Source organism: Candidatus Polarisedimenticolia bacterium (assembly GCA_035764505.1).
Taxonomy (GTDB): domain Bacteria; phylum Acidobacteriota; class Polarisedimenticolia; order Gp22-AA2; family AA152; genus AA152.
This window is the reverse complement of record DASTZC010000099.1, coordinates 1-42,299: the sequence shown is the minus strand read 5'-3', so window position 1 is coordinate 42,299 and position 42,299 is coordinate 1. Positions and strand designations below refer to the sequence as shown.

At 65.5% G+C, this 42,299-nt stretch carries 30 protein-coding genes; 17 read left to right on the top strand and 13 right to left on the bottom strand.

The window, feature by feature from the left end:
- The coding region (locus VFW45_06745; GenBank protein ID HEU5180470.1) for a DUF3467 domain-containing protein at positions 1 to 157 on the bottom strand (157 nt) is incomplete at its 3' end.
- A gap of 88 nt (positions 158 to 245) precedes the next feature.
- Between VFW45_06745 and VFW45_06740 the strand changes: the two genes are divergently transcribed.
- The gene (locus VFW45_06740) at positions 246 to 2,060 is read left to right on the top strand and encodes a carbon starvation protein A (protein ID HEU5180469.1); all 1,815 of its coding nucleotides are present in this window, start codon (positions 246 to 248) and stop codon (positions 2,058 to 2,060) included.
- 45 nt (positions 2,061 to 2,105) lie between these two features.
- Here VFW45_06740 and VFW45_06735 read toward each other — a convergent pair whose 3' ends face one another.
- Positions 2,106 to 2,579: a hypothetical protein gene (locus VFW45_06735; protein ID HEU5180468.1), complete on the bottom strand. Its 474-nt coding sequence runs from the start codon at positions 2,577 to 2,579 to the stop codon at positions 2,106 to 2,108.
- 424 nt (positions 2,580 to 3,003) lie between these two features.
- Between VFW45_06735 and VFW45_06730 the strand changes: the two genes are divergently transcribed.
- From VFW45_06730 to VFW45_06720, 3 genes are read left to right on the top strand one after another with little or no spacing between them, the layout of a single operon-like run.
- Positions 3,004 to 4,260 carry an MFS transporter gene (locus tag VFW45_06730; protein HEU5180467.1) on the top strand — a complete coding sequence of 419 codons (1,257 nt, stop codon included), beginning with the start codon at positions 3,004 to 3,006 and terminating at the stop codon, positions 4,258 to 4,260.
- A 15-nt stretch (positions 4,261 to 4,275) separates the two neighbouring features.
- The gene (locus tag VFW45_06725; GenBank protein ID HEU5180466.1) at positions 4,276 to 4,479 is read left to right on the top strand and encodes a hypothetical protein; all 204 of its coding nucleotides are present in this window, start codon (positions 4,276 to 4,278) and stop codon (positions 4,477 to 4,479) included.
- Positions 4,476 to 6,242 (top strand): tetratricopeptide repeat protein, encoded by a 1,767-nt coding sequence (locus tag VFW45_06720; protein HEU5180465.1) that lies wholly within the window; start codon positions 4,476 to 4,478, stop codon positions 6,240 to 6,242. Before VFW45_06725 ends, VFW45_06720 begins: the two co-directional genes overlap by 4 nt.
- Before the next feature lie 204 nt (positions 6,243 to 6,446).
- Here VFW45_06720 and VFW45_06715 read toward each other — a convergent pair whose 3' ends face one another.
- Positions 6,447 to 7,718, bottom strand: a complete 1,272-nt coding sequence (locus tag VFW45_06715) for an FG-GAP and VCBS repeat-containing protein (protein ID HEU5180464.1) — start codon at positions 7,716 to 7,718, stop codon at positions 6,447 to 6,449.
- 739 nt (positions 7,719 to 8,457) lie between these two features.
- Here VFW45_06715 and VFW45_06710 point away from each other — a divergent pair.
- Entirely contained in the window at positions 8,458 to 8,931 is a 474-nt protein-coding gene (locus VFW45_06710; GenBank protein HEU5180463.1) for a hypothetical protein, read from the top strand.
- A 42-nt stretch (positions 8,932 to 8,973) separates the two neighbouring features.
- On the opposite strand, the gene VFW45_06705 is transcribed toward VFW45_06710, so the two are convergent.
- Entirely contained in the window at positions 8,974 to 10,134 is a 1,161-nt protein-coding gene (locus VFW45_06705) for a DUF4855 domain-containing protein (GenBank protein HEU5180462.1), read from the bottom strand.
- Between the two features lie 203 nt (positions 10,135 to 10,337).
- On the opposite strand from VFW45_06705, the gene VFW45_06700 reads away from it, so the two are divergent.
- The 3 genes from VFW45_06700 (at position 10,338) to VFW45_06690 (ending at position 14,438) form a co-directional block, all read left to right on the top strand.
- Positions 10,338 to 12,086 carry a glycosyltransferase family 39 protein gene (locus VFW45_06700; GenBank protein HEU5180461.1) on the top strand — a complete coding sequence of 583 codons (1,749 nt, stop codon included), beginning with the start codon at positions 10,338 to 10,340 and terminating at the stop codon, positions 12,084 to 12,086.
- Positions 12,087 to 12,234: 148 nt separating this feature from the next.
- Complete coding sequence (locus tag VFW45_06695) at positions 12,235 to 13,197, top strand: hypothetical protein (protein ID HEU5180460.1); 963 nt, start codon at positions 12,235 to 12,237, stop codon at positions 13,195 to 13,197.
- 113 nt (positions 13,198 to 13,310) lie between these two features.
- Positions 13,311 to 14,438 (top strand): S1 RNA-binding domain-containing protein, encoded by a 1,128-nt coding sequence (locus tag VFW45_06690; GenBank protein ID HEU5180459.1) that lies wholly within the window; start codon positions 13,311 to 13,313, stop codon positions 14,436 to 14,438.
- A 24-nt stretch (positions 14,439 to 14,462) separates the two neighbouring features.
- Here VFW45_06690 and VFW45_06685 read toward each other — a convergent pair whose 3' ends face one another.
- On the bottom strand, positions 14,463 to 14,669 hold the full coding sequence (locus tag VFW45_06685) for a hypothetical protein (protein ID HEU5180458.1): 207 nt from the start codon (positions 14,667 to 14,669) through the stop codon (positions 14,463 to 14,465).
- 124 nt (positions 14,670 to 14,793) lie between these two features.
- On the opposite strand from VFW45_06685, the gene VFW45_06680 reads away from it, so the two are divergent.
- Positions 14,794 to 14,958, top strand: a complete 165-nt coding sequence (locus tag VFW45_06680) for a hypothetical protein (protein HEU5180457.1) — start codon at positions 14,794 to 14,796, stop codon at positions 14,956 to 14,958.
- A gap of 413 nt (positions 14,959 to 15,371) precedes the next feature.
- Here the strand turns inward: VFW45_06680 and VFW45_06675 are convergent, their stop codons facing one another.
- The 3 genes from VFW45_06675 to VFW45_06665 form a co-directional block, all read right to left on the bottom strand.
- Positions 15,372 to 17,948 (bottom strand): serine/threonine-protein kinase, encoded by a 2,577-nt coding sequence (locus tag VFW45_06675; GenBank protein HEU5180456.1) that lies wholly within the window; start codon positions 17,946 to 17,948, stop codon positions 15,372 to 15,374.
- A gap of 364 nt (positions 17,949 to 18,312) precedes the next feature.
- Positions 18,313 to 21,468, bottom strand: a complete 3,156-nt coding sequence (locus tag VFW45_06670) for a hypothetical protein (GenBank protein ID HEU5180455.1) — start codon at positions 21,466 to 21,468, stop codon at positions 18,313 to 18,315.
- A 39-nt stretch (positions 21,469 to 21,507) separates the two neighbouring features.
- The gene (locus VFW45_06665; GenBank protein ID HEU5180454.1) at positions 21,508 to 23,610 is read right to left on the bottom strand and encodes a M13 family metallopeptidase; all 2,103 of its coding nucleotides are present in this window, start codon (positions 23,608 to 23,610) and stop codon (positions 21,508 to 21,510) included.
- Between the two features lie 227 nt (positions 23,611 to 23,837).
- Here VFW45_06665 and VFW45_06660 point away from each other — a divergent pair, with 227 nt between their 5' ends.
- Genes VFW45_06660 through VFW45_06650 form a run of 3 tightly spaced genes read left to right on the top strand, consistent with a single transcriptional unit; the run spans position 23,838 to position 25,400 of the window.
- Complete coding sequence (locus tag VFW45_06660; protein HEU5180453.1) at positions 23,838 to 24,464, top strand: sigma-70 family RNA polymerase sigma factor; 627 nt, start codon at positions 23,838 to 23,840, stop codon at positions 24,462 to 24,464.
- Positions 24,461 to 24,862 (top strand): hypothetical protein, encoded by a 402-nt coding sequence (locus tag VFW45_06655; protein HEU5180452.1) that lies wholly within the window; start codon positions 24,461 to 24,463, stop codon positions 24,860 to 24,862. Before VFW45_06660 ends, VFW45_06655 begins: the two co-directional genes overlap by 4 nt.
- Before the next feature lie 28 nt (positions 24,863 to 24,890).
- Positions 24,891 to 25,400 carry a periplasmic heavy metal sensor gene (locus VFW45_06650; GenBank protein HEU5180451.1) on the top strand — a complete coding sequence of 170 codons (510 nt, stop codon included), beginning with the start codon at positions 24,891 to 24,893 and terminating at the stop codon, positions 25,398 to 25,400.
- Between the two features lie 67 nt (positions 25,401 to 25,467).
- Here VFW45_06650 and VFW45_06645 read toward each other — a convergent pair whose 3' ends face one another.
- The gene (locus VFW45_06645) at positions 25,468 to 28,116 is read right to left on the bottom strand and encodes a M14 family zinc carboxypeptidase (GenBank protein ID HEU5180450.1); all 2,649 of its coding nucleotides are present in this window, start codon (positions 28,114 to 28,116) and stop codon (positions 25,468 to 25,470) included.
- Positions 28,117 to 28,342: 226 nt separating this feature from the next.
- On the opposite strand from VFW45_06645, the gene VFW45_06640 reads away from it, so the two are divergent.
- The gene (locus VFW45_06640) at positions 28,343 to 30,763 is read left to right on the top strand and encodes an ABC transporter permease (GenBank protein HEU5180449.1); all 2,421 of its coding nucleotides are present in this window, start codon (positions 28,343 to 28,345) and stop codon (positions 30,761 to 30,763) included.
- A 113-nt stretch (positions 30,764 to 30,876) separates the two neighbouring features.
- Here the strand turns inward: VFW45_06640 and VFW45_06635 are convergent, their stop codons facing one another.
- From VFW45_06635 to VFW45_06625, 3 genes are all read right to left on the bottom strand, one after another.
- Positions 30,877 to 33,516 carry an ABC transporter permease gene (locus tag VFW45_06635; protein ID HEU5180448.1) on the bottom strand — a complete coding sequence of 880 codons (2,640 nt, stop codon included), beginning with the start codon at positions 33,514 to 33,516 and terminating at the stop codon, positions 30,877 to 30,879.
- Between the two features lie 26 nt (positions 33,517 to 33,542).
- Complete coding sequence (locus tag VFW45_06630; protein HEU5180447.1) at positions 33,543 to 34,490, bottom strand: DJ-1/PfpI family protein; 948 nt, start codon at positions 34,488 to 34,490, stop codon at positions 33,543 to 33,545.
- A 112-nt stretch (positions 34,491 to 34,602) separates the two neighbouring features.
- The gene (locus tag VFW45_06625) at positions 34,603 to 34,962 is read right to left on the bottom strand and encodes a PadR family transcriptional regulator (protein HEU5180446.1); all 360 of its coding nucleotides are present in this window, start codon (positions 34,960 to 34,962) and stop codon (positions 34,603 to 34,605) included.
- Between the two features lie 233 nt (positions 34,963 to 35,195).
- Here VFW45_06625 and VFW45_06620 point away from each other — a divergent pair, with 233 nt between their 5' ends.
- From VFW45_06620 to VFW45_06605, 4 genes are all read left to right on the top strand, one after another.
- Positions 35,196 to 35,483, top strand: a complete 288-nt coding sequence (locus VFW45_06620) for a Smr/MutS family protein (GenBank protein ID HEU5180445.1) — start codon at positions 35,196 to 35,198, stop codon at positions 35,481 to 35,483.
- Between the two features lie 231 nt (positions 35,484 to 35,714).
- Entirely contained in the window at positions 35,715 to 36,965 is a 1,251-nt protein-coding gene (locus VFW45_06615) for a TolC family protein (protein HEU5180444.1), read from the top strand.
- Positions 36,962 to 38,122 (top strand): efflux RND transporter periplasmic adaptor subunit, encoded by a 1,161-nt coding sequence (locus VFW45_06610; protein HEU5180443.1) that lies wholly within the window; start codon positions 36,962 to 36,964, stop codon positions 38,120 to 38,122. The genes VFW45_06615 and VFW45_06610 overlap by 4 nt, the downstream gene beginning before the upstream one ends.
- Before the next feature lie 16 nt (positions 38,123 to 38,138).
- Positions 38,139 to 41,198 (top strand): efflux RND transporter permease subunit, encoded by a 3,060-nt coding sequence (locus VFW45_06605; protein HEU5180442.1) that lies wholly within the window; start codon positions 38,139 to 38,141, stop codon positions 41,196 to 41,198.
- Between the two features lie 19 nt (positions 41,199 to 41,217).
- Here VFW45_06605 and VFW45_06600 read toward each other — a convergent pair.
- Positions 41,218 to 42,299: hypothetical protein (locus tag VFW45_06600; GenBank protein ID HEU5180441.1), on the bottom strand; the 1,082-nt coding region annotated here is incomplete at its 5' end.

The following is a 42,299-nucleotide window of genomic DNA, read 5'->3' as shown; positions in this document are numbered from 1 at the left end:
GGGCATTCACCTTGCCCGCCGGCGGGAAGATGCTCATGAAGTCGAGGACGAACTCCTCGCGCGTGTGCGTCACCTGCATGCTGTTGGAATAGACGCCTCCGAGGACGTCGTCGGTCAGCTTCACGGGGATCGAGGTCCCCTGCGGCGGCTGGTTCATGGCTCCCTCCTATGCTGCAAACCCTAACACACCTCCATGATCGTGCGGAGCTTGTTGTTTCCCGCCGATTCTGCGACACTCCCTCCCCGTGAACACGCTGCCCATCCTGATCGCCATCCTCTGCTTCTTCGCCATCGGCTACCGCTACTACAGCGCCTTCATTGCCGCCAAAGTGCTCGCGCTGGACGATGCCCGAGTCACTCCGGCGCACCGGCTGAACGACGGTCAGAACTACTTCCCGACGCACCGCTGGGTGCTTTTCGGCCACCACTTCGCGGCCATCACCGGCGCCGGGCCGCTCATCGGGCCGGTCCTGGCGGCGCAGTTCGGCTACCTGCCCGGGCTGCTCTGGCTGGTGATCGGCGTGGTGATCGGCGGGGCCGTGCACGATTTCATCATCCTCACCGCCAGCATGCGGCGCGACGGCAAGTCGCTGGCCGCCATCGCCCGCAGCGAGATCGGTCCGGTGGCCGGGTTCACCACGGCGCTCGCCATCCTCTTCGTCGTCGTGGTGGCGCTGGCAGGATTGGGCCTCGCGGTGGTCAACGCCCTCAAGGAGAGCGCCTGGGGAGTGTTCACCATCGGCACGACGATCCCGATCGCCCTGTACATGGGCTGGCACATGTACCGCTTCCGCAAGGGAAGGATTATGGAGGCGACCATCATCGGCGTGACGCTGCTGATCGCCGCGGTGATGGCCGGCCGCTTCATCCCGGGCTCTTCCGCCGCCGGCTGGTTCACGCTGTCGGCGCACCAGATCACCGTGGCGATCGCCGCCTATGGCTTCATCGCTTCGGTGCTTCCGGTCTGGATGCTCCTGTGCCCGCGCGACTACCTCAGCTCGTTCATGAAGATCGGGACCATCGCCGCCCTCGCCATCGGCATCTTTCTGGTGCACCCCGATCTCAAGATGCCGGCGGTGACGCGATTCGCCGCGGGAGGCGGGCCGATCATCCCGGGCAAGCTCTACCCGTTCGTCTTCATCACCATCGCCTGCGGGGCCATCTCAGGGTTCCATGCCCTGGTGAGCTCCGGAACGACCCCCAAGATGATCAGCCGCGAGACCGACGCGCGCGTCATCGGCTACGGCTCGATGCTGATGGAAGGGTTCGTCGGGGTAATGGCGTTCATCGCCGCGACCTCGCTCCACCCCGGGGACTACTTCGCGATCAACGCCACTCCGGAGAAGTTCGCGACGCTCGGGATGACGCCGGTGAATCTGCCGGAGTTCTCGGCGGCAGTGGGGGAGTCGCTGGCGGGGCGCACCGGAGGGGCGGTGTCGCTGGCCATCGGCATGGCGCAGATCTTCGCGGCGCTGCCGGGGCTCAAGGGGCTGCTGGCCTACTGGTACCACTTCGCCATCATGTTCGAGGCGCTGTTCATCCTGACGACCATCGACACCGGCACGCGGGTGGCGCGCTTCATGGTGCAGGAGTTCCTGGGGCGAGTGTACCGGCCGCTGGAGCGCACCGACTGGCTGCCCGGCACTATCCTCTCCAGCCTGCTGGTGGTGATCGCCTGGTCGTATTTCATCTGGACCGGCTCGATCAGCACCATCTGGCCGATGTTCGGCGTGTCCAACCAGCTCCTGGCGAGCATCGCCTTGTGCGTCGGCACCACCGTCCTGGTGAACGCCGGCAAGGCACGCTACACCTGGATCACGCTGCTCCCCCTGACCTTCGTCGCCACCACCACGCTCACCGCCGGCTGGCTCAACGTCACCGACAACTTCCTGCCGCTGGCCCGGAGCGGCCAGCCGTTCCAGGGCTACCTTAACGCCACCATGACGGTGGTGATGATGGTCTGCGTCGTGACCATCCTGGTGGAATCGGCGCGCCGCTGGGTCGCGGTGCTGCGCCCGCCGCGCCGGCCTCTCTCCCAGAGCTCCCCGATTTCTCCCTGAAGCCCGGGCGAGCGAAGCGACTCGCGGCGCGCGGAGGACGCGCGTCTAGGAGCGCTTCCTCCGGATCAATCTGCTGAAAAACTCGAAAGTCGAATGGTTGCGCTTCGGGGGAGCCTCCGCGGGCCGCGGCGTGGTGGCCAGCGAGTTGATGCGCCGCAGCATCTCGCGCGCCGCCGGTTGCAGGGTGAGCTCCTCCTCGCCTTCCGAAAGGGTGACCGGTTCAGCGGCCTCATCGTCCGACGAAGAAAGAACCGTGAAGAGAAGGATCGGGACCTCCGGCAGAATCTCGCGGAGCCGACGGCCGGCGTCGACTCCGTTCCATTCCGCGGCCGAGAGGACCATCAGGACCAGATCCCATTCACAGACAGGCTTCTGTGCCTGGGCCGTGGCCGCTTCCAGAAGCGTGACCGGGGAGATGAATCGGGCGACGACCCGGAACTGCGCCTCCCGGGCGATGATTTTCTCGAGCCTTATCCCCGCCTCCAGGCTGTCGGCGACGATGACCGCGTTCCCCTTCACTTTTCTACCTCCCGCCGTCAACCATTCCGGGCCCCGACGTCCCATGCGGAGACCCGGTACTAGAGCCGCGGGGGCCCCCTAGCTGCGGCAGGGCGGGGGTGTCTCACCCCACCGAGCCCCCGCGACTCACGCCCGATCCGGCTGAACTGGCATCGGGCAGGTTGAGTGTAGGGATTGGCGGCTGTGCCGGCAGTGACGCGACGCGCCAATTTCATGCTTCGGCGCGCCAGGGTCCCGCGCCGAAAGGGCTGCCAGCCATGGCAGGCGTGGCAGCCGGCCGCGGCAATGGTCTGGGAGAAGGGCAAATGGCTGGGACCGTCTCCCGATCGCCTTGGATTTGCTACGATGACCGCCGCATAAAACGCGGGCGCATGAGAAGAAGCGCTTGTTGGGCGCGCCTCGAGGTGGGGAGGTCGATCGAGCCATGCTCTCCGATGCCGAACGCCTCACTCCGGCCCACCGCCGGATCCTGCTGGTCGCCTGGGGCGGCTGGCTGTTCGACTTCTACGACCTGATGCTCTACAGCTTCCTGCTCACCGAGATCAGCCGCGATTTGAGCCTGACGCGCGAGCAGCACTCCTGGGTGCTCGGCTTCTCTCTGGGGATGACCGCCGTCGGTGGAGTGGTCTGTGGCTTCCTGGCCGACCACATCGGCCGGCGCCCCGTCCTGCAGGGGACCATCCTGCTGTACAGCCTGGGGACCTTCATGTGCGGCTTCGCCCAGGGGCTGCCTTCGCTGCTCTTCTGGCGGGGAATCACGGGGATCGGGGTCGGCGGCGAGTGGGGCAGCGGCCACGCCCTGATCGCCGAGACCTTTCCACCGTCGCGGCGCGGCCATTACGGGGCGCTGATGCAATCGGGCGCGCCGCTCGGCGTGGGGCTGGCGGCGGTGATGGGGAGCCTGTTCGCGCCGACTTTCGGCTGGCGGGCCACCTTCATCGTGTCGGGATTGCCGGCGCTGCTGGTGGCGTTGGTGCGCCGCGGCATGCCCGAATCCGATCTCTGGGAGAAGCGGAGGCTGCAGGCGCGCGCGACGCCGGATTGGAAGCAGATCCTGGCGCCCGGGGTGCGCGGCATCGCGCTGCGTGCCCTCATCCTGGCGATCCTCAACATGAGCGCCTACTGGTACACCTACGTCTGGTTCCCCGGCTATCTGCAGCAGGAGCGCGGCATGTCGGTGGTGAAATCGGGAGTCTGGATCCTGGTGATCGTCGCGGGGGAGCTGGTCGGCTACGCCTCCTTCGGCGCCGTCTCGGACCGGATCGGACGCAAGCCGGCCTTCACGCTCTATTCCTGCTTCATGGCCGGCGGGCTGGCGCTGATCACGCTGCACTGGGAGACGCTCGCCACGTCGCTCCCGCTGCTGCTGGCGGCCATGGCGATCGTCGGCGTGGGGACCGGGACCTGGTCCAATTTCGGGCCGCACTTCTCAGAGCTGTTCCCCACCTCGGTACGCAACGCGGCCATGGGGGCGGCGCTCAATCTGGCGCGCGGGGTACAATTCTTCACGCCGCTGGTAATCACACGGGTGGCCGAAGCCGGTTACGGGCTGTCGGGAGGCATCGCGCTGGCCTGCGCCTTCTCGCTGCTGGCGGGAGTCTGGATCTGGACGCTCCCCGAGACGCGGGGGCGGGACTTGAAATCGCTGGACGCGGAGCCGGGGACCGCACCGGCGCCGTAACGGGAGACCGGCTCGATGGAATGGCACGTCAGCTGTCCGAAATGCGGCTACTACGGGCTGGGCCGCCAGGTCCTGCCCGGCTCCGACGCGACCGAGAAGCTCCTGTATAAGCTGCTGTTCTTCCCGGGACTGGCCTACCGCATCTGGCGCAAGGCGAACGCGCGCGCCGGGTGCAACCAGTGCGACTGGGACGGGACGACCGAGAGCCGCGCTGAATGAAGCTCCTGCTCTTCATCTCCTCGTCGCTGCTCACGCTGCTGCTGGTGGTGCATGCGGTGCGGACGAGGGGAGCGCGGACCGCCCTCGCCTTCTTCGTATCGGCCTTCCTGTTCGGCGTGATCCGCGGCAACAGCGTTGCCTACCTGGCCGCCGGCGAGGACGCCGGCCCTTACATCTTCAGCGAGGCGATCGTCAGCATCGGACGTGCCGAGCTGCCCGCGGTGATCGGCTGGATCTTCTCGGTCTACCTCTCCTGGGTTCTGGCGGAGCGCTTCCTGCGCTCGCGCCCCGCTCTGGCGGGCGGGGTCTTCACCTTATCGGCCTTCGCCATGCTCGCGATGGGCTGCTTTTCGGATGCGGTGGAGACCACCGCCTCGGGGGTGGGATGGTGGCGCTGGAACATCGTCGTCGTCACGACGCCGCTGCTGCCGGCCGGGACGCACCTGTTCGGTATCATCGAATGGATGTCGGTCGGGTTCGATTTCCTCGTCCCTTTTCTGCTGTTTCGCACCCCTAAAGGGGCGCGCTCCCCGCTGGCCTGGGCCTCCCTGCTCCTGTACCCGATCCACTGGGCTTGCCACTGGCGCTTCGCCATCGGCCCCGGGGTGCCCCACGCCTACGAGTGGTATCACGCGCTCATTGCCTTTGCCGTGCCGGTCTTTGCGCTGCTGCCCGCCCCGCGCCTGGCGGACGGGCCGCGGCCCGCCTCGGCCGGCATCGAGCGGCTCCCGGCAGTGGCGCTGGGCGGGATGTTCGTGGTCCTGATCGCCGTCGATCTCGGGATGCTGCACAGTGGGGAGCTGCTGGTCTCGCTGCTGCCGCTGGCGGTCATGGCGGCCGGCGCGGCCTTTGGAGAGAAGGCGGCGTTCGCCTCGGGAGTCGCGGGTGCCGCGCTGGCCTTCGCGGGGTCGCTGGCCTTTGGACGCAGCGTGCCGGTGGCGTTGGCGCGGATGGTGCCGGTGCTGCTGGCGCCGGCCTGCCTGCTGGTTTTCGGCTCCTGGCTGCCGCGCAGGCGCGATCGTCGCGTGCGCTGGGCCACGGCGACGGTGCTGGTCCTGGCTGCGGCGGGAACGGGATGGGGCATGGCGCGGGGAAAGCGGGAGCGCGAAGAGCTCAGCCTCCTGGTGGCGCAGGCGCAAAGCGCCATGGCGGCGCGTGATTTCACGCGGGCCGAGGCGGCCGCGAAGCAGGCGGTCGCCTTGAAGCCGAACGTGAGCCTGTCGACGAAAATGCTGGCCAACCTCTACGGCGGCAGCGGCCGGCTCTCGGAAGCCTGGGAGTATGCGCAGCGCAGTCTCGAGCTCAACCCGGCGGATTACGAAGCGCAGCGCCTGGCGGGTCAGATTCTGCGCGGCCAGGGAGATTGCGACAAGGCGACCCCTTACTATCAGCGCGCCTTGATGCTGAACCCCGGCGACATCGACTCGGCGGCCGCGCTGGCTGATTGCTTCTCACGCCAGAGACGCTACGGCGACGCCATCGCGGCACTGCAGCAGGTGCTGGCACGGCAACCCGAGGCCGCCGACCTGCAGCATCTGCTGGGAGCGTTGCTGATCCAGACCGGTGATTTCCGCTCCGCCGCCCGCGTCGTCGGGACGCTGCTGGCGGCGCACCCGGAAGACGCCGGGGCCCACCTGCTCATGGCCTACATTCATGCCGCGGCCGGCAATGCCGCCGCCGCCCGATCCGAGGCGGAGAAAACGCTGCAGCTCGATCCCTCGGACTCCCAGGCTCGCGCCCTCCTCGACTCTTTACCGCGCTAGGAGGCACGCCGTACCTGTAGGAATCAGCAATGTAAACGGCCCAGCATCCAAAACACGATCAGAAAGATCACGATGGTAGAAAAACATCCACCGCCGAGTTTCCAGGCTGCGGCACCGGCCAGCAATCCGCGCAGGGGCCCTCGCATAGATGAAACTCCTTTCGGTCGATTAACGCGCCGACTTGTGTAAGCCCCGACCCGCCACTCAGTACTGCCAGACGCGAACGTAGCCTCCGGGGTTCGGCGACCGGGAGTCGCCCTCATAGGCACCCGATGCGAGGCGGCGCATGCCGCCGGCTCCGCCGCTCGTGATGGCCACCGAGCTGCCGAGCCACTCGAAATCCGCGTCGGCTTGTTTCCGGTCGAGCACCGCGCCCGTCGGCCCGTCGAACACTTTCACGTACCCGCCGAGGGCGGCCCACCGGGCCCCGACGCCGAGGTCCGCCAGCCCGTCGCCGGTCAGGTCCCCCGCATCCAGGAACCGGCCGAACTCCTCGCCCGACGCCTCCCCGTTCAGCTGATAGAGGAGTGATCCGTCGGCGCCGTTGAACACCCGCACGTAGCCGGTCGTCGGGTCGGTGCGCAGCGGCCCGGTCTGGCCCCGATACGCTCCGCAGATGATATCGGCCTTGCCGTCGCCGTTGACGTCGGCCGCCGCCACGGCGAACCCGAAATTCTGCTCCGGTTTCACGTGCGACTTGCCGTCCGTGAAGCTGTACAGGCGGTTGGAGTAGTTCGTCCCGTCGAACACCCAGACGAACCCTCCATAGTCCGTCCCGGTGCCGCTGCCGGCTCCCAGGACGATGTCCTTGGTTCCGTCGCCATTCACGTCGCCGAACGCCACGCCCCGGCCCATCTCGTCGAAGCGTCCCGGTCCGTCCCAGCGGAAAAGCTGGGCTTGAGTGGCCCCGTCGAACAGCTTGACGTAACCCATGTTCGCGTTGGTCCCGCGCAGCTCCGCGAAGGGCGCCCCGACCAGGATCTCGCCCTTGCCGTCCCCATTGATGTCCGCCACCGCGATCGATGCGCCAAACGTGTCGGTCGTGCGATCGCCTTGCAGCTCGAAGAGCTGAGCACCCGTCGCACCGTCGAATGCGCGCACGTATCCCTGGTCCACGCCCGCCGGACCGTCCCAGGAATAAGCGCCGACCAGCACGTCGGCCTTGCCGTCGCCGTTGACGTCGCCCGTCTCCACCGTCGAGCCGAAGGCGTCACCGACCGTTCCGGTGAAGTGGTACAGACGCGTTGCCGGGCTCGCACCGTCGTAAACGTCCACGTAGCTCGCTCCGTCGGCGCCCACGATGATGTCGGGTGTCCCGTCACCGTTCACGTCGCCGAAGGCCACGGCGGCTCCCAGGTGGTCGGTTCCGGTGCCCGTGTACTGAATGACCAGCGTTCCCGGGGCGCCCACGGTCACTGTCAGCGCCAGCGCGGCCACCGCTCCTCCCAACATTCCCTTGGTGAAATGACTTCGCATGGCTTGCTACTCCTTGTAGCGAGGGCTCCGTCCGTCTCCAGGTGTTCGGCGGCGGAGTTGGTTGGAATGCACCGATACTAGTCCGAGTCGAATCTGGAGGCGACACCCGGTCAATGACCGCCGTTCGACTTTCCACCGAATGGCGGGCCAAGCTGAAAGGGAGAGGGTGGCACGGTGGGCTGGTGCAGGAATGAGGTAAAGTCAGAGAGCGGTTCGGGGAGCCCTCAGCTCGAGTATGACAATTTGCGAGGAAGTATCGATAAGGTCCACAATACAAGTACTTCCTCACGGAGACCGGATCGGCCTGGTCATCTTGTCGACCGACCACGGGTACACATTACGCCCGCTTCCTGGGACGCACCTGACGATCGACCCGGCGAAAAGCGACCTCCAGCTTCCGGTCGTCGTCGGCCCCTCTAATGCCCGGGCGCCGCTCGAAGCGAGAAGCGCGGCACCACCGATTTCCCTAGGAAATCAGACTCGTGTCTGGCAGGAGGGTCAGTAGATTCGACCTGCAACTCTTCAGGGCGTGGGGGAGCGACGATTTGAAGGTTCGAGGAACGCGAGGCGGGTGTGATGCATGGGGTACCTTGAGACTCGACAAGGGTGGATCAGGATTATACGGTACATTCAAGACCGCAGATTCCTGCTAGATTCCCCTTGACACGAGCGATCTTTTGAGCGTATCTGGTGATTACCTGAAAGAAGGAGACAGTCGATTTCTCCACGGAGGGCTTGGATGTCCCGCGTCCGATATTTTCTCCCCATGTTGCTCGCAGTTTTGGTCATGACCGTCTCCGCCGCGCCGGTGAAGAACCCGGATCCTCCACCCTCGAGCCGAATCACCGTCGGTGAGTTCGCCCTCAAGGTCATCAAGCTGTCATCCGACAATCCGTCCAAGTATTCCTCTCTCACCGCCGAGGAGGCGGTGAAGATGTTGAAGCAGGCCGGGCTCAATTTGAAAGGCTCGGTGAATGATCCGCTGACCAAGGAAGGCAAATCCGATTTCGCATTTGCCGTGGCCAACGGCCTGTTGGAAAAGCTCAATTCCCCTCCGCCAGGATTCGAAGCTTGCATGGCGCTTACTTCGGTCCCGGAGTGCCGTGCCTGCTGCCTCAGCTTGCCGGGCGCCGACCACCAGGCGTGCGGTCAATCCTGCGGCCGAAACCATGCCGACCAGCAGCATGCCAGCGCCAGCGAGCCAACTCCCTAGCCAAGGTACCTTTGTCCCGCGAAGTCGTTGCACCTTGTTGCCTCACTTCACCGGCATGACTCTCGAGTGGCGCGCCATCACCCAATCAGCGATCGCCTGATAGTCGGCGCGGCATTTTGCGTCGGGTGACTTGAACATCTCCAGGAGCGCTCCTCCGCCTTCGTAGTAGGCGATGGCGGCCTCGTCGCGGACGCCGCTCATCTCGAAAGCTCGCAGGTAGCTGTAAAGACGCGGCCGGAACAGCTCGGGGGACTTGCAGGCCCGGCTGTCGCATTCGAATTCCAGGCCCATGTGGTGACTGCGCGCGAAAGCGCAGGCGTCTTCGAGCCGCTCGTCTTTCACCTCCGGATGAAAGAAGTGGTTCGGCTGCTGGTAGGCGGCGTCGAATCCGAGCCTGGACCAGTCCTGAGCACCTCCCGCGCGCCAGTAAGGAATCCAGAAAAAGCGGAGACCGTGCGCATGAATGATTTCCGCCACCAGCGGCAGGATGGTTGCGTCCTGCTTGTCGTCCTCGGCGACCCAGTAGAAGCCCGCCATCTCGAGGTGCTTGGGGTGAAGGGAGTCCCACTTCGCGAGCGCCGTCTCGATATGCCAGCGGCAGGCGGCAACGCGATCCTTGGGATTTCTGAAATCCAGGGGGCGTCCTTCCAGCGAGCCCCAATGGGTCGACTCCGGGATGGGTTCGGGAAGCGTGAGAACCACCTGGCGCGGCCGCTCCGGCGTGCCGAGCCGGCGGATGGTGGAGTCGAGCGCCTGGTCGAGAGCCGGCACGCCGCCGTGGGGCGCGAAGTTGCGCTCGATCAGCCAGAGCCAGTCCTCTTTTCGTGCGGGCTCGAGAGAGTAGCCATGGGCGTAAGCGTGTCCGCGGTTGTCGCGGTATTCGATGAAAAGAAAGCCGTCGAACAGCCAGCGCTCGCCTCCATCCGAAGCATGAGCGCTGACGTACGGGGCGAGCTGCTCGGGCGTCCAGGCCAGGCGGTCGGTGCCGCCTTGATAGATGAGGACCATATCGGAAGGGCCTGCCGCATCGAAGCTTGAGAGGGGCAGGGTGGAGCGCGACGGAGGGACGGACGCTGTTGTCGCATCGACGCCGGTGATCGAGTCCGGAGCCGTCGCGCAGGCCGGTTGCAGGATCATGCAGACCAGCAACCAGAGAAAAACCCACGGGAAGGATGGAATCTGGCGACGCAGGGGGCAAGACATCCGATGCATTCGTCCCCATCGATCCCGACGCGAACAGCTCACACCAACGGCACATGAGGAAGTCTAGCGCACTGAGTCTGGACCCCGAAAAGGACCTAAAGGCTGTATGATGCAACAAGTCTTTCCGCGCCGGGCGGAAGTGCCGTCCGGAAGCGCAAGTCACCAGAACCCAGCCCCAAACGCGAGCTTCGGAGAGCCATCTCTTGCCTTTCCTTCTCCTCGCTTTCGTCGCCCTGGTGACCTGGCTGCCCGGTCGACTGATGATGCGCAATCTGACCGTCTCGGTCCGCCGGGAGCTGGTGGATGAGGACACCGCTCAGCCGCTCGGCTGGGCGCTCTCCTACCTGCTGATTGCGACGATCCAGCTCGCCACCACCTGGATCGGAACCACGCCCATCTTGACGAACTCCGTCCTTTATGTTGCGTCGGTCGCGATCCTGTGGCTTGGCGCGCGCCGCCGCGGCGCGGCGCCGATCCCGGCCGGTGGTCCCGCCGCCGTCGGCTTCGCGCTCTTCGTGACCTACTTGCTGACCCTGCTGCTCTTCCTGCCGAGCTATCAAACCGCGTTTTCTTCCGACTGGCGTCTCTACTACCCGAATACCTTCGCCTACCTCGGACAGAAACCCCTCTCTTCCTATGCGGCAGGCGTGCCGCTGGAGTACCTTGCGAAGCGGACTCCCGAGATGAGCTTGTACGGCTCCTTCTTCGTCAGTCTGCTGGGACAGTCTTACGACCGCTTCCAGATCGCCTGCCTGCTCCCCAACGCCTGGGTCTTCTGGGTCGTTTACCTCTTCGCCATGCGTCTCTTCGGCCGGCGAGCAGCCGTTTCCGCGCTCCTGATCCTCCCCCTGTCACCGGCCATCCTGCGCACCGCAACGATTCCCGAGCCGAAGTTCGTGGGCGCCTTCTTCGTGCTCCTCTCGGCCTATTACTATCTCCTGGCCCGGGAAGACACGGAGCCGGCCAGGAGCGCCCATCGCGGCGCTGTCTCCGGCGGCCTCGCGGTGGCGGCCTTCATGTGCCATCCCTCGATGTTCTTCTATTCCCTCTGGGTCGGAGCGGATCAGATCCTGCTTCTATGGCGCCGCCGCAAGCTCCTGCTCCGTCCCTTCCTCCTGGGCGCCGGTGCTTCCGCACTCTTCCTCGCGGCACCCTGGTACCTCTGGCTCCTCCGATCCTTCGGAGGTCGGACCGCATTCACTCCGACCGCGGCGCTGGCACAGCCCCTTCCGCTCTCGTTTGGAGAGTGCGTGGTCACTCGGCTCAAGATGGTAGTCACGACCCTGGCCGCCCCCTCGTACCTCGTCAAGAAGCTCCTGCACGACTCCCCGTTCCCGCCGGACTACTCCACCGCGGCGCTTGCGGAGCACCTCCGAGCGTGGGGGAATCTGGTTCTTCGTTTCTACGATCAGACGTTCCTGGGGGGGATGACTGTCGCGGTGGGACTCACACTCCTTCTTTTTGGCTGGTCGCCGCCTTTTCCGGGATCGGTGCGTCCCGGCCGGGCGGTGGTGTTCGCCGGTTTGGGGCTGGGGGCGGGCGCGTGCTTTTTTGCCCTGTTGAGCCGCGTGGACAACGAGGGAAACGCCACCAACATGCTGTCTCCACTCTTCTTGCTGGTTCTCTGCTACGCGGGCTGCGTCCTGAGCCGGCTTCCAGCCTGGGGGGCGCGGCTTGTTCTGGCTGCCGCGGTGCTGGAAATGATCGCGGACCGCATGCTGATCTTCTTCATCACCCACGACATGGACAAGCGCGACCTCGATTACCTGTATGAATGGACGCGAAGCCGGTTCGCGGGTCCCGCCATCCTGGCCCCGATCCTGCTGGCGGCGATTCTGCTGTTGGCCTACTGCTGGTCGGTCCAACGGATCGCATCGGAAAGGTCCGATTCCACGGTGGCCACCCCGTCCACGGGAGAAGCGGCGCCTCTCGGTTCGCTACGAGCAACATAATCCCGGCGCCCAGGCTGCCTCCCAGTTCGTGCCACGGGTTCGGGATACCCCCTTGATCCCCGTCTTCTCTTGCGTCTAGAATCCCGCTAATCTCAGCTGCAATCAAACTGTCGTATCCATTTGCGGAACTCACCTGGAAGAACGCACCATGCCGTTTATCAAACGCCACGCTGCTCTCATTGCAGTGATCGCCAGCCTCATCGCCGCCAGCGACACATTTGCCCAAATCAGCTCGATAAACTCAGCGTTCTATTTCCCTCGCCAATACAACGATGTCCCCGATTCGACGCTCACCGTGGTGCGCAATTTCCCCTCCCTCATCGAATTCGACGACCAGTTCGTCAGCAAGGCGACTGGGTTCGCCAACCGTCATGTGTGGCGCTTCTCGAACGACAATGGGGTCTCGCCTTATCGCTTCGGCAACGACGAGTTCTTCACGGTCACGATGAGTTTGACCTTGACCGGAGACCCCATTTCTCCCAGAAAGGAAGCTGGTTTTGTCCTGACGACCGTCGGCGGGGAAGGCTCGTTCATCGTCAACACCGACGGCCATGAAGTGGTTGCCTTCGGCGGCCCGCTCCCGTTTTATGCCTTTCCTCGCACTTTTCAATCGGGCGATACGATTCAGCTGGGGATTACCTACTTCCTGAATGGCAATGGAAAGCGCGCCGCCATCTACTCCGCCAATTGCCTGCAGAGCCCGCCTCTGGAGTTCAGCAATCTTGAACAAGGCATCACCGATAACAGCGCGCTGGGCGGTTACCTCCAGGTCGTGAATGCACCGTCTATCGCAACCAATTCCGGCAGCGCCGAATTCGAAAACATCAGCGTCGGCGGACCAGACCAGGATTTCGACGGCGTGCCTGATGCCGATGACGCTTGCGCCGCCACACCGCAATGCACGGCGGTGAACACCGGGGGTTGCAGCATCGATCAATTGGTTCCTTGCGCCGGCCCGGCTTCGGGCGGCAAGTGGAAGAACCACGGCGAATATGTCGCGGCCGTATCCCAGGTGGTGGAGCAGCTCCTGGAAGAGGGGAGCATCACGGACGACCAGGCCGATGCCATCCTGCTGTCAGCCGCCCAGTCGGCCTGCGGCGGGAAGAAGTAAACCGAGGAGACAAGACGATTTCAGACCGCCCCGAACCCCGACCCCTTCCACTCCCGCCCGAGAGCGATCCGGCCGAGCCAACTTCGCCTGCCGATGAGGAATTCGCCCGGGCGATGGAGGAATCCGCGGCGCCCAGATTCCACCAGGAGGGGGAGACTGTCGAAGGGACCATCGTGGCGATCGGCCCCGAAGTGGCGTTCGTCAATATCGGGGGGAAAGGGGAGGCGACGATCGATCTCGAGGAGCTGGTGGATCCGGATCGGGCGGAGCCGCTCGCGGTCGGAGACAGAATCAAGGCGGTCATCGTCTCGGTCGCCGGAGGTTTGAGGCTCTCCTTCAAGCTGGCCCAGGGGGCCGCCACGCGGCAGCGCCTGCGCGAGGCATTCCAGGCGGGCTTGCCGGTGGAGGGACGAGTTGAAAAGGCCATCAAGGGAGGATACGAGATTCGCATCGGCGGGCAGCGGGCTTTCTGCCCCATCTCCCAGATCGATACCGAGTTCACGCCCGATGCCACGGTCCATGAAGGGCTGGCCTATACGTTTCGGATCACCGAATGCAAGGAAGACGGCAAAGATCTGGTCGTCTCCCGCCGGGTGCTGCTCCAGGAGGAGGAGGAGAAGCGGGCCGAGAAGGTGCGCCAGGCCGCCATTCCCGGCGCTGTCCTGTCCGGGCGCGTGGCGTCGGTGGTCGCGTACGGCGCGTTCGTCGATCTTGGAGGAGTCCACGGACTCCTGCACGTGTCGGAGATGGGCTGGTCGCGAGTGGAGAAGCCGACCGACGTCGTCAATCCCGGGGACCCGATTACCGTCAGGGTCCTCCGTGTCGACGACAAGGGGAAGATCTCATTGAGCCTGAAACAGCTGCAGGCCGACCCATGGTCCGCGGTGGAGGAGAAATACCGGGTGGGCCAGAAGCTGCGGGGAAAGGTCACCCGGATCGCCGATTTCGGCGCCTTCCTGGAGCTCGAGCCCGGCATCGAGGCCCTGGCTCACGCCTCCACGTTTGCCGCCACCGGAAAACGGGACGGATGGAAAGCGTCGGTTACTCCCGGAGCCACGGTGGCCGTCGAGATCCTGAGCATCGAGCCGGATCGCAGACGCATCGGTGTGGCGGTCCGGCAGGCCGAGGAGGAACCTGAGGCTGTCGAGCCGGAGAAGGCTTCGGGCCCGGCTCCGGAAGGATTCGGCTCAATCGCCGACAAGCTCCGGGCGGCAATCGAGGGGAAGAAGAAAAGCAGCTAGGACTCCTGTAAGGCTTGCTCCCGATCACGGACAGCCTGGGAACGTGCAGCTCGCGGGGGGGCAGCGCTCCATCTGGAGATTCTCCTGCACCTCGCAAGGCAGTCCGTAGTCCCCGCAGCCCTCGAGGGCCGAAACGGTGGAACGGCTGGTGCCGTTGATGACAGGCTGAGCGCCATCCTGCAACGTCCCAGTCTGGACCACCTCGATCCTGAGCGAACATTTCCCGGACACGCGCAGTTCCTGTGTGAACTCCAACGACACATCCGAGCCGGTAATGGCCCCCGAGCCCGTCGCGATGGGATCCGCGCAAGCGCTGAATATTTGCGCGCTCAGGGTCGTGTCCGATTGGGTGAGATTGACGACCCGAGGGTCCGACAAGGACGGGACGCGTGAGCCGCAGTCGCGGGAGGTGACGGTGGTGCTGCTGCGCCACACGCCGTCGACGTTGGGAGGGGTGTCCGTTGGTGGCGGTGTTCCTCCGCCCGTTCCGCCGGTCGTGTCCGACATCGTGTTGCTGTGAGTACTGGAGCAGCCGAGCGATAGAAGAGTGAGAAGCAAGAAGGCTGCTCCGGAAATTGTGTATCTCATGGCGAAGTGTCTCCGAACGCCCGTTCAAAAGGGTTTTCCGATGCACACCCTTATACGATCGGAATCCACGCTGGACAAAGGAAAAGCTGGATCTAGGGCGTTTGCCTTCGAAGAATTACCGGAAAGACCTGAGGGTAGGAAGGACGCCTTGCTCGCGTGGCGAGTCTACCGTGGTGAGTGTGCCGCCCCTGTCCGTTGAACAAAGGGCAGTGTCAATGAGGCCACGCGCCTTTACTTGTCAGCCGGGTTCGGCTTGACGCCCAGCTTCACGAGCCTGGCCGAGAGATCGCCGTAGGGACCGGCGGTGAAGGGGTGACAAGACCTGCCCGGGCGACGGACGTCTGATCAGCGGGGTGCCGGCTCGAGGATTTCGTCGCGGAACAGCGGCCTTCCTGCCTGGGAGGTCCAGAAGCCGTAGAGCGCCGGGGCGGCGGCGGCGGCAAGCGATAGAAGCATCGCCCCCAGGTACCATCCGGCCGGGCTCGGTGTCAGCGGAATATTGTCGAGCAGCCTGAACACGGCGTAAAAGGCGGCGAAGCTCAGCAGGCCGACCTGGAACAGAACGAGCCAGAGAATCGCGCACAAGAAGAACATCCCGACGATGTAGCCCGGAATGCTTCCCGAGGCCGGGTAGAACAAGACCGTCCCCAGCAGCGTCGCCGCGAGGAGGGCCGGGCCGGTGCGCCGCAGCACCAGCCGGAAGATCAACACAATGGTGATTGGGAAGATGATCTCCATGAGTGCCCGGGTGTGAATGGCCACGATGGAGACCAGGGCCGGCACGATTCCCCGCAGCGACTCGAGCGCAAAGACGCTCGAGGCCGGAAGAGCCATCGCCCCGCCCAGCGTCTCGGGAATCCAGGTCTGGAGTCGCTGGGTCAGCGCGCCCACAGCGCCCGCGGCACACCCGATCAGGAGATCGCGTCCCACCAGGGGATCGCGAAAGCGTCCCTCCAGGACTCTCACCCACGAGACCAGCATCCGCGGCCAGAGGCGCCGTGCGTAGGGCTCGATGGCCAGGTAGAAGACGTAGGCCAGCCCGAGCCGCAGCATCGCTGAGGAAAGGTGGTCGATGAACAGACTCGCCTCCGCCGGTGACGCCATGTGATGCGCGCCGAGAAACCAGAGCATCCTCATAGCCCCGAGGTACAGGGCGAAGCGCAGCGCGCCGCGGCGATCCCCCCGGCCGCGGCGAACGTTCCGCAGCGCGACGAACGCGGCGACGATGATCACCGTCACGGAGATTAAAGCGTTCGACAGTCGCGCGGCCTGCCGCCAGAACCCGCCTCGCACGGCCGACTCCTCTGCCGGGCGCGTCCAGCGCTCGACGATCCGCAGGAAGACGGGTTTGCCGCCCTCGGAGACCGCCTCGATCCGGAGGGGTGTCTGCGGCCTTCCGGGCCACAACCCCGTCCAGGCAGCCCGCCGATCCGCGTATACCGGGGGCGCCCACTCCGGGATCGTGGGCGACAGGGTCTTCTGGTCGATTCCTGTGGCACGCAGAAGAGGCGCCCAGTCCGGCTCCTGCGAAGCCGATCCCGGCTCGGTACGCTCGCCCGGCACGACCAGCAGGGAGACCAGACGGCCGTCCGGGTCGAGGCCGACCCGCGCCATCCCGGGGGTTGTCTCCGGCGGATCTTCCATCAAGGTTCCGAAGGACGCACCATTCACCGGCACCAGATCTTCCGGACTCTGTCGGTACCAGAAGAGGATTCCGCTTGGGGGGGCCGACCGGAGAATCTCCCATCGACGCGTGCCCGCACCCTCAAGGCCCCGCAGCTCCTCCAGATAGTCGAGGTTCGGATCGAACGTGAAGAGGCTGTCGCCTGGCTTCCGGTCGTGACCGGCCTCCGTCAGGATTTCCCTCGCCCGCTCCGCCAGGAATTCCGGCGGCTTGTCGAGCGGCACCATTCCCAGGAGCGCGGTCCTCGGCGCCAGAGCCAACAAGGCCACGAGCGTCACGATGAACAAGCCGAGAGCTCCCCAGGCAACCGCTGGCGATGTCGCCCCCTTCTGCCCAGCCTCGGCCACCATCTCCGGGGATGGAGTCTCACCGGCAGCCAGGGCCGCCGCCAGCGGATCGCCGCCGGGGAGCGCGGCGGCGACGGCCAGGGCCGAGGAAGGCCGGCGCGACGGCTCCTGGTCCAGGCAGCGGAGGATGACCCGCTCCACAGCGGGGTCGAACCCCTCCAGAAGGCTGGACGGGGAGGTCGGAGTGGTTTCCAGCTGCAGGCGTCGCAGCTCTCCGACGGACGATGCCTTGAAAGCCATCTTGCCGGTGAACAGCTCGTAGAGCACCAATCCCAAGGCGTAGAGGTCGCTCCGGACGGAGACCTCTCGTCCCGCCAGCTGCTCGGGCGCCATATAGGCCGGTGTGCCCGAAAGAATCTCCCCGCTGCCGATTTCCTCAGCCAGTGCGGCAAGACCGAAGTCGGTAATGCGCGCTCTCCCGCGGCCGTCGATCATGATGTTCGCGGGCTTCAGGTCGCGGTGCAGGACACCGATCTCATGCGCCGCCGCAAGTCCGGCACAGAGCTGCCGCGCGATCTGGATCGCCTTCTCCTTCGGGAGGTGGCCGATCCGTCGCAGGAGAGATGCCAGGTCCTCTCCATCCACGTATTCCATGGACAGAAAATGCTGCCCGTCGGCCTCACCGGCATCGTAGACCCGGCAGACGTTGGAGTGTGAGACCTGGCGTGCGGTCCGCACCTCGTTGAGGAACTGATCGAGGCGCTCAGGTCGCGCGTCGAATCCGGGCGGCAGGAACTTCAGGGCGACCGGCTGCCCGAGCTTGAGGTCGTCGGCCCGGTAAACCTCCCCCATGCCCCCCTTCCCGAGCAGGCCGACGATGCGGTAGCGGCCGGCGAGCAGGACGCCCGGCAGGAACCGCGCTTCTGATGGGGTGGAATTGGACGACGCCAAACGGCCGGGCGACCCTCTGGCGACAGGCGGCACATTCACCGTTGGGGATGAAGACATCGGCGAAACGGGCCTTCCGCAGGACCCGCAAAAACGGTTGTCCGGAAGCATGGGGCTCGAGCAGATCGGGCAGGTGGCCCTGATTGACATGGCGCAAAGCTTAGCACAGGGAACGAGGGCGCCCGCGCTGGCCGAAGACCATGCAATGCGAGAGTCTCGCTTACCGCACGATGGCTATCGGTACTGCCAAGCTGGTTAACACCTCGGGAGAATCCCGGTTAACGGAGAGTGAGATAGCTCGGGCGAGAAACCCCCGATTCTCCGAATTGATAAGGCCCAATTCAGCGAGTAAGCGAGACCAGTAGCTTCACGGATCCACGGGTTTCGGCTTGATGCCCAGCTTCACGAGCCTGGCCGAGAGATCGGCGTAAGGGCCGGCGGTGAAGGCTTTCCATTTCTTCTCGAAAGCGGCGATTCCCTTCTCGTAGACGGCGAGCATTTCCCGCTGCGAGGAAGTAGGCGCCGCGTCGGCGTTCTCCAGGTCGGTGGCCAGCGTCGCCAGATCGGCGTTGGCGGAGGCGGGCTTCTCCTCGCGCGCCTCGGCAAGCTTGTCGATCTGTTCCTTCTGCCGCTCGATGCTCTTCCGGAGCGAGACGGCGGCGGGATCTTTCTGCCCGGCTTCCAGGAGCCTCACGGCCTGGGCGCGCTCCTTCTCGAGAATCGCCGAGCGCGACATCGCCTGCCCCATCCGAAGCTGGAATTCGAGCAAATTCCCCAGATCCTCCTGCGAGACCTGGACGCGTGGATCCATCGTGACCCGAAGCGGCTGCTCGATCGTCGAGCCCCCGGCGTCGAGCCGGATGCGATACGTCCCCGGCAAGACGAAGGCACCCGCAGGCAGAGCGTCGGTCTCGCGGCCCGCAACCGCCGCGATCGAATACTCATATTCGGCGGCAGACGGCCGCTCGTAACGGAGGTTCCAGACGAATCGATGATGTCCTGGCGTCGATTGCAGCCTGCCGGCTCCCCGGAGATAGAGGTCCGTGAAATAAACGTCGGCTTCGACCTTCTCCGGCGGATCGGCGCTCGAGAAGCGGCGCACCGTCTTCCCCTGAGCATCGAGAATCTCGAGGCTCACCGGCCCCGAGATTCCGTCCGGCAGCACATAATCGATGATGGCGCCGTCGGGAGGATTCTCACCGCGCGGCTCTTCGGGGGGAAGCGGGGTGTCCTTGTTCTGATTGCCGCGCAGCCGGTAGGTCTCGCCGGGCGGCACGAGCCTGACGGAATCCACCGGTGAAGCGGTATCCCGCAGCGGGGCGAGCTGGTCCAGGATCCAGAGGGCGCGCCCCTGTGTCGCCGCTACCAGATCATCCCCTACGACCCGGAGGTCGTTGATGCCGGTGGTGGGAAGGTTGAGCTGGAGCGTCTGCCAGCTCTCGCCGTCGTCGAAGGAGGCCCAGACGCCGCGGCTCGTTCCGGCGAAGAGAAGCCCGGACCGCCGTGGATCCTGCCGCAACACTCCCAGCCACGCGCTCGCGGGCAGGCCGTGGCCGATCTCTTCCCAGTGGGCCCCATAATCATGCGTGCGATACGCGATCGGCCGGAAATCGTCCCGCCGGTGCCCATCGGCGGCCACGTAGGCGGTGGCGGGATCGCTCGGCGAGGCGTCGATCTGGCTGACCCTGGTCCAGTCCTGCAGCCCGGGGGGCGTGACATTCTTCCAGCTCTTCGAATCGTCGCGCGTCACCCATACCCGTCCGTTGTCGGTGCCCGCCCATACGATCCCGTCCGCAAGCGGCGAAGGGGAGATGGCGAAGATGGTTCCGAAGCCGCAGCGAGTGGCGCGCGCCACCGGCACGTCGCCCTCGCATTTCGCATCCTTGGGGGCATCGCTGAGATCGGGGCTGACGGTCTCCCAGCTCTGCCCCGAGTCGAGCGAGCGGAAGAGAACCTGCGACCCGACGTAGATGGCGTGGGGCGGGCGGGGCGAGACGGTCATCGGAGTGATCCAGGGGTAGCGGTAGCGGGCCGTGCCCGGCCGCGCGCCGTAGCTCGACACCGGCCTGGGCGCCACGTTCTTGACCTGTCCCGTCTCGGAGTCCCATCGTGACAGCCGGCCTCCCAACCCGGCGCCGTACACGATCCCGGGATGGGCCGGATCCGGCACGTCGCCATCCCGCTCGTCGCCTCCCACCGGATGCCAGTCGCGAAACGTGAGCTGCCCGTAATCGCTGCGCGAGGCGATGCCCACCGTTCCCGAGTCCTGCTGGCCACTGTAGATCCAGTAAGGAAACTGATCGTCCACCGCGAGCCGATAAAACTGCCCCGTGGGCTGGTTGTACCAGCTGCTCCACGACTCGCCGCCGTTCAGCGTCAGCACCGCTCCCTGATCGGCGGCGGTGATCATGCGACGCGGGTCGGTGGGGTCGATCCAGAGGAAGTGATAATCGTCGCCTCCCGGTGATCCCTTGGCGTAGCGAAACTCCTTGCCGCCGTTTCTGGAGACGCGCATGGAGCGTCCCATGGCCCAGACAACCTCGGGATCCCTGGGATCCGCCGTGAGGTTGTTGCAGTAGGCGGAGGCCAGCGAGGTGTCGGAGTTGACGTAGCTCCAGGTGTTGCCGGCGTCCTCCGAGCGGTAGAGCCCGCCGCCTTTCTGGGCGTGAATCGCCGCCCAGACTCGCCGCGCGCGGGTGAGAGGGGAAACGGCCAGCTCGATCCGTCCGAGCGGTCCTGCGGGAAGTCCCCGGGATCCCGCCTTGGACCAGGTCTTTCCTCCGTCGACGGATCGAAAGATCCCGCTGCCCGGCCCCATCGGCGGCTGGAAGTAATCGAGCCAGGGGTGGCGGCGGACCTCCCACAACGAGGCGAAGAGGATCTCGGGCAACGCCGGATCCCCGGCCAGATCGACCGCGCCGACCTCAGGGCCCCGGTCCAGCACGTGCACCCAGCTCTTCCCACCATCGGTCGTCCGGTAAAGGCCGCGCTCGGGGTTGGGACCAAAGACGTGTCCCAGTGCCGCGACGATCGCCACGCCGGCATCTCTCGGATCGACCCAGATCGCGCCGATGTGCCTGGTCGCCGACAATCCGACGTGGCTCCAGGTGGCGCCACCGTCGGTCGACCGATAGACGCCGTCGCCATCGACGATGTCGTAGCGTTGGTGGACCTGCCCCGTTCCGACCCAGATCACCCTGGGGTCGCTGGGCGCGAGGGCCAAAGCGCCGATCGAGGCACTCCCCATCTGGTTGAAGATCGGCGTCCAGGTGACCCCGGCATTGTTGCTCTTCCAGACGCCCCCGTCCGCCGAGCCGAAATACCAGGTGGCCGGATCGCCCGGCACTCCCGCGGCGACGGTGGCCCACCCTCCGCGGAACGGCCCCGCCAGCCGCCAGCGCATCTCACCATAGGCCGAGACCGGAACGACTGAGTCTTTGGAGGCAGCCTGAGGCGCGCCGGCGAGACCCAAGGCGGCTGTCAGGACGAGACCGACCTGGATCAATCCAGCAGCGCGGCGCATACGAGTCTCCTTCGGCATCCTTATTGATGGGATGACTCTTCACCACACCCGGCAGCGTTTTTCCGGAGCCAGGGCCTGTCCGGTCTTGCAGCTGAATGCCTGCTGAAACTCCGGCATGTTCGCCACCACGCCGTTGATCCGGTACTTACCGGGTGAATGTTCGTTGGTGATCGCCGACACGCGCAGGTTTTCCGGCCGCTGGTTCTCGCAAGCCCACTGCGCGAGCCCGACGAAGAAGCGCTGCTCCGGCGTGAAGCCTTCGCGCTTGTCCAGCTTCATGCCGGATAGGGCCGACTTCCAGGCCATCCACGCGAGGATCGTCCCGCCCAGGTCGGCGACGTCCTCGCCCTCGGTCAGCTTGCTGTTGATCTTGATGTCATCGACGATCACGTACTGCGCATACTGGTCCACGACGCACTGGGCGCGCTTTTCGAAGGCGGCACCGTCCTCCCGGGTCCACCAGTCGCGCAGGTTGCCCTTGGCGTCGAACTGCCGCCCTTCGTCGTCGAAGCCGTGCGTCAGCTCGTGGCCGATGGTGGACCCGGTATTGCCATAGTTCGGCGCGTCGTCGATCTTGATGTCATAAAGCGGCGGCTGCAGCACGCCCGCCGGGAAGTTGATGTCGTTCATCTGCGGGTCGTAGTAGGCATTGACCGTCGGCGGCGAAATGAACCATTCGGTACGGTCCACCGGCTTGCCGATCTTGTCCAGCCAGCGCTTCGACTCGAAGGCATTGGCGCGGTCCACGTTCCCGGCGAAATCGCCGCGCACGATGTTCAGGGTGCCGTAATCGCGCCACTTGTCGGGATAGCCGATCTTGTTGACGATGCTGTGCAGCTTGGCCAGCGCCTGCTGCTTCGTCGCCGGGCCCATCCAGTCGAGCTGGTTGATGTCCTGCTCCATGGCGTGCTCGATCTGCTGGGTCATCTGCAGCGTGCGCCGCTTCGTGTCCGGGCTGAAGGTGCGATGGACGAACTCCTCCCCGAGCGCGTCGGGCAGCTGGCGGTCCACCAGCGACACGCAGCGCTTCCAGCGGGGACGCAGCTGGGGTGTCCCGCGCAGCGTCCGGCTGAAAAAATCGAAGTCCTCGTTCACGAACGCCGACGACAGGTACTGAGCCTTGCGATGGGCCCAGTGCCAGCGCAGGTAGCTCTTCCAGTCGTCGAGCGGCACCGACTTGAGCTGTTCCTCCAGACCCTTGAAGAATCCCGGCTCCGTGACATTGAACGTCTGCACGCCCGGCAATCCGGTGGTGCTGAGGTAGGCGCTCCAATCGAACGAGGGCACCAGCGCCTGCAGCTCCGCGCGTCCCATCTTGTGGAACAAGTTGTGCGGCTCGCGCTTCTCCACGCGGGTCAGCGATGCTTTGGCCAGGGCCGTTTCGATGGCCAGGACCGTGTTCGCCTGGCGGGTCGCCGCCTCCGGTGAATCGCCGAGGAGCTGGAACATCCTGCCGACGTGCGCCGTGTACTTCTGCCGCAGGTCTTGCGACTTCTCGTCGGTCTTGAGGTAGTAATCGCGGTCGGGCAGGCCCAGACCGCCGGCGCTGGCGAAGGCGATGATCTGCGACGAGTCGGCGTAATCCTGGCTCGCCCCGAACCCGAACATCAAGGAGCTGAAGTAGAAGTTGAGCGAAGCCATGTGCATCGTGGCCATGAGGGGCGCCAGAGACTTCACGTCCTTGACGGCGGCGATCTGCTCCATCATGGGTTTGAGCGGCTGCGCGCCCAGCTTCTCCACCGCGCCTTCATCCATGCACGCGGCGAACTGGTCTCCGATCTTCTGTTGCGCCGGCGTGCGCTTGCCGGTGCTGCGCCCCAGCTCCTCGAGGATTCCCCACAAGTAGGCCTGATTCTCGTTCGTGAGCTTGCCGTAAACGCTCCAGGAGGCCTGGTCGGGAGGAAGGGGATTGGCCTTCATCCAGCCGCCGCACGAGAACTGGTAGAAATCGGTGCACGGATCCGCCGAGCGGTCCAGCCAGCGCACGTCCAGGCTCGGAGAGTAGGGAAGCGCCGTCAGCGGCTTCTCCGCCGGCGCGGTTTCAGCCGGCGCCTTGGCGGGAGGAGCGGGCGTGCCGGGCTGCTGGGGAGAGGCGGCTAGAAAAAGCAGGCAGGCAATAAGCGCGAACACACGCTGCGACATGCGGAGCTCCTGTGAAAGCGCACAGTCTAGAAGAATGCCTGAGCCTGCACAAGGAGCTCGCTAAACAACAATAATCGATAGCATTCCTTCCTGGCCTGTCATATAGAAGGGTCTTCCGGCGCCACTCAGGTCTGTCGGAAAGCGAGGCGGCGACCCGATCGGATGAAAACCAGCTCGGGGAGGCGCGCCGAATCGACCCGGTTTCAACTTTCTTCCTGGCGGTATCGATGGGTTTGGTGATCGAAAAGCTACCGGGGGCCGATGCCCCGAAAGAGGACTTGCTGTCATATGAGCCTGCCTCCAAATCCACTCATCGGGTGACGAGTCGGGAGCCCAACCCCGGACCGGCGGATCGGGACACGATGGGCCGGAGGCTCGCGGAGCTGCACCCGGCAGCTTTCGGTTGGGCGCTGGCCTGCTGTCGTCGGAATCGGACGCTCGCGGAGGAGGTCACTCAGATGGCTTACCTGAAGGTTCTCGCGGGAGAGGCCCGGTTCGATGGCCGATCGTCGTTGAAAACCTGGCTGTTCGGCGTCATCCGCCACACCGCTGCAGCTGAGCGACGCAAAGCCTGGCTGACTCTCTCCGGACTTACTCGCTTCGCACGGCTGCAGTCGGCTTCTCCCACCGCGCTCTCCGAAGCGGAGGCCGCCGGCGACACGAAACAGCTGCTGCGCGCGCTGGAGCGCCTGTCACGCCGCCAGCGTGAGGTGCTCCATCTCGTCTTCTACCAGGATCTGACGCTCGAGAGCGCGGCGGCCGTTCTCTGCATCACCCTGGGAGCGGCCAGGGTCCATTACGATCGCGGGAAGAAGCGCTTGCGAGCCCTTCTCTCCTTCGAGGCCTCCCTATGAGAAACAACCAGGATCCCGAGCAGGACTTGCGCGCGCGCTTCGAAGCGCTTCGGCTTCGCGACGCCGCCGGGGCCGGCCGGTTCGAGGCCGCCTGGGACGCCGCGCGACGGCGGCTCGAGAACCGGCGCTTCCCCTTCTCCTTCCGGAAGCGAATGTACCTGGCGGCGACGGGGGTCACGGCCATGGCCGCCGCCGCGGTGCTGATTTTCGTATATCGCCCGCCGCGCCCATCTGTCGAGGAGGCGATCCTTCAAGCTCAGGAGCTGCAGAGCTGGTCGGCACCCACCGATTCGCTCCTCGAAGCCGCCGAGCTCGCGAATCGCAAGACGATCCCCGACCCGGAGTCGACGAAATCTTCCGGCGGATCCCCGGAGGCACCGTCCCCCCGGTCACCCTGATCACAAAACTGGAACAAGGAGGAAAACCTTGAGACGAATTCTCGCCACCGCTCTGCTTCTCTTCGCCACCGTTACGATCGCCTCGGCCGCCGGGCCCGGTCCACGAGGTCCGCATCACGGGCCGGGTTGGATGATGTCGGGTGGTCCTCTCTGGGAAGCGTCTCTCTTCCCGCCCGATTTCGTCCTCGAGAACCAGTCCCAGATCGGCCTCACCGATGATCAGATTCTCGCCATCACCAAGGATGTCGGGGCCACCCACGACAAGCTCCGCGCCCAGCACGACACTCTCAAGGGGTTGGTGGATCAGCTCCGCGGCCTCCTGGACGCGCCCCAGGTGGATGAGAAGGCCGCGCTGGCGCTGGCGTCTCAGCTGATGGATGCCGAGAAACAGCTGAAGACCGCCCATATGGGCCTGATGATCCGGGTCAAGAACCGGTTGACCCCGGATCAGCAGGAGAAGCTCCAGTCACTTCGTCCGGCGCACCCGCAGCGCCCGCCTGCGCCGCCCGAAGGTTCCGATCCCGAACCCTCCCTCTGAATCTTCAAATCGAAAGGTGGCGGTCCGGCAGAAACGGACCGCCACCGATTCGAGTCTCCCTGCTGCATCACGACGAAGGGATCTTCGGCAGGAGCAGAGCGTTCAAGATGAGCTTGAGCGTGGAAGGGGTCGAGCCGCGGAAATTGGGCGAGAAGGCGTAGAGGACGAACTGGCCGCGCCCCTTGCGCGCCCAGACGCCGGAAACGGTATCGACGAGGAGCTTTTCGTTCTCGGCGAAGCCGGAGAGAAGGATGTTCTCCTCAGGAGTTCGGACCAGGACGCGGCGGTCCATGTCGGGTCCCGGCTGTGAGGTCCGAAACACGGGCTTGCCCTGGAAGAAGAAGCCGCCATCCTCAGGCATCCCCCAGGTGAGGGGGCTGTCCTGCGCGAAGCGGGCATGCAGCCAGGATCCGGGCACCGCGAGCCCTTTCTTGGCCAGATCCCTGGCCACGTTCTCGACCGGGATCTGAAATTCTTCTTCTTCGGTGTTCTTTCCCTTGGCTCGCTTGATCTTCTGAACACCCAGGAAGAGATCGCAGGCCTGCCCCCACGCCAGGATGATCCCACCCTGGTCGACGAAGCCCATCAGCTTTTGCATTCCCTTGTCGCCAATTCCCTTGCGAAACTCCGGCGGGAGGTCGGGCAGCGCGATTTTCTCCTCGTCACCCTTGAAATGTCCTTCCATCAGCTCGTCCTTCGTGTTGTCAGGGAAGACGATGACGTCGAAACGGGCGAAGTCGAGCTTCTCGATCTCGCCGGGGTGCACCACCTGGAAAGGAACGTCGTAGGTGTCGAAAAGGAAGCGGGTCCATCCCGCTTCCATGTCGTGGAAGTGGGTTTCCATCAGCGCCACGCGCGGCGACCGGAGCGGCACGAGGGCCACCGCGGGGGCCGCGGTCAGGATCACGGCGCGCACGGTCAACTTGTCGAGAAGGGCCTGCAGGGCGGAGCCCGTGGCGCCCTGGATGATGACGCTTCCGGCGGGAAGCGGCGCGTCGCCGATGCTTACCTGCGCGGTCGTCCGGCTCGCCGGAAGATGGCTCTTCAAGGCCAGGAATGCGCCACGCAACGCCTCGTTCTGATCCGCCGGCAGGGCGACTCCCCACGTGCCGGCGGGCAGATGGGTGATGCGGCCTTCGAGCGCAAAGGGGAGCTCCAGGGGACGCCAAGATGTCTCCAGCGCCGGGATGCGCGCGTCGACCGCTTCGGCGTTGACCCCGCAATGCAGCGGAAGCGACCAGCTGGTGATGTCGTAGGGGCGGATCATCTCGCCGCCGGGCGTGTAGTGCCGGATCGGGTAACGCTGACGCTCCATCACTTCCTGGATGAAGGGACGGAAAGGCTGGGCGAGGGGAACGATGACGGAGCCTGCTTCGAAGCTCCGGCTCCCTGAGGCCACCGCCTGCGGCAGGCGGTAGAGCCGCACGCCGTGCTCCGCGAGGAGGTTGACGAGCCGCACCCATTCGCCGGGGTCCCGCTGCCGGGGCGGCAGGACGAAATAAAACGGCGGCTGATTCCGCCCGCGTGCCACTTCACGGCGGCAGAGGTCGTTCTGGAAGCGCAGCAGGTCGCCGCGATTTTCGGACGCCGTGTGCAGCAGGGAGCGGAACGAGGAGAGCTCGTAGGCCACCGCGTCGCTGAGCCGCCACCATCCTCCCGGCCAGGGATCCAGCATGTTCACGCTCTTCTTGTACTCCGCCAGTCCCTTGCCTCCCCCTTCCAGCTCATTGGGCTCGACGTAGACGGGCGAGGCGCCGTTGGGCGTCGCGTTCTCGGTGAGCAGCGAGATGCTGTTCTTCCAGAGCGCGGTCTCGGTGGAGCCGGGCCAGTAGTTGTCGAACTCCCAATGCTGCGAGACCCCCTTGAGGCCGTCGCGCGACATGTCGTGGGTCATGTTGGTGCCGAAGAGATTGATCCAGCTCCATACCTCGGCGTCGACGTTCTCCGCGATCGGATCGTGATTGGGAGGGCAGTAGTAGCGCGGGCCCGAGGCGCCCATCCCATGCTTCTCGACCATGACCTGGGGGAACCACTCGGTGGAAAAGAGACGCGAGACGGCGCGCGTATCGTCCTGGGAAAGGGTCACGTAGTCGCGGTTGTTGTCGTGGCCGACATAACGATGGTACACACCCGGGAGCGACGAGCCGTCCCAGGAGGTCCCACGATAGGTGCGGTAGTTCTTCACCACCATGTCGAGACCGTCGGGGTTCTGGGAGGGGACCACCATCCAGACGACGTCCTCCATCTGGCGGAGCACCCCGGGGTCCTCCGTCACGGCCAGCTCGTAGGCGTAGAGGGGGAAAGACTGACAGGGCGCCAGCTCATCGGCGTGCATGGAAAGCGTCGCGAGCAGGAACACGCGGCCGTGATCGACGAGCGTGACGCGCTCGGCGTCGGGAATCGCAGGATCGAGGGCGAGGCGCCGATTGATCTTCGCCAGCTCGTCGAGGCGTGCAAGGTTCGCTTCGGTCGAGATGAAAACAGCGAGCATCGGCTTGCCCAGCGGTGAGGAGCCGATCTGGCGGACCTCCACCCGCGGCGAGGCCTGGTCGAGGGCCTTCAGGTAGCCGGAGATCTGCTCGTAGTCGATCAGCTTTCCTTCGGCCCCCGGCTTGAAGGTGAAATAGGCTTCCGGGGTCGGTGGAGCTCCTGCCACGACCGGCGCGGCGGCCGCCATCCCGATCAAGACCGAGACGAGCCATCCCGTTCTGAACATGACTTTCCCTCTCCTGGTGCCCGGTTGAATGGAACCCTGGCGTAGAGCCGGGAGATTGTAATCGTTGGCGATGGAGCCAGGGAAGACGGCCTGGCCGCAGGACCTTCCTGAACAACCGGAGCTTCACTTGGAACCGATTTCCCGGAAACTCCCGCGACGGAATTCCCGTATGAGGTGGTGACGGCGGTAGTTTGCCTCCTGGCCGGGACGTAACGGGTAACCCTGGATGATTTCAGACCTGCGTTTCGCGTTTCGCCAGCTGATCAAGTCGCCAGGCGCCTCCCTGATCGCGATCCTCGCGCTTGCCCTGGGGATCGGGGCGAACAGCGCGATGTTCAGCATCATCAACGGGCTCTTCCTGCGCCCCCTGCCCTATCCCGACCCGCAACGGCTGGTGGTGCTCCGATCGTCGCTCCCGGAGGGCCAGCTCAACAACGTTCCATTCTCCTGGCCCCGGTTCCTCGTGGTGCGCGAGCACCAACGAGTGTTCAGCGATCTGGCAGTCGCCGCCTTCAACGGCTTCACGCTCACCGGCCGGGGCGACCCGGAGCAGGTCCCCGGAATCATGGCCTCGGCCAACTTTCTTTCCGTTCTGGGGGTACAGCCGGTCCACGGGCGGTCCTTCTCCCCCGAGGAAGATCGGGCGGGTGGGTCCGACGTGGTCATGATCAGCGACAACTTCTGGCAAAGGCACTTCCAGGGCAGCGAGCAGGCTCTGGGCCAGACGCTGACGCTCGACGGCAAGCCCCGCACGATCATCGGCATCCTGCCGCCGGCTCTTTCGCGTTTTCCGTTCAACCAGACGGATGTATGGGCTCCGCGCCCGATGGAAGTGCCTTTTCTCGTGCCGGCGCAGGTGGACAACGGCGCCTTCACGTTCCAGGTGATCGGCCGACTCAAGCCCGGCGTCACGCTGACGCAGGCGCGGGAGAACGTGAGCCTGCTCGCCGGAAGCTACCGGGCCAGGTATCCCAAGAACGTCGACGCCCCTTCCCAGGCGAACGTGGACTTGTTCCTCGAGAGCCTCGTGGGCAACCAGCGCCGGACGCTGGGGGTGCTGTTTGCCGCCGTCGGCTGCGTGCTCCTGATCGCCTGCGCCAACGTCGTCAACCTGCTGCTCGCCCGCTTCACCGCCCGCAGCAAGGAGGTCGCCGTGCGCGTTGCGCTCGGTGCCGGCCGAGGTGGCGTCATCCGGCCCTTCCTCCTGGAAAGTCTTCTGGTGTCCCTGATCGGCGCGGGCCTCGGCCTTCTCCTGGCACATTGGAGTCTCCAGGGATTCCTCCAGGCTGGACAGGGCTTCATCCCGCGCGCGCTCGAGGTCGCGATCGATCCGTCCGTGCTCGCCTTTACCGCGGGCCTCGCGCTGCTCACGGGTCTGGCGACCGGTCTCGTGCCCGCCCTGCGGGCGGCGAATCACGATGTCAACGATGCTCTGAAGGCCTCCCCGCGCGGCTCGACCCGCGGCGTCGCGGAAAGCCGCTTGCGGCAGGGCCTCCTCATCGGTGAGATCGCGCTGTCCCTCGTGCTGCTCGTTTCCGCCAGCCTCCTGCTCACGAGCTTCGCTCGCCTGCAGAACGTCGCCCCCGGGTTCCGGCCGGCCGGGTTGTTCGTCGGCTTTCTCAACGTGCCGCCGACGCGCTACGAGACGAAGCCTGCGCTTGCGAGCTTTTATCGTCAGGTCCTGGAGCGCATGGCGGGACTGCCGGGGGTGCGCGCCGTGGCGCTCAACGACGCTTTGCCGCTGAGCGGCGCAACCCCGCAGGCGCCCGTCGCGGTCGTCGGCCGCGAGCTGCCGCCGCTCAGCGAGCGCTCTCTCGCGCTGCGCCACCTCGTCAGTCCGCGGATGTTCGAGACGCTCGGCATCCGGATGCTGGCCGGACGCGACTTCGACGATCGAGACAGTCCCGAGGCGCCGCACGTCGTGATCCTCAACGCGACGATGGCCCGTCAGTTCTTCGGCGACGAGGATCCGATCGGAAAGCATCTCGTGACCGGCATGGGCCAGATCGAATCGGAAGTGGTGGGCCTCGTTGCCGATAATCATTCGAATGACCTGACGACCCGCCCGGTGGCGGAGTATTTCCTGCCGATCCTGCAACGGCCCGAGAATTTCGCATCTCTGGTTCTGCGGGTGGAGGGCGATCCGGCCGCTGTCACCGGCGCGGTGCGCGGGGCTCTGAAGGAGGTCGACTCGGGGTTGCCGTTGCTGAATCCGCAGACGATGACGGCGCTGATCGCCCAGACGAGCGCGGATCGACGCCTCATCATGGTGCTGCTATCGATCTTCGCCGGCCTGGCGGTGGTGCTCGCCAGCATCGGCCTCTATGGGGTAATGGCGTACATGGTCGGGCAACGAACCGGCGAATTCGGCATCCGGATGGCGCTCGGCGCCGGGCCGGGCGCCATGACGCGGATGGTCGTCCTGCAGGGCCTCAGAGTCGCGGCCGCCGGCATCCTGCTCGGCGCCTTCGCGGCACTCGGCCTGACTCGCCTGTTACAGAGCTTCCTGTTCGACGTCCAGCCGTCCGACCCGCGGATCTACGCCGGCATCTCCGTCCTGATCTGTATCATCGCCCTCTGCGCTTGCTGGATTCCCGCACGACGTGCCGCTCGAATCGATCCCCTCGTCGCCTTGCGGGCGGAATAGGGACCCGCGGGGTCGGCGCAGGACCGCGTCTCTCTCTCCATCAACAAGACCCTGGATAACTCAACGCCGGGCACGACTCACCGATACAGTGCTCGGATTGGACCTTGGAGGGGTCATTCCACGTGCAGGGCGATCATCGGGTCGACAGAGGAGGCGCGACGGGCCGGGAAGAAACAGGCGAGGATGGCGGCGAGGGAGAGAACCAGGATCACCAGGGCGAACACGAGGGGATCGGTCGGCGCGACTTCGAATAGCAGCCCCCTCAGGACGCGGGTGACGGCGACGGCTCCAAGCAATCCGAATCCTGTCCCGAGGAGAGCGAGCTTGAGGCCCTGCGCCAGGACCATCCCCAGGATGTCGCGAGGCCGGGCACCGACGGCGAGGCGCACGCCGAATTCATGGGTTCTCTGACTGACCGCGAGGGCGATGACGCCCCCGATTCCGGTCCCGGCGATGAGGAGCGCCACCAGTGCGAAGATGCCCAGCAGCCGCGCCGTCAGGCTCGGAGCGGCAATCGAGTCGGCACGGACCGTGTCCAACGAACGAATTCTCCCCGCCGGCTGGTTCGGATCCACCTCGTAGAGGCGCTGGACGACGATGCGCGCGATGTCCATCGGGTCGTTCCGCGTCCGCACCACCAGGTTCCCCTGCAGTAGCGGCGATTGGGCGAGCGGAAGGTAGATTCCGTCTCTCCAGGGTTGATTCAGTCCGTTCTCCTTCGTGTCGCCGACGATCCCGACGACGCTCCGCCATGTGCGTCCTTGATTCAAGGAGATCCGCCGCCCCACTGCATCGCCGCCGGGCCAGCGATGCCGCGCCAGGGCCCGGTTGACCACGACCACGCCGGCGGCGTCGGCGCTGTCGCGAAGCTCGAAGGTCCGTCCCTGCACCACCGGAATGTGCAGCGTTTCGAAATAATCCGCGGAGACGACGTGGATGTCGGCGCGCGGCGCCTCGCGGCCCGCTTCCTCGGGCTGTCCTTCGATCTGGAAGGAGCTGGCTTGCACCGATTGGTCGAGCGGCACGGAGAGCGAGACCGCGGCGGAGATCACCTGTGGCTGGGCCTGGACCTTTTCCAGGAGCGATTGGAAGAAATTTCCGCGCTTGGGACCGTCGGTGTATTTCGCGAAGTCGAGATAGATATCCATGGTCAGGACGTTCTCGGGCCGGAAGCCCGGATCCACGCGCTGGAGGTTGAGGAGGGTGCGCAGCATCAGCCCGGCGCCGATCAGGAGCACGAAAGAGACCGCGAACTGCGCGACGATCAGTAGATTCTGTCCCCGGCGTCGCGATGCCCCGAGCGTCGACTGGATGCCGCCCCCTTCCTTCAGGCTGCCGCTCAGATTGCCCCGTCCCGCCAGGGCGGGCGCCGAGCCGGAGACCAGGCTGGTCAGGAAGGCCAGAGCGATGGTGAACAGCAGGATCGGCTCATCCATCCGGATCTCGCTCGCGCGCGCGGTGAAGCGGCCCGCGAGCCGCGTCAGCATCTCCATCATCCCAATCGCCAGAAGCCATCCCACCGCGCCGCCGGCAAGGGAGAGGATGCAGCTCTCGGTCAGGAGCTGGCGGAAAAGCCTGGCCCTTCCCGCGCCCATCGCCGCACGCAAGGCGAGCTCGCGATCCCGGCGCGCCATCCTGGCGAGGTTCAGGTTCGCGACGCTCGCGCAGGCGATGATCAGGACGAAGCCGGCGGCCATCAGCAGGATCAGCATCGTCGGTTTCGCGGCCTGGGTCAGCTGCGTGCGCAACGGCACCGTCCTGGCGGCGGCGTGGGAGCCGGCGGGATAGGAGTCTGGATGCTCGCGCTGCAGGGAGGCGACCACCGTCGTGAGATCCGCCTGGGCCTGCGCGACAGCCGTTCCGGACTTCAGGCGGCCGAAGAGCGCGACCATCCTTCCGTTGCGGTTGGTCACCAGGCTCGGGTTCGAGCGGAACGGGCAGGCGGTCGACGGCATGTAGACGTCGTTCCGATCCGGATATTGCGGAAAGGGGGGCAGGACTCCCACGACGGTGTGAATCTTGTCGTTCATCTTGAAGTCCTTCCCGACGACCGTCGGATCTCCGCCAAAGGAGCGTTGCCAGTACTCGTAGCCGAGCAGGAGCACCGCGGGAGCTCCATCCTTCTCGTCTTCCGACCTGAAGTCGCGCCCGAGCAGCGGTTTCACTCCGAACAGGTCGAAGTAGTTCCAGGAGACGACGCCGGTCTCGACGCGCTCCGGCTCGGCGCGTCCCAGCAGGATGAAGGACATGTTGTGATACTCGACCAGTCCATCCAGGCTTCGGTTCCGGCTCCTGAGGTCCATCATCTCCGGAACGGAGAAGGCGGTCGTCGAGACGCTGCTCGGAGGGGCTTCCTGGCTCAGGACGACGAGGCTCTCGCCGTGGGCGTAAGGGAGCGGCTTGAGGAGCACCGCGTGCACGACGCTGAAGATGGCCGTGGTCGCGCCGATCCCCAACGCCAGCGTGACAATGGAGGCGAGAGTGAATCCAGGGTTCCGGCGCATCATGCGCAGGGCGAAGCCCGCGTCCTGACGAAGTATGGCGAGGTGCTCGCGCGGCGCGGTGGTGAAGATTCCGACGATCGTCTCCCACCAGAGCTTCGCCAGCCCTCCCCCACGTCCCCTTTCGGCATCGGCGTGCTGTTTGTGGAAAACCGCTTCCATCTCGCCACCGAAATCGCCTCGGAACTCGAAAGGGAGGAGGCGCAGGAGCGCGCGGTAGCAGCGCATCGAGAAGCTCGGTCGTTCCTTCATGGGCCGGGTCCGAGGTTCCTTGCGCGTCAGCGGGCCGGCGTGAGAAACGAGCCGGGAGACTTTTCGAACAACGCCTTGTGCTCCTGGGAGCAGAAGTAGTAGGGGCTGTTCTTGTAGACCGACTTCAAGGTTCCCCCAGAGGACGGATCGACCTCCATCTGGCATACGGGGCAGAGAGGATGCTCCGGCGTCGACGCTCGCTGGACGGCGTAGACCTGATTCGATGCGGGATTCTTCCAGCCGTCTCCCAGGTACTCCATCTGATAGGCGGTCTCCGTCGCGACCTGGGTGCCGAAGTAGCGCTCCACGACCCTTAAAGCGAGATCGATGCCCGACGAAAGCCCGCCCGCCGTGGCGAGATTTCCCATCTCGACGTAACGAGCTCCCCGGCGGACCTGGATGTCGGGAAAGCCGGCGGCCAACTCGCTGTAGCTTGAATGATGGGTCGTGGCAGCCTTGCCGGAAAGCAGACCCGTTCTGGCGAGAAGGAAAGCTCCGGTGCAGACCGACATCGTCACGTCAGCGGTCTTGGACGACTTACGAATCCAGCTCAGCATCGCCTCGCTGCGCCCTCCCTGGGCCGGAATGACGATGACCTTGGGCGCCGGGGCGTTCTGCAGCGAATAGTCGGGAACGATCTTCAGCCCGTTGCTGGCCCGGATCGGCTGCGTCGATTCGGCGACGGTGTAGAGCTGAAACGGGGGGTCCTTCCTTCCCGCGATGTAGGTGTCCTGGAAGACCTCCCATGGCCCCGCGAAATCGATGACCTGGGCTCCTTCGGAAAGAAGGATGGCGACGGGAATGCTCCCCTCGCCCGGCGCCTTGAGCGGATTCGGTTTGTCCAGCGCCGCCCCTGCGGCGGAGGCTGCGGGTGCCGGAGCCTTCGTGGTCGCAGCGGAAGCCCAGGCGAAAACGCCGAGACCGACCATCCCGAAGAGTGCGAGTAACGTGATCCATCGCGTACGTTTGACCATTGCCTGCACCATTTGAGCTTTCCTCTCTGCTGTCCTTTGTATCCGGTTCACACCACGGAATGGTTCGAGGCGAGCGCGGTTCCATCATCATCGGCCCGTACCGTCCGGCACGTCATGCGGGTCGGAACCTCCCCAGCAGCCGGCGGGAACGGGCATGGGCCACCAGCCGATCCAGCCTCTCGGCTTCGCTCGCGGCCGCCTCGCGCCCCTGGGGGGTGAGGCGATAGGTGCGCCTGCGCTCGTCGTCCTCGGGCGCGGCCGGGCGGGAGCGCCTCTCGATGATCAAGCCGTCCGAGAGAAGCCGCTTCAGGATTCCGTAGAGCGTCCCCGTGGAGAGTTTCACCACCCCGCCGGTCTGCCGCTCGACCTCCTTGAGGATCGCGTAACCGTGGAGATCCTCACCGGCCAGCGCCAGAAGGACGTGAAACGTCGCGGGAGACAGCGCCGCACTCGGGGTTTTGGCTCTGGTCATCCGTCCTCCTCGGAAATGAGTCGGGCGCAACTATATCGTTAGTCGCCATAGTGTCAAGTAAAAAATCTTGTAGTTCTCCCCGAGACGCGACGCCTGCCGCCGCGCGCTTCAAGAGAAAGGCGCGCAGCATTCGGAAACCATGCGGGGTCGAGTATTCCGAGGTAGGCTACGATCTGATCCAGGGGCTTTTCGCGGCCGGGCAATGCATGACTCTTCTCCCTGGAGTCGTTGGTATGAGCAATCCCTCATCCGAGCCATTCGAGATTCCGATCGACGGAACTCTCGACCTGCACACCTTCGACCCGCGAGAAGTTCGGGAGCTCGTCCCTCACTATCTCCATGCCTGCCGTGAGCAGGGAATCCTCGAGGTCCGAATCATTCATGGCAAGGGGACAGGAGCGCTTCGCCGCACCGTCCACGCCTTGCTGGAGCGCCTGCCGGAGGTGGAATCGTTCCGTCTCGCGTCCGGGGACCGCGGGAGTTGGGGGGCGACCCTGGTGTTTCTCCGCCCGGCGTCCTGAGTTACGCGGCTCCTCCGGGAGGTCGAGAGTTGGCTGCGGAGGGCTCGACTCCCGCTCCCGCGACCCCGCCTTCCCCCCTGACGGGACCTCTGATCACGGCCGCGGCCTGCGCCGAGACGCCGATGCCGGTCTGCGCCTTCACTGGATTTACTTCCATGAAGCGCCGGATCCTCTCCAGGTTCGCTAACCCATCGGGAAGCTGGTAGATTAGAACCCCGGCGCAATCTAAGAATGTCAAACGACAGTGAGGGATTCAACCTGCGGTCGCATTCTGTCGCCCTGATGGTGGCTCTTGCCCTGAGCGGCCCTCTCATCGACGCTCAGACGCCCGCGCCCGCAGAGCCGCTCACGCTCGAAGCCGCATTCGCCCGCGCGCTGACGGCGAATCAGACGATCGCCGCCGCACGCTTGAGCCAGGCCGTCAACCAGGCCGGAGTGGGCGTCGCGCGCGAGCTTCCGAATCCGGAAGGGCGGATCGAGTACACGAAGGAGACGCCCAAGGAAGCGTACACCCTGGCCCTTCCGGTCGAGCTGGGCGGCAAGCGACGCAAGCGCGTCGCCATCGGTGAGGCCACGGTCCGCACCGGCGAAGCCGAGCTCAACCGCACCATTCTCGATATCCGCGGCCAGGTCCGCCACGCCTATTTCAACCAGCTGATCGCCGAGGCGCGCGTCAAGCTGCTCGATGAGCTGCAGCAGTTCGCCACGCGCGCCCATGAAGCGGCCCAGCAGCGCTTTGATGCCGGCAGCGCGCCACGCCTGGAGGTGCTCCAGGCTCAGCTCGCGCTGGCGCAGGCCGAGAACGAAGCCACCGTCGCTCGAGCCTCCGCTCACGCCGCTTCGGTCGAGCTCAACGCCCTGCTGGGCTTTCCTCTCGATTCCACCGCCGTGCTCGTGACGACGCCCGACAGCGCGGGGACCGTGGCCGTGGAGGTCGCGACGGCGCAGGCGCAGGCGTCCAATGCCGAGCTTGCGGTTCTCGATCGGCAAATCGAAGAAGCGAGCGCCCGGATCGCGCTCGCGCGGGCGATGCGGGTGCCCGACGTCACGCCCGAAGCCGCCCTCACCCGGGATGCCGAGCCGGAGTTCGACACAGGATGGCGGGCCGCGGTGAGCTTCACGCTGCCGCTGTTCACCACTCACGTCTCAGGCGTGCGAGTCGCGGAGGCGACGTTGGAGCAGCTCAGGACTCAACGGGATGCCACCCTCGCGCGCATCACGGGGGAGGTCTCCTCCGCGGTGGCGCTGGCGGAAGCCCAGCGCCAGGCATACCTGCGCTACCGGGATCAGGTCTTGCCACAGGCGCAGGAGGTCGAAAGCATGGCGGAGGACTCCTACCGCCTCGGACAGACAGGCATCGCGGCCCTCCTGCAGGCGCTCCAGGCCTCCCGCGACGCGCGGCTCCAGGGCCTGCTGGCGGCGTCGAGCTATCAAGACGCGATTACCGAGGTCGAGCATGCGATTGGTGCGCCCATCCCATGACGCCTCAGTCTCGCAGGCGGGCGTGGCGCCCCATTCTGGTCATTCCCGTCTCTCTGGCGCTGCTGATTGCCGCATGCGGCGGCTCGTCTCCGAGCGATGAGGAGGGTACCCCCGCGGAAGTGCCGACCATTCTCGCCGAGGTTTCGAAAGTCACCCGACAAACGATCTCCGAGGAGCTGGCCGCGCGGGGGGCCATCGCCGCGCTGCCGAACGGTGATGCGAAGGTCAGCTCGCTTGTCCCCGGTCGAGTCATCGCCGTCCTGTTCGCCGAAGGGGATTCCATTCGCGAGGGACAGGTCATCGCCAGGCTCGATCCCGGTCCGCTGGAGGACCAGCGGCGCCAGGCAGCCGCCGCCGTCGCGCAGGCCAAGGCGGCCCTCGAAGCCGCCCAGGCGAACATGCAGCGCAGTCAGATGCTCTTCGAGAAAGGTGTGGCCGCCGCCAGGGAGGCCGAGGACGCAAAGAAGGAGCTGGCCGCAGCGCAGAGCGGGCTCGAGGAGGCCACGGCCGCCCTCGACACGGCCAAGCGCCAGGTGGGACGCGCGGAGGTACGCTCCCCGATCTCCGGCCAGGTGGTCAAGCGCATGGTCAGCGGAGGCGAGCAGGTCGACGGGACGGCAGCGCAGCCGATCCTGGAGATAGCCAACCTTGACCAGGTCGAGCTCGAGGCCAACGTGCCGTCGGGCTCCTTGTCCCGCGTTCGAGTCGGCCAGGCGGCCTCGGTGTCCAGTGACGGATCTCCCGGCAGGACGTTCGAAGGCTCCGTCGTCGCCATCGCGCCCGCCGTGGATCCGGGGACGAACGCCGCGCTGGTCCGGATCCGAATCGCGAACAGCGACCACCTGCTGAAGGTCGGCATGTTCGCGGAGGCGCGCGTGCAGCTCTCGACGCACGCCGGCGCCCTCGTCGTCCCTCCCTCGGCCGTGGTGCGAGGCCAGGATGGAACCGCCGCCGTGTATGTCGTCAACGGCGACCTCGCTCAGCGAACGGAAGTGAAAGTCGGCCTCGAGAAACCGGACGGGGACGAAATCCTGTCCGGCGTCGAGGAGGGCCAGACCGTATTGTCCTCATCGGTCTACGGTCTTGGAGACAAGGCCAAGCTGGCGCACCGCGGATCGGAGAAGTCTGACTCCGAGGGATCGAAGCCGAGAAAATGACCTGAGGACCGGCACGTTGAACATCGCACGCTTCGCCGCCCGTAACGCTCGAGCGATAGTTTTCGGCGTGGTCCTCGTCACCCTCGCCGGTCTCTATTCCATCACCGCGTTGCCGAGCGGCATCTACCCCGAAGTCGAGTTCCCACGCATTGCCATCATCGCGCAATCCGGCGATCTTTCCCCGCGCATCATGCTCATCGCCGTCACCCGGCCGCTCGAGGAGGCGGCACGTGGCGTCCTGGGCGTCCGCCGGGTGCGATCGCGAACGATCCGCGGCGCGACGGAGATCTCGGCGATCTTCAATTCCGACGCCGACATGAGGTACGCCCTGCAGCTGATGCAGGCCCAGATCGACGAAGAACGGCAGGCGCTCCCGACCGGGACCCAGATACGCGTGGAGCGCATGACGCCCTCGCTCTTCCCGATGATGACTTTCAACGTGACGGGCGATCTGCCGGCGGCCGACCTGCGCGATATCGCGATGTTCCAGATTCGGCCGCTGCTGACGCGGGTTTCGGGCGTTGCACGCGTCGACGTCCAGGCAACCGACGAGCGAGAGATTTCGGTGATTGTCGACCCCGACAAGCTCAGCGCGGCGAAGCTGTCGCTCGACCAGGTTTCCGAGGCGTTGAGGAACACCAACCAGGTCACGTCGGTCGGGCGGCTGCCGAAGGACTTCCAGCAGTATCTCGTTCTCTCGACCAGTGAGATCACCACGGTCGAGGACGTGCGCCACGTGGTCGTGGCGTATCGCGACCAGACACCGATCTACGTGGGCGACCTGGCCGACGTCAGGGAAGGGGTGGTCGATCGGACGACTCTGATCACGGGCAATGGCCGGCCCGCGAGCATCCTCAGCGTCGCGCGCCAAATCGGCGGCAACATCATCGCGATCGCCGACAGCGTCGAGCAGACGCTACGCGACCACGCCGCCTCGCTCCCCTCCGCAGTCCGCATCTCGAAGGTGTACGACCTCGCCGGATTCGTCCGCGACGCGGTCTGGAGCGTGACCGAGGCCATCGTCATCGGCGGCCTGCTCGCCGTGGTCGTCCTCCTGGCCTTTCTTCACGATTGGCGCGCAACGCTCGTCGCCGCGACGACCCTTCCCCTGGCGATCGCGGGCACCTTCTTCATCCTCCATCTGGCCGGCGGCACCATCAACCTGATGTCGATGGGCGGCCTCGCCATCGCGATCGGACTGGTGATCGATGACGCGATTGTGGTGGTGGAAAGCATTCACCGGCATCTGGCGGCGGGCGAAACCTCCGAGGTCGCCGCCGAGCGCGGGACCAACGAGCTCGTGGGTGCCGTCATCGGCTCGACCTTGACCACCGTCGTCGTCTTCGTTCCGCTGGGAATGCTGCAAGGCATGGTCGGAGAATTCTTCGCCTCATTGTCGCTGACGCTGTCGGGAGCGGTCCTTCTCTCGCTGGTGTATGCGCTGCTGCTCATTCCCGTTCCGGCCGCCCGCTTTCTGAAGGCGCAGCGGAGCGATGGCCGGTCGCTCGGCCGGCTGGCTGGCTGGTATGAGTCATCGATGAGGCGCGTGCTCGAGAGACCGCGGTGGGTCATCGCGGTCACGCTGGGCGTTGCCGCCCTGGGCGGGCTGTTCTATTTCGGGCTCCAGACCGGCTTCCTGCCGGAGATGGACGAAGGCGGGTACGTCATCGACTACTGGACCCCGCCCGGCACCTCGCTCCAGGAATCGGACCGGATGGTGCGAGGCATCGAAGCCATCGTCAAGGCCACTCCGGAGGTCTCGGGATTCAACCGGCGGACGGGCGCCGAAATGGGACTCTTCGCGACCGAACAGAACCGCGGCGACGTCCTCGTGAGGCTCAAGCCGCGGTCGGCACGCTCGAGAGATGTCGACGAGATCATCTCGGAACAGCGCGAGCGCTTCGACCGGGAAGCGCCCGGGATGACCATCGAGTTCGTTCAGATCCTGCAGGACATGCTGGGCGATCTCGAGGGGCAGCCGGAGCCGGTGGAAGTCAAGCTTTTCGGCGACGACCTGAAGACCCTGGAAGAGCTGGCGGCGCGGATCGAGGCGAAGATGAAGCGCATCCCGGGGCTCGTCGACCTCGTGGTCCCACAGCGTGGGAATCCCGAGCTCGAGGTACGAATCGATCCCACGGCGACGGCAAGGGCCCATTTGACGGCCGAGGAGGTGTCGAAGCAGCTCGCCGGAGGTCTGCTCGGCGAGGTGGCGACGGAGGTGCGCCGGGGCGACCGGCTGATCGACCTCCGCGTCCGGTTTCCCGATGTCCGTCGGTTCGACCCTATATGGGTTCGTGAATACCCGCTCGTCACGCCGGACGGCGCCACCGTTCCCGTCTCGGCGGTCGCGGAAATCGCGTCCGTCGAAGGCGCGTCGGCGCTCCACCGCGAAGACTTGAAGCAGATGATCCCGATCACCGGGCGGCTCGAGAACCGCGACATGGGGAGTGTCGTCGCCGACGTTCAGAAGCTGCTCCGGGCGGAGAAGTTTCCGATCGGCTGCACGTATGCCGTGGGTGGGCAATATGAAAGCCAGCAGGATTCCTTCCGATCGCTCATGCTCGTTCTCTCGATCGCCGTGCTGCTGGTATTCGGCCTGCTCGTGGCGCAGTTCCGCCGGCTCACGGCGGCGATCGTCATCCTGTCGGCGGCGCCGCTCTCGCTCGTGGGCGCGTTCGGCCTGCTGATTGCCACCGGGACGCCGCTCAACCTCTCGTCGTTCATGGGCCTGATTCTGCTCATCGGCCTCATCGTCAAGAACGGCATCATCCTGATCGACTATGCCGATCGTCTCGAAGCGGAGGGTCTCGAGAGGCGGGAAGCGCTGATCCGCGCCGGGGGCATCCGGCTCAGGCCCATCCTCATGACCACGCTCTGCACGCTCTTCGGGCTGCTGCCTCTGGCGCTGGGTCTCGGGTCCGGAGCGGAGCTGCAGAAGCCCCTGGCGATCGCGGTCATCGGGGGCCTGTCGGTTTCCACCTTCATCACCCTGGCCTTCGTGCCGACGCTCCTCTCGATCCTGCCGCCCACGAAACGGTCACCTGAAGGAAGTCTTCTCGCTGCCCCGTTGGATTGACGGCACGGTGCTGGCGCGATCATTCCCCGGCGGATGGGGGGTATTCGTCGCGAAGGATCAGGACCTGACCATGCTCGGGGAGGCCGATCACGACGCTCCGGCTGTCCGGATCGAAAGCCGCGGTGTGGGCATCGGGACCTGTTTTCATCTTGCCGAGGAGCGAGAGCCGGCCGGAGGAGGAAACGCCAAGAATCGACAGATCGCCGCTGTCTCCCCCCGGCACGTAGAGATGCCCGAGGGACGCGGCGTACCGGATGCTGTCGATCCCGGAACCCGCCACAAGAGCCGACAAGGATTTTCCGCTGGCTGCGTCCAGCACCACCGACTTCCCCTCCTCGCATCCCACGAAAAGCCACCCCTTCTTCTCGTCCAGCGCGATGCCGCGGGAACCCTGGCATCCGTTGCTCCACGTGGCGGCGATGGAGCGCGCCTTCAAATCGATCGCATAGCTTGTCGCCTTCCAGGTGTGCGTGTAGCCCCGCATGCGCCGGGCATCCAGGACGAGAGATTCCGGGCCGCCAGGAATCGAAACCCGCCCAGCCGACCTCGCCGTGCGCCCGCCGGCGCCGAGCGTGAGGATCTCGATCTGCTCCTTCCCGGGCTCCGTGACCCAAAGCTCGTGAGACGACCCGAGGCATCGCACATAATCGGGGCCACCGAGGAGCGGCACCGAGGCGATGATCTTCCGAGCGTCGGGATCGACGATCTTCACGCTTCCCGTTCCTCGATCGCTGGCGTAGAGGAGACCCCCTTGCTCGCAGGCAGACGTCGCTCCGTCGCCATGTCCGCCGCCATAGCTCTCTTTGGAGGAAAAACCGTCGATGGAGGTGACTTCCCGGGTGGAGGGGGAGATCAGGAAGAGCTTTCCGGTCCGGCCTCCAGGGACCAGGAACTTCTTCAGCGTTTCGGAAAACTGGAGATCGTCGAACCCGATTCCCGCCTCTCCTCCCGGAAGCTGCACCCGCTCCACGGACTCCTTGGGCAAAGCAGCTGCCTGTCCAAGCGGCAGGGAAGTCCCCGCACAACCGGATAGAATCCCCAGGACAATCAATTCACGGATCGGCTGCTTCACCCGCGGCATCTCCGCCTGTATTTGGGGAC

Bases quoted from the DNA above. Each gene is read 5' to 3' on its own strand.
- VFW45_06730 (HEU5180467.1), top strand. From the start codon at position 3,004: ATGCTCTCCGATGCCGAACGCCTCACTCCGGCCCACCGCCGGATCCTG.
- VFW45_06725 (HEU5180466.1), top strand. From the start codon at position 4,276: ATGGAATGGCACGTCAGCTGTCCGAAATGCGGCTACTACGGGCTGGGC.
- VFW45_06720 (HEU5180465.1), top strand. From the start codon at position 4,476: ATGAAGCTCCTGCTCTTCATCTCCTCGTCGCTGCTCACGCTGCTGCTG.
- VFW45_06715 (HEU5180464.1), bottom strand. From the start codon at position 7,718: ATGCGAAGTCATTTCACCAAGGGAATGTTGGGAGGAGCGGTGGCCGCG.
- VFW45_06710 (HEU5180463.1), top strand. From the start codon at position 8,458: ATGTCCCGCGTCCGATATTTTCTCCCCATGTTGCTCGCAGTTTTGGTC.
- VFW45_06705 (HEU5180462.1), bottom strand. From the start codon at position 10,134: ATGTCTTGCCCCCTGCGTCGCCAGATTCCATCCTTCCCGTGGGTTTTT.
- VFW45_06695 (HEU5180460.1), top strand. From the start codon at position 12,235: ATGCCGTTTATCAAACGCCACGCTGCTCTCATTGCAGTGATCGCCAGC.
- VFW45_06690 (HEU5180459.1), top strand. From the start codon at position 13,311: ATGGAGGAATCCGCGGCGCCCAGATTCCACCAGGAGGGGGAGACTGTC.
- VFW45_06670 (HEU5180455.1), bottom strand. From the start codon at position 21,468: ATGCGCCGCGCTGCTGGATTGATCCAGGTCGGTCTCGTCCTGACAGCC.
- VFW45_06665 (HEU5180454.1), bottom strand. From the start codon at position 23,610: ATGTCGCAGCGTGTGTTCGCGCTTATTGCCTGCCTGCTTTTTCTAGCC.
- VFW45_06660 (HEU5180453.1), top strand. From the start codon at position 23,838: ATGGGTTTGGTGATCGAAAAGCTACCGGGGGCCGATGCCCCGAAAGAG.
- VFW45_06655 (HEU5180452.1), top strand. From the start codon at position 24,461: ATGAGAAACAACCAGGATCCCGAGCAGGACTTGCGCGCGCGCTTCGAA.
- VFW45_06645 (HEU5180450.1), bottom strand. From the start codon at position 28,116: ATGTTCAGAACGGGATGGCTCGTCTCGGTCTTGATCGGGATGGCGGCC.
- VFW45_06640 (HEU5180449.1), top strand. From the start codon at position 28,343: ATGATTTCAGACCTGCGTTTCGCGTTTCGCCAGCTGATCAAGTCGCCA.
- VFW45_06635 (HEU5180448.1), bottom strand. From the start codon at position 33,516: ATGAAGGAACGACCGAGCTTCTCGATGCGCTGCTACCGCGCGCTCCTG.
- VFW45_06630 (HEU5180447.1), bottom strand. From the start codon at position 34,490: ATGGTCAAACGTACGCGATGGATCACGTTACTCGCACTCTTCGGGATG.
- VFW45_06625 (HEU5180446.1), bottom strand. From the start codon at position 34,962: ATGACCAGAGCCAAAACCCCGAGTGCGGCGCTGTCTCCCGCGACGTTT.
- VFW45_06620 (HEU5180445.1), top strand. From the start codon at position 35,196: ATGAGCAATCCCTCATCCGAGCCATTCGAGATTCCGATCGACGGAACT.
- VFW45_06615 (HEU5180444.1), top strand. From the start codon at position 35,715: ATGTCAAACGACAGTGAGGGATTCAACCTGCGGTCGCATTCTGTCGCC.
- VFW45_06610 (HEU5180443.1), top strand. From the start codon at position 36,962: ATGACGCCTCAGTCTCGCAGGCGGGCGTGGCGCCCCATTCTGGTCATT.